Origin of the sequence: Burkholderia sp. Bp9004, assembly GCF_003858025.1 — a bacterium.
Lineage (GTDB): Bacteria > Pseudomonadota > Gammaproteobacteria > Burkholderiales > Burkholderiaceae > Burkholderia > Burkholderia diffusa.
Window position 1 is genome coordinate 1 of the sequence record NZ_QTQD01000039.1, and the last position, 57,671, is coordinate 57,671.

Here is a 57,671-nt window from a genome sequence, read left to right on the forward strand (position 1 = left end):
AAAGCTCTGAAGCCTTCTCGGCGCCGTGAGCTTGTCACGGACTTGATGCAGCGTTTCGGCGCAAGCCAGCGGCAGACCTGCGCGTTGTTGCAACTGTCCCGCACGGTCTACCGTTACGAGTCGGTCGCGCGGGATCAAAGCGCGCTGGAGATGCGCATCAAGGAGATCACGGAAGTGCGGGTGCATTACGGCGCACCCCGCGTATACGTGATGCTTCGCCGGGAAGGCTGGCGAGACAACCATAAACGAGTCGAACGCGTGTATCGGGAACTCGGGCTTTCGTTGCGCCACAAACGACCTCGGCGGAACAAGTCGGCTCGGCGCAGGCAGCCAAAGCAGTCAGTGAGCGCAATCAACGAAATCTGGAGTATGGACTTCGTCGCCGATGCGCTGTTTGATGGTCGCCGCTTGCGCACGCTCACGATCGTGGACAACTACACGCGGGAATGCTTGGCGATTGAAGTCGACGGCTCATTGCGTGGCGAACACGTTGTCGCCGCGCTGACCCGGCTTGCGCAGCATCGTCCGCTTCCCCGCTATATCAAGGCAGACAATGGCAGCGAGTTCATTTCGAAGACGCTCGACAAATGGGCGTACGAGAACGGCGTGGAGATTGACTTCTCGCGTCCTGGCAAGCCGACCGACAACGCGAAGAATGAATCATTCAACGGACGCTTTCGGGAGGAATGCCTCAACGCACATTGGTTCTTGTCGCTGGAAGATGCCAGACGCAAAATCGAAGTCTGGCGCGAGTACTATAACGAGGCGCGTCCTCACTCTGCGCTGCAGTGGATGACACCGGCGGAATTCGCCCGCCAGTGCACCGATCGGGCCGATTTGGCCCGCCCCGAAGAGCCGGAATTTTCCAACTAAGACCGGGATGGAAATTGGGCTAGCCTCAGAGGTGACTTGCTGAAGTGTTTGTATTGGAGCGATGGCGGGCTATGCTTATTGGCGAAACGCCTTGAGAAAGGACGATTCGCGTGGCCACGTGCCGACTCCGGTGTGGTCGCGCTGACAACCGCCCAACTGTCGCTCTTACTCGAGGGCTTCGATTGGCGGCAACCGGTCGAAGCCGCACGTCCACGCAGCGCCTTGTAAACCATTGTTAACCCGTGATGTGGCGAGCGCGGGCAGTCGTAAACTGCGCCCATGGAATCGACCTCGACCACACTGCCAGACGACATTGATGCCCTGAAGGCAATGGTCGCCGAGCTGCGCCAGCAGCTCTCGTCGCGCACGCTCGAGATCGAACATCTGAAGCTGACCATCGCCAAGCTGCGCCGCATGCAGTTCGGCCGGAAGTCGGAGAAGCTGGATCGCCAGATCGAGCAGCTCGAATTGCGGCTGGAAGACCTGCAGGCCGACGAAGGCGCCGCCGATATGGCCGCCGCTCCTGCGGCACCACGTGCGCAGCGTGAAAGTGTCGGTCGCAAGCCGCTGCCGGACCACCTCGAACGCGAAGAGCGCGTCCATCTGCCCGCCAGTGACGGCTGTCCGGATTGCGGTGGGCTGCTCAAGCCGCTGGGCGAAGACGTCGCGGAACAGCTCGAGTACGTGCGGGCGCACTTCCGCGTGATCCGTCACCGTCGTCCGAAGCTGGCCTGCGCGTGCTGCGATCGCATCGTGCTGGCAGCGGCACCGAGCCGCCCGATCGACCGTGGCATCCCGGGCCCGGCGCTGCTCGCGCACATTGCCGTGTCGAAGTTCGCTTACCACATCCCGCTGCACCGCCAGGCAGTCATGTATGCGCGCGACGGCGTCGAGATCATTCCCGGCGCAATGGGCTACTGGATGGGCAGCATCGTGAGCTTGCTTGCGCCGCTGGTCGATGCGGTACGCCGCTATGCGCTGGCTGGCGGCAAGGTTCACGCGGACGATACGCCGCTGCCGGTACTGGCGCCCGGTAACGGCCGCACGAAGACAGGACGTCTGTGGGTTTATGTGCGAGATGACCGGCCCAGCGCCTGCGAAGAGCCGGCGGCGGTGTGGTTTGCCTACACGCCCGACCGACGTGGTGAGCATCCGCAGCAGCATCTCGCCGAGTTCGTTGGCGTGCTGCAGGCCGACGCGTTCGCCGGCTACGCCGAGCTGTATCGCGGCGGCACAATCCAGGAAGCCGCCTGTATGGCACACGCGTGCCGGAAGATACACGACCTACATGGGGTACGTCCCAACACGGTGACGGAGGAAGCGCTGCGTCGGATCGGCTCGCTCTACGAGATCGAAGAGCAGATCCGCGGCAAGCCACCCGACGAACGGCACCGCATGCGCCAGGCGCGAGCGGTGCCGCTACTCGACGACATGAAGCGGTGGTTCGACGCGACACTTACCACGCTCTCCGCGAAGTCGGACACGACCAAGGCGATCCAGTATGCGCTGAACCGCTGGCCGTCGCTGATCTACTACTGCAGCGACGGGCACGCAGAGATCGACAACCTGATCGCTGAACGAGCGCTGCGTGGCGTCGCAATCGGGAGGCGCAATTACTTGTCCGCCGGCGCCGACACGGGCGGCGAACGCGCGGCTGCGAGGTATAGCCTGATCGGCACGGCGCGCTTGAACGGCATCGATCCCGAGGCGTACCTCGCCTACGTGCTCGACCGCATCGCCGACCATCCGGCCAACCGCATCGACGAACTGCTGCCATGGAACGTGGCGCCGTCACTGTCGCCTACTGCTCGCGTCGAGCCCATCCGATAGCATCCCGCGTCCATCGCCAACAAGGTACGCTACGATATTGGCCGCGCGCATATGCCGAGAGCAGCCACTACGCTCCACAAGATGGGTCTCCGTATGAATTTGCTTAGAACGCTGATAGTGGGGAATTCGGGTTCGGGAAAAAGCTGGCTTGCCGAACGAATTGCGAATCGCATGGGATCACCCTGTATAGATTTGGATTCGATTCATTGGCTTCCAGGCGGGTACAACGTTGCCCGCGAGCGCAACGAGGCCTTACAGCTGCTGCGCGATGCCGCGAAAGCTGACCGCTGGGTGATTGAAGGAATATACGGCTCTCTCGTTAATGAGATCCGCACCGAATCTACCGCACTGATCTGGCTGTGTCTCGACGAAGTGGAATGCGTTGAGAACATTCGCCAACGCGGTATACGTCGCGGAGGAGACGCGGCTTCGTTCGCAGCGTTGTTGGATTGGGCCTCGACGTATCGCAGCCGTCAGGGACCGAGCTCGTACATCGGTCACCAGAAACTGTTTGACGACTACGGGGCAGACAAGCGGGTTCTTCGATCACGCAATGCTGTAACGGCCTTCTTGGACCCTCGGGAAACGTAGCGTGTCGCCGTCTCAGCGGTGCGCAGAATATGCCTATATCGAAACGGTAGTGTCAATACGGCGTTGGCTAGACGCTTACCATACAAAAAGGTGGCGCGTTCGAACTCCGTGTCAAGCGACGCGTCAACTTCGATGGCAAATCGGTCGACAATCTGGCCGCCGATAGTCTTCAGAGCTATGTGACCAGTCTGCACCGTGCTTGCAGGGCTGGGAGCCGGTTACAGCAGCCACACTGGCAGACGGACATTCGCCAGCCGACTGCTGGCGAGCGGACACCCGCTCGAAACGGTGCAGATTCTCTTGGGCCACGCTCACCTCGATCACGTTTCGCCGTATCTGGACGTGTCCGACCGCGACCGGCGCGAGGCTATCGCCGCGATTGATCTCGGCTGGTGACGTGTCGCCACGTCAGGGGTATCGTTGGCGATTGGACGCCTGCGGCTTGCCCTTGCTTTTCCATTTGCCTTACCTTAAAGTAAGGAATAATGGAGGTGTCGCAATGACAGCAGCAACTATCACTTCAAAGGGTCAGGTCACCATTCCGGTGGACGTCCGCAATCAGCTTGGCCTGGAGTCCGGAGACCGGATCGAATTCAGCTTCAACGAGGCAACGGGCCGGTATGAAATCTACCCGGCCACGCGCTCGCTTACGTCGCTTAAGGGCATCGTGAAAAAGCCCGCGCGACCGGTGTCGATCGAGGAAATGAATCGGGCCATCTCGGACCAAGGAGCATCCGCGAGATGATCGGATTGGATACGAACGTGCTGGTCCGCTACTTCGCCCAGGACGACGCCGTACAGTCGAGGAAGGCGACGGCGCTGATGGAGTCCCTGTCGGCCGAGCGGCCGGGATACGTTTCGCAGGTCGCCTTGGTCGAAGTTGTGTGGGTACTCGGGCGATGCTATGGCGTCGAGCGCGAGCAGATGAAGGACATCATCGACTCGATGATCGGCACCAAGGAACTGGCCGTTGAAGGTGCGGACACCGTGCGAAAGGCACTTCGCGTGCACGCGGCATCTTCAAAGGCGGATTTTGCAGACTGCCTGATCGAGCGTTCCGGCCATGCAGCCGATTGCGAGTACACAGCTACCTTTGATGTCGGGGCTGCCAAGGTCGCAGGGATGCAGTTGATCAAGTAATCACAGTGCAAGCCGATAAACAGGAAACCAACTTGGCGCGCTAGCTAGCGCCCCGCACGGCCGGCAGCCTGGCCTGTGAGCGGCGCCAGATAAATCGCCTTGTTGCGGACCGCGCCTTCGTCACGAATCTTGACCTGCAAGGCGTCAAAAAAATATCGATGATTGTCCGCACTACACTGCACCGAGTACCTGTCGACGGTCAGTATCCACCATGCCCGCCACCGCCCTGCAATTCGCGCTGCTCGCCAAGCATCAGAAAATCGCGTCCCTACGCCATCCGCGACGCGGTGCTTGCGCTTCAAACCGATACCCAGATGATTAGTCGGTATGCGCCGTTCGAGATACCACGGTGGCGGGAGAGCGATGGTCTACGGCGGCTTCTCGCGGCCTTCGAACGCGTGCTGCCACTGCGCAGACCATCGGATCTCGCACGACGCGAGATCGTTCAGTTTGTTCTGAGCTGTCCCCTCCACAGAGGGGACAGCTCCGTGGATCAGCAACATATCCTCGAAGCCGTCCTTGCTTCAGTGTCGCGCCGGGCATGGCGTCCGAGGCTCCGCGGAAGCGATTAGCCACTATCGCAAGACGCATATTCTCGAGCAGCGCGCTCTTCCGCTAGACCCAGCACAGTACCTCAGAATGCGTGCTTGATACCGACGCGTGCAAGCACTTGAGAACGATCGGACGAGATCCCGGCTGCCCCTGTAATGTAGGCGTTGTCAAGCAGGGTACCTGTACTGCCCGTTGCGTGTTGGTAGACGGCCTGGGCGTAGAAATCCGTCCGCTTCGACAGAAAATAGTCGACCATCAGTCCGCCTTGGTGCCACTTCGGCTTCGAAGTTCCTGTGCTTGCATTAAAGCGAGCATCCGTGAATGTATACATCGCGAGCGCGAACAACGTCGGTGAAAATTGATAGCGTCCGTTGATTTCAAAGTTATCGAACTTCAGCGAACTCACTCCAGCGGGAAGCGTCCCGAGATAGGCCGAACCCGTCGGATTGTCCAGTTCGGAGTGAGTGTAGTTGACCCCGAACGTTGCGGACTGCCAGGTATACGTGATGGCCCCGCCCCAGATGCGTTGTCGACCTGCAATGAAATTTGTGTCATCCGTCGATAATGCGCCGCTGGCATTACGGCCCGGATTGTTGGCCTGGAGGTACGCAAAAGCGGCTGATAGCGGACCACCGATGTATCGTACGCCCACACTGTAAGAGCGATTGTTCGAGAAACCACCCGCCTGGTTGCTGAACGCATATGCGCCGCCAAAGCTAAAGCCGCCATAGTTTCCACTGGTGTATTTGATCGCGTTATTAAATCTAAATGAGTTATCGGTATTATCGTTGTCGTACGGATGCGAAAATGGCCAACCCGCGAAGCCACCGTTCGCGGTGAGCGGACCTAGGTAGTCCACCACGGAGTCATATTGGCGGCCAGCGGTAAACGTGCCGAACTCATTGCTTCGGATGCCGACGAACGCCTGGCGGCCGAACATACGGCCCGACTGGCCGAGCGACCCCGAATTTAGGTCGAAGCCGTTCTCGAGCGTAAAGACGGCATCGTAGCCCCCGCCCAGGCCTTCGGAACCTTTCAAACCCCAACGGTCACCAGCAACCCATCCGCTTTGCATCTGCCACGCCTGGCGACCGCCGGCGTTGTTCGTGAAGCCGATACCTTCATCGATAAGGCCGTACAGCGTTACGCCACCTTCCGCGAAAGAGCTGGTCGTCGCCAGCATGGAAAGGAAAATGATGGATAGTTTCGCTTTCATAAAGTCTCCAAATTTGGTTGATTTTTAATGATTAGAAAGTCATTCTGGTTTGGTAATTTAATATTTTTCGATACGGACTCCATATTAAATATCGAGATATAGAATTTACTGCAATTGAAATTGGATATTTATTTTTTCTTCGCGACAGCGACTGCCCGCAAGTTGCGTTATCCGGCGAACGTCCCAAGACAGGACGCTTTGTCGATTTTCGAAGGGTCGCCGTCTGTCAGTAGGATCGCTTTTCGCGCATAGCTATTACTGCGATCAGCACTACGATCCCGTATACGATGCTGCGTGCCGCGGCGGGCAGGGTCGAGCCCGAAAGCAGCGTGGCCAGCGCCGTGAGCATCAGGGCACCTCCTAACATTCCGGCGTAGTGCCCTCGACCGCCGGTCATCAACGTGCCGCCCACGACAACGACTGCAATCGATGTAAGCAGGTACGGATCGCCCATATCGTTAAACGCCTGACCGGTAAAACCGCTGAGCATCACGCCGACCAGTGCGCTGCAGAGTCCGCTGAGCATATAGGTTGCGACTAATACGCCCTTTACAGGTACACCTGCGAATTCCGCGGAGACAGGATTACTTCCGACGGCGAAAAGGCGGCGACCGAAAACCGTTGAATGAACCAGGAAAACCGCGATTACCACGAACGCAACCAGCGCGAAGATCACCGGCGTAACTCCCAACAGCCGTCCAGTCATGACCCATCTCACGAAGGAAGGCGCGAAACCGGTGGGCGCCCCGTCGGTGTAGACAAGGGCGACACCTTGCAGGATGCCGTTCGCTGCCAGCGTCATGATCAACGGCGGAATCCTGAGGTACGAGATACCAATTCCGTTCAATGCGCCAATGACGGCGCCCATCAGCAACACGGCCGGAATGGCCCAGACCGCCGCCATATTCGATCCATTCGTCACACCCGTAAGCACAACACCGGCAAGCGTGATGGTGAATGGCACCGAGAGGTCGAGTCCCCCGCTAAGAACGACGGCGCCCTGCCCAAGCGCCAATACCGCGAGGAATGACGCAAGCACGAGCATCGAGCTAAAATAGCTGCCCAATGCAATTTCCGAGTTGAGCGCCAGCGTCAGGCAGACGAGGAAGAGCAAGCCAATGAATGGGGGCAGCACGAGCCGCAATGTTGGTGCGCTGTACCGCAAGCGCTCCTTGACCGATGGTTTGGGCAGCGCTTGCTGCGCATTCATCGGAGTCCGTAGCACGATCTGCCGACGACGAAATGCACCACGAATGGCCAGCCTCGCGAGGATATCGCCGGGGTTGGATGAACCCAAAACCGCGAAAAGCAAGATGAAACCTTCAACGATCGTGCTGTAGTAGGTCGAAACGTTCAACACCAGCAACATATTTGCGATCAGGGTTACTGAAAAGGCCCCCGCAACGGTGCCGACGCAGCCGCCCCGTCCGCCGCCCAACGGCGTGCCTCCCAATACCACGGCGACGAAAATGGGCAGCAACATGCCAGCACCAGCAAGCGGGTCCCCGCCACCTGTCTGAGCAGAAAAGAAGACCCCCGCCGCGCCGCAGAAGCTACCTGCGATCACGTAAAGCCAAAACCGTGTTGCACGCGTCGGAAGAGATTTCAAGTGTGCCGCCGATTCGTCGCTACCCACCGCGTACAGAGCGGTACCGAAACGGCTTTGTTTCAGCACGAGCCACACTGCCAGTCCGAGCACGACCACAACGAGCGGCATTGGTATCCGTCCACCGAGCGCGTCCCCGGCGAGAAACGCTGTGAAGTCCTGGGAAACAGCCCCGCCTGGCTGCTTCATGATTAGCAGCGTGACGCCCTGTGTGATGAACATTGTTGCCAGTGTGACGACTACCGGCTGGAGTCGAACGTATGCAATGAAGAAGCCATTGAGCGCGCCCACGCCCGCGCCCGCGGCGATCGCAATAACTGCCCACAGGGTCAGCGAACTCGTGGTGTTTCCCACATTCGCAATAAAGAGACAGTTGCTCAGCGACAGCACTGCCCCGGCGGACAGATCCAGCCCGCCGCCGATAATGACGATCGTTTCACCGATGGCCGCTAGCGCGAGGCTGGCGGTACTTGACGCAGTCGTCGCCAGATCGCTGTATCCGAATGGTTGTGAAAGGCTGATGTCGAGCGCGCCAAAGACGACCGCCAGAACTGCGATCGCAACCAGCAAGCCCCGGTGCTGTCGGATGTGGAATTTGCGCGAGCGTGAGCCATACGGCCGGTTTGCAATGGTAGACATCAGGCATGCTCCCTCATATCTTGGAGTCCGGATAACGACCATCCCCCAAGCATTGCGGTGGTAATTTCGTATTCCGAGGCGGTTCGACCATCCATCTCCGCAACAACTCGCCCGGCGTACATCACGAGAATCCGGTCGCAGAGATTAGCTACTTCCGGAATCTCGGTCGAATGCAACAGCACTGCGCCTCCCGAAGAGAGGTAGTCGTGTATGACCTGATAGATCTCGAACTTCGCGCCGACATCGACGCCGCGAGTTGGATCGAAGAGAAGTAGTACTCGGCTTTCTGCGAGCAACCATTTTGCAAGGACGAATTTCTGTTGATTGCCTCCGCTGAAAGCGGAGGCAGGTTCGACCAGGCCGCGCAAATTCCCACTTACACGCTTGAGAGCATTCGCTACAGCTACATCTTCGGCAACGCGGTCTATTCGACCCCATCGAGAGAATTGCGAGATGGTTGGCAGAGAAATGTTTTCACGACCGGAAAGATTAAGCGCGAGGCCTTCAGTCTTGCGCTCCTCAGGAACCAGACTGAGACCCACACGAGCATCGATGGCGTCCTGCGGGGTTCTAATGTTCACGTGTCTTCCGTCGATCGTCACGTGCCCCCCGGTTTTCGGAGCCAGGCCGAACAAAGACTTGAATAGCTCCAGTTGGCCCATGCCCTGCAGCGCGACGACACCAAGGCACTCACCGGGACGAATACCAAACGAAACGTCGTGAAGACGACTGCCTGAACCAAGATGCTCGACTTTCAGGCGGGGTTGCGCAGAGCGGTCGGGAAGAGGGCGCCGTGTAGGGAAGACAGAGCCCAGCGTCCGACCCATAATGAGACGAAAGACTTCTTCGTCTGGAATCTCGTCGGTCGTGTATGTGCCGACACACTCGCCATTACGCAATATCGACAAGCTTGAGCAGAACTCGCGCACTTCGGGCATGCGATGTGTAATCAGCACGATCGTGATACCCAACTTCCGACACTCCTCGATCCTCCGCCCCAGCCACACCACATCGTCGCTTGTAAGCGCCGAGGTCGGTTCGTCAAGCAGCAGTACCTTTGGCTCCTGGGAGATTGCATAAGCAATCTCCAGCTTCTGCCGCACGCTCAGATCGAGCTCGCCGACAATAGCGTTGGGATCGATGTCGCCGAGTTCGAAATGTTGGAGAATTTCACGGGATTTCCGGCGGCACACTCTTCGCAGGCGAAGGCCAAAGCGCGTCGGTTCATTCGGCATGAGCATGTTTTGCGCGACACTCAGGTGCGGCACCTGCGAAAGCTCCTGAAACGCCGTTGCGATGCCGGCCGTCTTTGCATGGTGCGGCCGGGAAAGCGACACTTCTCTTCCCATCACCTTGATAGCACCGGCATTGGGTTGCGTTATACCGCTCAGGACCTTGATGAGCGTGGACTTGCCAGCACCATTTTCGCCCAGGATTGCATGTACCGCGGAACGCTGTATCCGCAGACTCACGCCACTGAGAGCGACCGTTGCGCCGAACTTTTTCGTCACGCCTTCGAGCTCAATTGCTGGAGTGTCTTTCATCTTTTAGTCTGGCCTGCTGGGAAACTGTGTGCCCGACTTTTGGGCCGGGCACGTATGCAAGTTCATTTCGGTTCCGGCTCACGCTTGAGCGCAGCAGCCAACCCGATCTCCGGCGTTTCGGGACTGTATATATTCGCGAACCACCCCGGTGCCACCAATTTCGGATCGAACGTGTTGCAACCGTCCCTCATCTCCGACCAGGAACCGGTCTTGCAGAGCTTCACGGTGTCGGGCGTGACTACAGCGAGCGGCATGACGGTGGTCTTGGCGACAGCCTGCCCCGCGAGCACCTTCAGCGCGAGCTTCAGAGCAAGCGCGCCAGCAGCCGGGTGACTTTCAATTGAAATGCCAGGAGCGCCCAACGGGGCATAGTTGCCTTTGCCCGCCATCTGCGTATCCGGCTTCAGCATCGCCACACGCATTCCGTTCGTGCCTTCGGAACCGCACGGCACCAGCTTGCCAGCGGGAACGCCGGATTCCCGCTGCATCGACCACGAGACGTAGCAGGCCGCTCCTCCCCACACGCCATCGACATCGGCCCATTTACGGGTTGACAGCGTCTCGGTAAGAGCCTTTCGGGCGACCGCCGCCGACCACATTCCGTTGGGCTCGCCAACGATCTTGATTGCTGGGTACTTCTTGAAGACCTCATGCGCTGCATCATTGCGCTCGGTGTCAACCGTCGTACCTGGCACGCCGGTGATGAAGATGAGATTTCCCTTGTGATTCATCTTCGCGGCGACCCACTCGGCGCTGTCGGTCGCCAGCTTCTTTTGGTCCGTGAAAACGTTGTACGCGCACGGCTCCGTGACCTTGGAATCGTACGCAAATACGACGACATGTTTGGCGCAAGCGTTTCGGATAGCCGGGTTAAGTGCGGTAGGCGAAATCGGATAGACGATGATCGCGTTCGCGCCGGCCTGGACCATCGCATTGATCTGTTGAATTTGCCGCTGAACATCGGTGCCAGAAATCTGCGTCTTGAGGTCGACCTTGTCGCTGTATGCTTTGGCCATGGCCTCGACCATGTTCTGCGCTTCTGTCTGCCAGTCGTTGCCCGAGTAGCTCATACTGAGGAATACTTTGTACTTTCCTGCAGCCTGAGCAACCAATGGAACTGTGAGCGTGGTCGCGAAGAGCGTCGCAGCGGCGCCGGCGGCAACCAGTCGTGAAATTCGCATGTATGTCTCCAAACCTTTTTGCTTTTTAGCGCGCAATATGACGGGGCATCTGCGCGGGTCCAGCTCTGCTCCGAACACGGAGAGAGTTGAAACGATAGTATGTAGCAGCAAATCGCTAGGCGAGGTCGTTTTCGGACACGAAAAAGTGCCGAGCGGACATGAACCCGTATCGGGAGCCGAAAGCCTTGTGGCAAGGGGCTCAGCGCCTCCTCAGTGCTTTCCCTAGACGGAGATGCCGAAGCCGTTTCTGAGCGAGATTCCGGGAAATATGGATGTAACAGAGGCTCTGGCTTGCATCTAAGCCGTGATTTCGCGCATCAGCAACCTGGACCGATTGGCCGATGCTCTTTATCTAAGTAATCACCTATTTAAACGTAGTCCTTATTGTTACAGAAAGCCAGTGGAGTTGCCCCTGTATCTCCGGACACGCGCTAGAACAAACTTGTCAATATTGCGAATCAGGTGTTCGACAGATGTCCGTAATGACGCCATCTGCGAAGACCTTGCCCTCCCACATCTGGATTTCCTTGCCGACAGCGAGAAGTGGGGCAACCGGGGCGAAGGACAGAAACTTTACCGGTACATCGTGTTTGTGACCAAGTTCGAGAAGTCGACCTTCCAGCAGCCAGCGACAGTCGAAGTGCCGACCCTCGATGACCAGGGGGCAACCGAAGTGCGTACCCGGATTTACGAACACCGGCCCATATCGTCCTCGCTCGGCCGTGGTTCTGAGCCGAAGGCGAAGTAGCACATCAGGTTGCATCAGACTCCCTCCCTGACCATAGTTCGCCTGAACTCACGCGGAGAGCGATATTTCAAGGCGCTATGTGGATGCTGCTCGTTGTAATGCTCAAAGACGATGGCGAGATTGCGTACGGCCGTCGCCGCGTCGGGCTTCGGCATGAAGGTCACGTAGTCGCGTTTCATCTTCTTCCCGAAGCTCTCCGCCATGGCGTTACTTTGTGGGCTGCACACCGGCGTCGTCAATGGCTTCAGGCCGATGTCGGCAGCGACGGTGCGTGTCTTCTCGGCAATGTAGCCCGAGCCGTTATCCGTAAGCCATTCGATCTCCGCTGGCGCCTTCGGGGCGTCGCCAAAGCGACGTTCGACGGCCTCGAGCATCACGTCACGCACGATGTTCCCGCTGTAGCCGCCGGTCGTCGCCGCCCAGCTCATCGCTTCGCGGTCGCAGCAGTCCAATGCAAACGTCACTCTCAGCGGTTCGCCGTTGTCGCACCGAAACTCGAAGCCGTCTCAACTCTGGCCGGTCCAATTCATTGCTGCGCGTCCCACGCCCATGACCTCTCCGTACTCGCCGAGCAAGCCTCTCAGACAGTTAGGTCGAGAGCGTCGAAATATAACAAGTTGCTGTCGAATACGATGCAGTGCCAGAACCGCTTGCTGGGCCTCGGTCTTCACCGGGACGGCTTTCGCGCCTGGATATCGTGCTGCCGCCCAGATTGCGCGAGCGGCGGCGACATCGTTTTTGTTTCCTGACACGAACGCTTTGACCAGTTTGCCTGGCATCAATTTGACCTGGTGGCCGAGCTCCGTGAGACGGCGTGCCCAGTGCTGTGAGCCGCCGCATGCCTCCATGCCAATGAGACAGGGCTCACGATTGGCGAAGTGCTCGAGAAAATCGCTGCGGCGCAGTTGCTTGTCGAACATCTCGCCGGTGTCCGCAGCGATCCAGTGCAGTTGGAAGAGCCGCTTGGCGATGTCGACGCCTACGACCGTCGGTTCCACTTGCGTTCTCCTGGTTGAACGCCTCCTCATTATGCGATGAGGAGGCGTCCATACCATTCTTGCCCAGCAGCCGTTGCAGCTCCTTGATTTGCTTGAGCGGGACGGCCAATTCCGGGGCCGGCACAACTTCCTCACCGGCACTTACCGCTGAGAGGCTGCCGTCGTGATAGAGCTTGCGCCAATGGAACAACTGATTCGGATTCACGCCGTGCAGGCGAACCACCATCGAGACCGTCTTGCTCGGCGCGAAGGCCTCCCTGACCATTGAGCGGCCCCCAGTAAACAGTGCCATGATGTAAGCGAGTTTTCGGCGGACGTTTCCAGTAAGAAAGGAGCCGTACGATGAAACGCAAGCGCTTCAGTGTCGAGCAGATAGTGGCGGTGTTGAAACAGGCGGAAGCAGGGATGCCGGTAGCGGAGCTGATTCGTCACTTGGGCATTTCGGAGCAAACCTTCTATCGCCGGGAGAAGGTGTACGCCGGTTTGCAGACGGACCAGGTGCGGCAGCTCAAGCAGCTTCAGGACGAGAGCGCGCAACTGAAGAAGGTGGTCGTGTGCCGCTCTGGCACATCGGCGGTCATTGCTCGTGCCTCGGCGCCGTTGAACAGACTTGGCGCCCCGGCATGACGTACCTGCGGTTGACGTCACCGAAGGTAGCGGCATGCCGGTATGGTTGGGTCTCGGCACGAGGGCAATGCGCGTTAGTACAGGCCTAGCTTGTCAAAGCGTCATACCTCCGGACGCCTCGATGACGGCGCCGTTGATGTAGCTGGCCTCATCGCTCGCGAGGAAGGCATAGATATTGGCAATTTCCGCTGGCTTGCCTAGACGGCGCAACGGAACCTGGCTGCGCATCTTTTCTAACACGTCATCCGGGACTGTAGAAAGGATAGGCGTTTCGACAAATCCCGGCGCGACGGCGTTGACTCGGATGCCCTTTGGTCCGAGTTCGCGACTCCAGGTCTTGGTGAATCCAATGACGCCAAACTTTGCAGCAGCGTAGTTTGTCTGCCCATAATTTCCGTAGATTCCAACGACCGAGCTTGCGTTGAGTACTACGCCTGATCGTTGTTCGAGCATGCAGTCGATCACGGCCTGCGTGGCATGAAATACACCACGCAAATTCACATCGATGACCTGATCGAACTGCTCGAGCGTCATTTTCTGAAGACGAGCGTCACGCGTGATACCGGCATTGTTTACAAGCACATCAATTCGGCCGAACTGCGCAAGCACTGACGCCACCATCTCGTCGACCGATTCACGATTCGAAACGTTGACGGAAAATCCGATAGCGGTCGCACCCACCTTGCGGCAGTCCTCCACAACTGAAGCTACCGCGTCTGCGTTGAGATCGCATAAGACAACAGTTGCTCCCTCCTTAGCGAATTTCAACGCCGTCGCGGCCCCGATTCCTTGGCCAGCACCGGTGATGATGGTCACCTTCCCATTCAGTCTCATTTGTCATTCGTCCTTCTAAGTAAATCATGTTGTAACCACGGCGGAAATGGTTGAATTTTCGACCGTTCCCGTCGTAGCTGTCTGCAACGCGAAATACGGGTCGTCGCCCTTTTGGGAAATATCGACTGACGCGGCGAACCGTTTGCGCGAACTAACGTCGAGACGGCAAATTCTTACTCGGCGCACGAAGCAGCATGCTGTTGATGATAGTTTTGGGAGCGGGCTAATGTAAGGTCAATTTCGGACTACGAAGAGTCTATTTAGGACGGTAAGGATGGATTCCTATTGTCGTACCTGTCAGTCAACCACCGCCGCCACCCAGGAGATGGCGGCGCAGCAGTCTGCCGTAGCGTGTTGACGCGTCAAAGATACTCGACATTGCCGTCAACGCTAATGGCTTGCCCGGAGATGTTCCGCGCTGCGGGCGACGCAAGAAAGAGCGCCATAGCTGCGATGTCATCCACCGTGACCATTCGGCGTAGTGAGATTTTGGCGAGATATTGTGCCTCCATCTCCTCAAGCGTCACACCGGTTGATTGGGCTCTTGCGGCAATCACGCGATCCATGCGCTCCCCCTGGACAACGCCGGGCAAGATGGCATTGACCCGGATGTTGCTGGGCCCCAGTTCAACGGCCAATGACTTGACGAGCCCCACGATGGCCCATTTTGTCGCCGCGTACGGCGTTCGGTATGCATAGCCCAGCCGCCCAGCAACGGACGACATCGCGACGATTGATGGGGCGCTTGACGTCGCTTTCATCAACGGCACGGCCTTGTGAAGGAAGTAATACTGGCTGTTGAGATTGGTTGCGATTGTTCGCTCCCAGTCGTCTGGTTGTATGGAACCGATATCGCCGGTCGGGCCGGCGATGCCCGCATTGTTGATCAGGATATCGAGCCCCCCAAGCTTTGAGCTGACATCGTCCATGATCGCATCGACTTGAACGCGATCGCTCACATCGGCCACGCCCGTGTAAAGGCGTGGATTTCGCTTTTCGGTTTTCGAGATTGCCGAACGATCGACATCGCAAACATAGACGGTTGCCTCAGATTGGGCGAAGGCATCGGCGATCGCTGCTCCGATTCCAGCCGCACCGCCCGAGACGAGAACGCGTAATCCCGGCTGGGGTTTCAACAGTTCAAAAGTGTTCATGTCGTTACAGGAAAAATGGTTTCCATTGCTGGATCAAAGGGGGGCGTCGGTTTACCAATGAACCATCGGCAAGCCCGCAACCGGAGACGAGAAATAGGGAATCGATTCACGTTTGAGGCTGCCCAGAAAAACTGTTTTGAGGTCGGGTCCGCCAAATGTCACGCTGGTGATCCACGGAGCAATCGTCCCGCCCGTTTCCTCGATGACGCTCATGGGCACAACCTCGCCCGTCGCGAAGGCTGCCTCAAAGCGAGCAGTCGCGTCCTTGTCGCCATCGTCCATTACCGTATGGATGTCACCTGTCGGCATGATTGCAACGAGGCGGTCGGCGAATATCATTGCGCACCACAGATTTCCATACGCGTCGAAGGCGAGACCGTCAATGAGACCGGGTCCGAGCTGACTGGGCCCATAGGTCTCTCTGGGACCAAGTTCGCCGTTGGTGAGAACGCGAAAGCGGCTAACCCTTTTTGCCGTGGTCTCGGCCACATACAGAAACTCTTCCGTGGCATCGAATCTGATTTCGTTTGTGAATGCGAGTCCGTCCGCGACAATCCTAGGACCATGCGCGTCGATGAGGACGATATATCCGTCGGCAAGATTGGAGCGAATGGCGTCTGGCCACGGGCTGACCCGGGTCGAGACCGTGATCCAAAGGCGGTTCTTGCTGTCTCGCAGGGCAAAGTTGACTTTCCCCAGCGGTTTGCCGTCAATTTGGTCGAGCAGAACGTGCAATTCGCCCGTGCGCATGAGCAGTTCGACGCGATCCGTCCCGATGTTGGCAATCACAAAGTTGCCGTCGACGTCGAGGGCTAAGCCGTTTGGCAATGACCCGCTCGTCAAACCATCGCCCGCGACGGGGGCGCCTGCACTGGCGGGCAGGACGAGTCGCTGCTCACCCGCGGCATCGATGTGCATGATGCCGCCCCGGGCGTCCGCGACCACGAGCGAACCGTCACGCTGCGCCAGTATGCATTCCGGTCGGCGCAGGTCGCGTCCTATTGTCTGAATTGCAGCGGCCTCGATCGTAAAGCCATTAAGTGGATTCATTAGTCTCCTCCGGATACTTCAGCTTTTTGCATTTCCCGCGTGTTACTAATGGGCTGGTCTGCGGCCCGAATCGCCTTCGCGAGGAGGGGTACCAGAAACAGCCCAAGCGCGGAAGCACACAAGATGACGGTGAAACCGGAGTCGCTTCTGCCTGTCACCGTCTCTGCAAGGCCGAAAAGGTATGGTCCTACGAATCCGCCCAACAAACCGACCGTGTTGATGAAGGCCAGGCCGGCCGCTGCTTGTACACCCTGCAGTCGCTTCATCGCAACGGCCCAGTAGGACGGCAGAACGCCACCAGCAAAAAAACCTGTTATGCCAAGAAGCGTGATTTGCGCTACCTGATTACTGGAAAAGATGAACGCACACGCGCTTACGACGACGCCGGCGGTCAGGGCGCCAAGAAACCCGCACTCGTTGCTCACGTGGCTATGAATACGCGGAAGCGTCAGGACACCAAGGAGAAACCCGAAACCCACGGTGCTCGACAACATGCCTGTAACAACCGGCGAGCTCACGTGCATCTGTGCGACGATTGACGGGGTAAAGAAATACAGACCAACGAACGCTACCTGATTCAAGAAGTAGATCAGCGCAATGAGGACCGTCGTCGGACGCTTCAGTGCCGAGAACCAGTCGGAGCTAGTCAATTCTGCGTGTCCATGCGCGTCTATTACCGCGTCAGCTTCCAGCGCCTGAGCTTCCTTTTCCGACAGCCACGCAACTTCAGACGGTCGATTAGGAAGCTTGAAGAACAGTACTGCGCCCAGCACAATGGTGGGCAGACCCTCGAGCAAAAACATCCATTGCCAGCCGCGAAGGCCGCCGATGCCGCTGAGTTGCATTAGAGCCGCGCCGAGAGGATTTCCGACGACGAGTGCGATCGATGGAGCCGTATAGATCCAGCCGACTGCAACGGCCCGGTCCTTGGGCGCAAACCATAGCGTCACCATGTACATGAGCGCAGGGAAAAGGCCCGCTTCGGCGGCACCCAGCAGGATACGAAGGACGTAAAACGACCACTCTCCCCGCACGAACATCATTGCGGTCGACAATGTGCCCCACGTCACAGCAATTCGCGCGATCCACAGGCGCGGTCCCAAGCGGTGCGCAGCGAGATTGCTCGGAACTTCGAGCAGCGCATAACTGATAAAGAAGATACCCGCTCCAAGTCCATATGCGGCAGCGCTGATGCCAAGGTCCGCTGCCAGCGCCGATTTGGCCAACGCAACATTTGTACGATCAATAAAGGACAAAAAGTAGATTCCGCACATCAGCGGGACGAGTCTCCACATGACCTTGCGGGTCGCAAGGCGATGTATCTCTCCCAAGCTAAGGTCACCGGTTGAGGGGGGCATGACGTCTCCAAGATATATAGTGCTCGCCTCTTTTTCTTGTGTTTCGCGTAGATCTGATACGCAAATACCGAGGCGGTAGGAAATAGGTCGTGTCGGCTCGTGACGAGCCGAACTGCTCACGATTTAGATCGATACGTTGTGTCGTCCTTTCAGACCGAGCATTTGCCGCGCTTCCGCAGGCGTTGCAATTTCGAAAGAAAGTTCCTCGAGGATTCGCCGAATCTTGCGGACCTGTTCGGCGTTTGATTTCGCCTTGACGCCACGTGACAGGTAGACGCTGTCTTCCAATCCGACGCGGACGTTTCCACCCATGATTGCGCCCATGGTGACCAGAGACATTTGATGACGCCCGGCGCCGAGGACGGAAAACTGATAGTTTTCGCGTCCAAAAAGACGATCGGCCGTGGAACGCATGAGAGCGAGGTTTTCGGGGTCCGGTCCAATTCCCCCTAGAATTCCCAGGACCGACTGAATGAAGAAGGGGGGCTTAATCAGGCCGATGTCGATGAAGTGCACCAGGTTGTATAAGTGGCCAACGTCATAACACTCGAATTCAAATCGGGTACCGTATTCGTGAAATTCCGTCAGAATGTTTTTGATGTCCCGGAAGGTGTTCCGGAAAATCATGTCCTCCATCCCCTCGATGTATTCCTTTTCCCAGTCGAACCGCCAAGATGACATCTTCGCTGCGATCGGATGAAGTGAGAAATTCATCGAACCCATGTTCAGCGAGCACATTTCGGGCTTCGCTACACGAGCGTACGCGAGACGCTCATCAAGCGTCATCCGCGTACTGCCACCCGTCGAGATGTTGATTACGGCATCCGTTTCTGCAGCGATAGCAGGCACGAACTCGCGGAACACGTCAGGGGACGGTGTCGGTCGACCGTCTCCCGGATTACGCGCGTGAAGGTGAAGTATCGCCGCGCCAGCTTCCGCTGCCTCCAGCGCTTGATCCTTGATGTCCGCGGTTGTAAGCGGTAGATATTCGGACATCGACGGCACATGGGCCGAACCCGTGATGGCACACGTGATGATGACTTTGCTGCTGGAGTTGCTCATTTCCATTTCCCGTCTATCGTAGCTGGATGTACACCGCCATCGAACGCAATCGTGCGGTTCCGACCACATTACATAAGAAGTACGTATTGATTGTTGAACGTCAGACCGGTGGCAATTTTCTGTCGTACGGGCGGCACGGCAAATTTACCTGCGATCGAGAGTGGGGAGTTCAGCCCCAGGCTCCTGCGTACGCGAGGACGTGTAGAAGGAGAGTGAAAGGAAAGCGATGAGGGGCTGACATGCGTGTCTCCGAGGTTTGTACGGGTCGCAAATTCCAATGCGACTTGCCTGTTGTCTCATCGATGGTAGTAAGATACCAAGGACCATGGAAGGTCATTTTCGGACAAGCAGATGTCCTCGCGTGACGTCGAAGGAGTCAACATGCCGCCTCGTTTTCCTCTGATGAATGAGCGAATTTATGCTCCGTACAAGATGGCGGCCCTAGTAGAGGTCCTCGCCGAGCAAGGGATTGCTCCGGAAGACAGTTTGAAGGGGAGCGGCGTATCTGCTGAGGAAATCTACGATGCGTCGGTTCTGACATCGGTCCGCCAGTACGCCGCGGTATGCAAAAATGCCGTCGCACTCTCCTGCGACCCGGGCACCCCATTCAAAACGGGGGCGCGCCTCCATCTTGCGGCGTATGGAATGTACGGCTACGCGCTTATGTCGTGCCTATCGCTGCGGGACTATTTTCGACTTGGCGTCAAATATCATCGGCTTGCGACGCCGACCCTCACCATCGAATGGACGGAGCGCCCCGATAGCTCGGTATGGACCTTTCCGGATGCATTTTCATCGAACTTAGCGCACGAGGTGCAGCAGTTCCTTCTCGAGCAACAGTATACGCAGCACGTAACCCATCTTCAGGACGTCGTTGGCCGTAGTTGTCCTCCAGTGCTTGCCCGCTTCTCATATCCTGCACCGGAGTATGCCGCTGTCTATTCCGAGTACCTGGGGTGTCCTTGCGAGTTCGATGCGGACAAGTGCGAGCTCATCTACGACGCTTCCGTACTCGACATTAAGCCCCATCTCGCGCACCGGCATTCCGCGGCACTGATTCAGGAAACATGCGACAGACTTATCGGGCAGGCAAAGACGTCCACCGGGGTGTCGGGAGAGGTCTATCAGGTGTTGATGGGAAAACCTGGCGTATTTCCTGGTATGGAAGCCGTCGCTAGTGCACTAAAAATGACCACGCGCACATTGAGGCGGAAGCTTGAGGCCGAAGGAGCTTCGTTTGTCGCCATTGTCGACGACGTCAGATGTTCACTCGCCATCGAGTATCTGAAGACCACGAAACTAAGTACGGATGATGTCGCGATGTTAGTTGGATTCACCGATACCGCCAACTTCCGTAGAGCGCTGAAACGTTGGACTGGAAAGGGGACTGGTGAACTTAGAGGGCAGTAGTGAGTTGACCTGCAAGGATTTTCGGGCCGTCGGCGAGGGTCACTGGCGACCTTGGGCAAACAACTAAGTTGGCAATGCGCTTTTCCCGGGATACAAGAGCGCCGTTTCGTTGCTGCATCGACGGTGTGTTGCAGCCGTTGTCATCCTTCTGGTCGATGCCGTGCGCGGCGCCGCGTCTGTAGAGTGGATGCATGTGCCACCGTTCAATGGGCGGTGCGTGTTCAGCCTTCGTCCCACAGGAGCCCGCTTCATCATGACGTCCCAACCCGCATTCATCCAGGTCGGCGCGCTCGCCGACGGCTTTGCGCCCAATAGCCACATTCTTGCGACCGTCGGCGATCTCGAAGGACGCACACTGGTGTTGACCTTCGCAGATGGAGGCGTCGACACGCTGCATTTCGATACCGCTGAATCGGTGGAGGTCGAACGAGTCCCGGCAGGGGCCAGGCGACCGGCACAACCGCGCGAGCGGCACGCGTGCCGCGTGACCTCGCTGCGCGCAGGCATCTACTTCGTCGATTACATCGGCGCCGACGAGCCGCTCGTGGATGCGGACGGCCAACCGCGAGCGTCCGGCACCAGCTATGTGCTGGACCTGAACAAACAGCTTTGCACCGTCGTCGTGGGTGTGCTGCCAGGCGAAAGAGAAACGCGGATCGACGCGTTCACGCGCGTTGAGCGCGGAATGGAGCTGACGGGCGTGCAGGCGCAGATACTTCATGGCCGAATCGGCGCCGATGCCGGCGCCCACGGCGCCGCGCTCCATGCGCCGACGACGGAGTTGATCGGCATGCGCAACCTGTATATCTACAGCGCGACCGAGCGCTACGAGCACATCTATCTGAACGACAACTTCTACGCGTGGCAATGTCTCTCTGGCGTGGAGGCAGGGTTGGGCGATGTTGACCGTTGCCATACGATCGGTATCGACACCGCGCTGTATCTGTTCATCTGGCGCGAGAAGATTGTGCCGACGCTCGGCGTCGTGATGATCGACCTCGAACGCATGAAGACCGACGGCAAGATCTTCGGCTATCACGGCAGCCGCTTCGACGCGCTCTCGAATTTCCCCGTCGGCGCGCACGCACGGGTGCTCAACGTCACACGGCATCCCGAATGAACACGTCGTACTGACCGGTCGGCAAGGCGGCCGGCGTGCGCTCCGGCCCGCGAAACCCGCCGCGGCGCGAGGCAATCCGTTGGCGAATGGAAGGGGATTTGCCGATTAAGGCTCACGGCTTCGGGCTTGGGTCACTACTATCGGTCGGGCAAAGGCTCGACTGGCTCATGAAGGAGATCTCATGATCGGTGACCCCGGTATTCGCCGCTACCCCGCTGTGCAGCGCGCCAAGCGCGAGGATCATGCGCTCGAAGCCGTTGTGGCCGCACTCGCCAGACTGGTGCGGCCAGGCGCGACAGTGTTCTATCGGATCGACCGCGATCGCCAGCCATCGGGATTCGAACTGTTCGGCCTGGCGGAGGGTATGCATCGCACCTATCTGCAGCGCTATTGCCTGCTCGACCCGTTACATCCATCGCGCTGTGTCCAGCAGCAAGCCAGCGTGCTCACGCTCGCCGGTGAACTGCCAGAGACGGTGCGCAGCAAATCTGTCTATTGGCAGCGCTTCTTGCGGCCTCATCACGTGGTCGACGTGATGGAAGTACTCTTGCGAGCCGATGATCATGTGATCGGCGCATTTTCGCTGCCGCGCTTCGCGCCCGAAGCGCCCTTTTCCCGAACGGAGGTGGACAGCGCGAATGCGCTTGCGCCGTTGCTCGAAGTCGCACTGACGTCCAGGCTGCGCCGCGAGTCTGCGCTGCGTCTCTCCCAGGCCGAGCCCGAGGCGGCGGAACGCGCGGCGCGTCTCACGCATCGCGAAGAACAGGTCGCGCGGCTGGTGCGCAACGGGCTCTCAAACAAGCAGATTGCGCGAGGTTTGGCGCTCGCCCAGCCCACGGTCAAGACGCACCTGTTGCGCATGTTCCGCAAACTCGGCGTATCGAGTCGCACCGAATTGGTCGGCGTGCTGTTCCTTTGACGAAGCCCGCTGCGATGGCCGGCATTTCTGCTTCGCGCGCAATGGCCCCCATCTCGTACCGGCAACCGGCCGCTGGCCGGGGGGAGTCGCATTGCTGCTCTACGCGGTGACCGCGGTGGCGGTCAAGCCTGCTGGCGTGCCGGAGTGGTTCAGGCTCTGCCCCGGCGCGCTCGCCGCCGTGATCTCTCCCGAGGAAGACGTTGCGGACGTTTTGTTGCGGTTGCCGGATAGCTGGAATGTCGTAGAAGGTGCACGCTGCGACGATTTGCACGACGAAATCGAAGTGCCGGCTGTCGATCCGCGTTTTCACAGCGGGCTGGTGCATGCGAGTTGCGCCATCGTGGCCCACGACGACGGCGCACGGTTCGTCCTGCTCATGCAGGTGAACGCGGCGGACTCGGTGTTATTGCCGTGCCGGCTGTTTCGTGGGCACCGCACGTTTGAACGCTGCGTGTGGCCCGCTGGCCGAGCAGGCAGGTGAGTCACTCGTGCCGGAGCGCGGCCCGTCGCGGTTTACCTGCACTTCCCACGCATCTGCCGATTTGCGCTAACGCGCGTCGTGCCGGCTCTTTAGAGTCACGGGGCAGCGATCGGTGTCCGGTCCGCGAACGCCGTAAGCCGCACGTACGCCGGGCAGGCCAATTCACCCCAGAGTCGAGAGCGCAACGATATGACCAGTGATGCGAAAGTCGTCTTGTGCGATGCGGTCCATGCATTTGTCGCACAGGAACACGGCCTTTTCGTCGACGGCGCCATTTGCCCAGCACATTCGCCGCGCCGGTCGAAGGTATTCGATCCCGCGACGGGCGATGTGCTGACCACAGTTCCGGATGCCGACGCAACCGATGTGGACAGAGCCGTCGCCAGCGCTCGCGCCGCGTTCGAAGCGCGCGTGTGGTGCGGGCTGCGGCCCGCGGACCGCGAGCGAATCTTGCTGCGTTTCGCCGATGTGCTGGAGGCGCATGCCGAGGAACTCGCGCAACTGGAGACCCTTAACCAGGGCAAGTCGATCAATGTTGCTCGTGCGATCGACGTGGGCGCCACGCTCGAGTACGTCCGTTATATGGCGGGATGGGCAACGAAGATTGTGGGCGAGACGCTCGACGTGTCGATACCGTTTCCGCCGGGCGCGCGCTATACCGCGCTCACGCGGCACGAGCCTGTGGGCGTGGTAGCCGGTATCGTGCCGTGGAATTTTCCGGTGATGATTGCAGTCTGGAGGCTGGTTCCCTCACTCGCGGCCGGGTGCTCAGTCGTCACAAACCGTCGCCCGAGACGCCGCTCACGGCGTTGCGGCTGGTCTAACTGGCCATCGACGCGGGCATTGGGCCGGGCGCATTCAACTTGGTGACAGGTGGCGCCGAATGCGGCGCCACGCTTGCCGCGCATCCCGGCGTCAACAAGATTTCGTTTGCCGGTTCGACGCCCACCGGCAAGCGGGTCGGCACCGCAGCCGTGCAAAACATGACGCGCTTTTCGCTCGAACTGGGCGGCAAGAATCCGGCGGTGATGCTGGCCGACATCGACGTCGACCAGACGGTGCAGGGTGTGCTCGCGGGTGGGCTTCTGAACCAGGGACAGGTGTGCGCGGCGGTGTCGCGCATCTATGTGCATCGCAGCAAATACTGGAAGGTGGTCGAGGGACTGGCCGACAGCGCCAATGCTATGATGATGGGCCCCGGCCTCGACCCGTCCGCGCAGATCAATCCGCTGGTTTCCGCGCACCACCGCGCGCGTGTAGAAGATCACCTTGCGCGCGCTCGTGGAGAGGGGCTACAGTTTTTGGCAAGCGGCACGCACGTCGATGCGCCCGGCTACGACGTGCGGCCCGCCGTGATCGTCGATGTCCCGCCCGACGCCGCTATCATGAGCGACGAAGTGTTCGGGCCCGCACTGGCGCTCGCGCCGTTCGATGACCCGGCCGAAGCCTTGCGTCTTGCGAACGACAGCCCATACGGTCTTGCCGCGAGCCTATGGACCAACGACCTGCGCACGGCGATGAGCCTCGTTCCACAGATCGAGGCCGCTACTCTGTGGGTGAATTGCCATGTGCCGCACGATCCCGGCATGCCGTTTGGCGGTTACAAGCAGTCCGGCATCGGGCGCGAGTTTGGTCGATATGCGATCGAGGGTTTCACCGAAACGAAATCGGTCTGCATTGCGCATTGAAGCGCGTCGGCATTGGCGGTACGAAAGATCCGGGGACCTTGTCGCAATCGGTATTTTGATCGGGCACGACGCTTGATGTTTCGCAGGAGAGGATGATGGAATTTCGGATTGCCGCCCTCGCCGACGCCCACGATCTATCGCATGCCGTCGACGGTTGGGAGCAGGTTTATCGCCAGCTCACGCCCGGCCGCTTTGAAGGCTCGCTGTTCCAGGTGAACAGCCCTGGCTTCCAGTTCTTCCTGGAAGCGACCAACCGGCGGGTTGTGCAATCGGGCGTCTCGCCGAACGGCCTCTCGTATATAGCCGTGCCACTAAGCGCGCCCATGCAAGGCACGTTCCAGGGGCAGCGTGTCGATGGCTACGCCCTCATGGCGCTCGGCCCGCACGAGGAGTTTCGCCTCTACACCCCAGAGTCGATGCACTACGCCGTCGTCGGCCTGGCGGCCGGAACGATGGAAGAACTCGTCGGAATCACGGTCGGCGACGCCGCCGTACGTCAGTTGAGAAAGCATGTGCTGCCCGTGTCCGGCGAGCGCGTTGCCGTTCTGCGCGAGGGTCTGACGCGCTATTTCGAGGCCGCGGCACGCAATCCCGCCGGTTTCGTCAACCCATCGGCTACCCGACTTTTTCAGGATGAGGTGGTGAGCGTCATGCTCGGTCTTCTCGAGGCCGCCACCGACGAGACGCGCGACCTGACGCACAGCACCTACAGTGAAATCGTGCGGCGTTGCGAACGCCTGATCCAGGACCAGGCCGACGACCCTCTCACGGTGCTCGATTTGTGCCGCCATCTGCGCTGTAGCCGGCGCACGCTTCAGACGAGCTTTCAGCGCGTCGCGAATGTCACTCCGGTCGGATACCTACGCTCCATCCGTCTCAACGCTGTTCGCCAGCTGTTGCGCTCGACAGCGGCGGGCGAATTGCTGATCGGCGATGCCGCCGCCCGATGGGGGTTCACGCATCTCAGCTACTTCGCGCGTGAGTACCGCGACCTCTTCGGCGAATTGCCCTCGCAGACGCCGAGAAAGAATTGACACGGTGCGCCGCGCGCACGTCGAAGCGCTCCCGGTGCTGTGCGCTGCATGATCCCGGCTTGTCCATTAATCAAGATTGCGTCCGGCGCGGCGCGGTGCCGTGTCGCGTCCCGCCCCGCTTATCGCTTACCCGATCACGCTACGTCATGACGGAGCCCGCCGTCACGGGAACGCGTAAACCCCAGGCATGGGACGTCTTGCCAATCTGTGCTGCCAGACTCGACTTTTGGCTTCATACATTTCCATCGATACGGCGGGCTACCGTCCGGTCCAGTCGGACCGGAGACGAGGGGTCTCGGTGCCGTGTACCACGACAGCAGGCAGGAAATTCCATCGGGAGCGAATCAAATGAGTGTCGCAATGGACCCTACACCTTCGACCGAGCTACGCAAGGGCGCGCTCGGCCTCGGCTTCATCGTTTTCTTCGTCATCTCGGCGGCGGGCCCGCTCGTCGCGATTGCGGGCGGCTTCCCCCTTGGCATCATGCTGGGCAACGGAGCCGGCACACCGACGCTGCTCATTGCGACCGTGCTGATCCTGCTGATGTTCGCCGCGGGCTACACGGCGATGTCGCGCTATGTCACGAACGCCGGCGGGTTCTATGCCTTCACGGCTCGCGGGCTGGGCGGGACCGCGGGCGGTGCCGCGGCGTTTCTCGCGCTGCTCGGCTACAACACGATGCAGATCGGGCTTTACGGAATGTTTGGAGCGGTGGCGTCCGCCTTCTTGTCCGCGCGTCTCGGCATTACCGTGCCGTGGTGGGTATGTTCGCTCGTCGCGTTGGCTAGCATAGCGGTGCTCGGCTATCGTCAAATCGACCTGTCGGCGAAGCTGCTGTCGCTGCTCGTGTTCGGCGAATACATTGTCGTCCTGATTCTCGATGTGGCGATCCTCAAGTCGGGCGGCGCACACGGCATCACCTTTGCGACGTTCACGCCGCACGTATTCCTGAGCGGTACACCGGCTATCGGATTCCTGTTCTGCTTTGCCAGCTTCGTCGGCTTCGAGGCCACCACGATCTATAGCGAAGAGGCGAAAGATCCGCGCCGCACCGTACCGCTTGCAACGTATATCTCGGTGTTGCTAATCGGCGGCTTCTACGCGTTCTCGCTGTGGTGTATGGTGATCGGCGCGGGCGCCGACGAGATCGTCAAAACCCTGAACGGACTCTCTGACCCGACAACGTTCCTCTATTCGCTGTCCGATCACTACGCCAACCGCGCATTGACCGACGCTATGAGCGTGCTATTCATCACGAGCGTTTACGCGGGTCTTCTCGCCTTCCACAATTCGGCGGCGCGCTACTTCTATGCAAGCGGGCGCGAAGGCTTGTTGCCGGCATCGCTCGGGCACACGCATGTCTCGCACCGCAGCCCACACGTTGGCTCGGTACTTCAGACCGTCATTGCCGCGTGTGTCATCATCGCGTTCATCGTCGGCAAGTCGGACCCCGTGCTCACGCTGTTCTCGTGGCTCACGAATCTTGCGACGCTTTGCATCATCGCCTTGATGGTGCTGTCTTCTGCGGCCGTGCTTCGGTTCTTCACGCGGACGCCCCAACGAGAGGAAGGCGCGTTGCGCGTCTTCTTGTTACCGGTTTTTTCGGGTATTGCGCTCCTCGGTGTACTCGTGCTCGCCATCGTCAACTTCCCGGTTCTGACGGGCGCAAGCGTCGGGCTCTCGTATGGACTCACCGTGTTGTTGCCGGTTTTCGCGATCGCCGGAATCGTCTCTGCCCGCCGGCTTAAGACGCGCAATCCACGCGCGTTCGACGCACTGGGCAATTCGCGACTCTAAGCCACCGCGTCGCGACTGATTCGTTCCCCTCCATACACGCCAGAGGAGGGCGCTCTGCGCCGCTCAGCGGGATTGGCTTTGCCCGCAGTTCGTCGCACTGGAGAGCGAAGTTCATTCGGGCCACAGGATTCGAGAAAGCACAGGAGGTAGGAAGTGAAAGGTAAAGCGAGACATGCCACCGTGTGCGCCATGCTGTTCGGCGCGGCGGTTCACGAGGCACACGCGCAAAGCAGCGTGACGCTGTATGGATCGGTGGATGCAGGGATGCTGTATTCGACCAGCCAACAGGTTACCGACGCGAGCGGCGCCGTGCACGGCGGGCATGCGGTGCAACTTGGAGGCGGCTATCTGATGCCGTCCAGATGGGGGCTCATGGGTACCGACGATCTGGGAGGAGGCTTTAAAGCGACGTTTGCGCTCGAGAACCAGTTCCTGACCGGAAACGGTGCAATGCTGCAGAACGGCGCGCTCTTCAGTCGCCAGGCATGGGTCGGAATACGAGGCGATCGGTATGGCACCCTCAGTCTCGGGCGGCAATACGATTCGTACTCCGACTTCCTCGGCGTTTATGCGTCGAGCAACGCGTGGTCGACGCTCTACGGGTCGCACTTCGGTGACGTCGATAACCTCAACGAAGCGTTCAACATGAACAACGCCGTGAAGTTCACGAGCGTCGACTTCAGCGGGTTCACTTTCGGCGGCACGTTCAGTCTGGGCGGTCAGGCCGGCGACTTCAGCGCACGACGCGGCTATGCACTTGCCGCAGCCTATACCCATGGACCCGTATCGGTGAGTGCCGGTTATCTCGCTCTCAACAATCCGCTCGATGCCGCGCTGGGCGGCACCTCTGGCTACATTGGCGACTTTGCCTGTAGCAACGCGGCGGCGATGTACTGCAATCTGCAGAATGCCCGCACCATGAAGGCGGTAGGTGTTGGTGCATCAGTTACGTTAGGTGAGGCGGAGGTCGCGCTCGTCTATACGCGCACGAGGCTCGAAAAAAGCGCGTACTTCGCGAGCAGCGCACGTCCTGACGGAGCAGACGTGACTTTCGATATTGCCGAGTTGAACACCACATACAACCTGACGCCGGCTTGGACGCTTGGGGCTGCGTACATCTTCAACAATGTGCACGTGGAAGGCGGCGGTTCGACACGCTTCCATCAGGTCAACCTGGGCGCGACCTACGCGCTGTCGAAGCGCACTGCACTGTACGGCGTCGCGATCGGGCAGGTGGCCTCAGGGCAGGGATTGGGCATCAACCCTGCGACTGGCGGCACGGCAAATTTCGCCCAGATTCCGAACCTCGTGAACAGCAATTCGAATCGCCAGCTCGCGTTAATGGCGGGATTAAGGGTGATGTTCTGAGACGTTGGATCCTGCGCGGGAAGCGATCACGCGAGCAGAGCGCTTTAGTTTTGGTCGAGTGGCTGCCGATTGGTGAGAGCGGCGTCGGTTCATTCGGCTTACGATCGTTTGCACACCAGGATTGTGCGGGTCATTGCAGGCGCGCACGTTTTCGAAACAGGCGAGACACGCAATGCTCACGGACGAAACGCCGACGTATGTTTTCACGAAAAATTCGTTTGGAAGGCGGAGCTGTAGACGCACAACAGGTCTGCGAGTTCAAGGTCGATGGTTTACTTGGTCCACTTGACGAAGCGGCGCCATCGATACTTCAATTGCCTCCAGACGAACTCGATCTTGTTGAGTTCGGGACTGTAGGCAGGCAGGTAAAACAGGAGCGCTTTGTGGTCGAGCAGTCGTCTGTCCGAGATGGTGCGCGAGCGCGGCTATCGCGGTTGCCGCTGTCGACCGAGACATTGACCAAGATATTTGCGCGAATCTCGCATTGCCTGCCTGCGCCTGTCTTGAAGGAATTGAAAGACCGAACGGGCAAGAAATCGGTGACGCCGCACGATCTACGCCGTTACTTCGTGCGGACGGGATGTTCGGAACGGATCTTGATCAGGACGGAGCAGCGTCGGCTGCGTCGCGCAGCGACACGGGCGACGCGCCATACCGTTCGCGAATCGCGCGGCTGAAGTGCGCCTGGCTCGAAAAACCCCAGCGAAACGCGATCTCGCCGATGCTCGCCTTGCGCAGGCGAGTATCGATCAGCTCGCGGTGCGCGCGCGCCAGCCGCTCGGACCAGATGTGCTGCGTGATCGAGTCGCCTTCGGCGGCAAAGAGCCGGCTGAGGTGCCGCAACGACAGCCCGACCGCATCGGCAACCGCCTGCGGCCTGAGTTCCTGCTCGCCGAGATGCGTCGCGATGTACTGCTTCGCGGTCAGCAGGTATGACAGCGACGCGCGCGATGCGCCCGCGCCGTTTACTTCCGCGTCGATGAGCGCCGCGACCAGCGTGCGCGTATGTTCGGCGAAGCGCGCGGCGTCGTGTTCGACCGGATCCCTCATGAACCGCTCGATGCTCGCGCGCAGCGTCGCGCCGAGCATCGCGCCTGCGCCCGGATTCGGCGCGATCTGCAGCGGCAGCGCCGCCAGCTCCGCTTCGAAGCGGTCGTCGAACGTGGTGATCGGGATGTCGATCAGCAACTGCCGCATCGGCGTCAGGAACCCGAATACATAGGGCACGCGGGTGTCATAGACGACCACGTCGCCGGCTTCCGCGAGCAGACAGCGGTCACGCTGGATGAAATACGCGCGGCCGCTCACGATCTGGCACGCAAACAGCGACTCCTTCGGCCACTGCCGCACCATCGCGGGACTGCGCTCAATCAGGTGATCTTGGCCGCTGATGTCGGCAATGCCGAGGCCCGGCAGTGCAATACCCGTTTTCTCCACTTCAAGGCCGGATGGAGACAACGACGAGCAGCGCAGGCCGACCAGGGTCGCTGCGCATATCGCCTCCCAGTACGCCATCCGCTCGCTCGCCGGTACACCGGCTGTCGAACCGCGCATGCATGAAAAAACGGCCGAATTCGTCACGTTGCCTCCTGCTGGCGCCTGCCGTAGGAGTGACACACTAGGGGAATGGTTCATCTCGTTGTTGGTGTGGCGAAATGTCCTGTCGGGTCAAACAATCCGTCCCGCGCAATCAAGAGCGGCGGGCAGCATCTGGCTAAAGTCGAGCCCACGATATCTACACAAAAGGAGACTGACGTGGTCGACAAAGCCGTAACAGAATTCTGGCAAAACATCGCGCCGATTGCCAATCCGTTCAAGCCCGATGCGCTACCGGAAGCCTACATCCCGAACGCCGCCACCGAAGACGAGCGCTATTACGTTCCGTTTACCGAAACGGTTTCGTCGCGGCCGCTGTGGATCTCGCCGTCGCAGAACAAATGGTGCGACATCCTGATGGCGAAGGAAGCCGGGCTCGTGAACCGGCACTATCACCCGCACGAGGTGTTCGCGTACACGCTGTCCGGGAAATGGGGCTACCTGGAACACGAATGGACCGCGACGCGCGGCGATTTCGTGTACGAGACGCCGGGCGAAGGGCACACGCTCGTCGCGTTCGATCACCCCGAGCCGATGCGCGCGTTCTTCATCGTCAAAGGCCCGCTGATCTGGCTCGACGACGAAGGCAATCCCGACGGCTACTTCGACGTGCACTCGTACATCGCGATGTGCAAGGCGCATTACGAGAAGGTCGGCCTCGGCGCGCAAGCGATCGAGAAGTTGTTCCGCTGACGCGCGGCGAGGCTCACGATGACTTCCCCTTCCTCCTCCCGACCCGCCTGGACGTACGAGAACAGGTTGCTGCTGATCCTGTTCATGACGTTCGGCTTCGTGTTCTTCGACCGCCTCGCGCTGTCGTTCCTGTTTCCATTCATGTCGGCCGAACTGCATCTGACGAACACGCAGCTCGGCATGGTGTCGTCCGCGCTCGCGCTCACGTGGGCGCTGTCGGGCGCCGCCACGGGCGCGTGGTCCGACGCGCGCGGCACCCGCAAGCCGCTGCTGATCGCGGCCGTACTCGGCTTTTCCGTGTGTTCGGCGCTGTCGGGCCTTGTCGGCGGCTTCGCGAGCCTGATCGCGTTTCGCGCGCTGATGGGCATCGCCGAAGGCCCGGTGTTGCCGCTGTCGCAATCGCTGATGGTAGAGAGCTCGACGCCGAGCCGCCGCGGGCTGAACATGGGCCTGCTGCAGGGCTCGGCCGCCGGCCTGCTCGGCGCGATGATCGGCCCGCCGGTCGTGATCGGCATCGCCACCGCGTACGGTTGGCGCGAGGCGTTCTACGTGTCGTGCATTCCGGGCTTCCTGATCGCGTTCTGCATCTGGCGCTGGGTGCGCGAAGTGCCGCCCGGCGGCGTGCGCCACGCGCAGGCCGATACCACCGCAGTCCCGGCCGCCGGCGGCGCGGCGGTCAGCCGCTGGGCGCTGCTGAAGGAGCGCAACATCCTGCTCTGCGTGCTGATCAGCTGCTGCTTCCTCACGTGGTTCGTCGTGATCATCTCGTTCGCGCCGGTGTTCCTCGTGGAAAGCCGCCACCTGTCGCCGTCCGACATGGGCGTCGTGATGACCTGCCTCGGCGCCGCGTGGGTGTTCTGGGGCTTCGCGGTGCCGGCGATCTCCGACCGGATCGGCCGCAAGCCGACGATGATCGTGTTCGCGCTGATCGCGGCCATGTGCCCGGTCGTGCTGATCCACGTCGGCTCCGTCTGGGCGCTCGGCGCGCTGGTGTTCGTCACGTACACGGGCCTCGGCTGCTTCACGCTGTTCATGGCGACGATCCCGGCCGAAACGGTGCCGCCGCGCGCGATCGCGAGCGCGCTCGGGCTGATCATGGGCGCCGGCGAGCTGATCGGCGGCTTCGTCGCGCCGACCGTCGCCGGCTTCGCGGCGGACAGGTACGGCCTGCAATGCGCGATGTGGACGTCGACCACCGGCGCGATCCTCGCGTGCGTGCTGTCGTTCGGCCTCGTCGAAACCGCGCCGGCCGTGCTGCGCAAGCGCGCGCTCGCAGGCGCCGCGGCCGGCCGCCTCGATACGCAAAACCTCGGAGGACGCTGACATGCGCGCACTTCAATGGCATGGCCCGCGCGACGTCCGTCTCGTGGAAATCGACACGCCCCGCGTCGGCCCCGGCGACGTGCGCATCGCGGTCGCGTATTGCGGCATCTGCGGCAGCGACCTGCACGAATACGCGGACGGCCCGCACGCGATTCCGGTCGACGCGCCGCATCCGCTGTCGCGCCGCACCGCGCCGCTGACGCTCGGCCACGAGTTCTGCGGCACCGTCGTCGAGGTTGGCGCAGGCGTGACGGCGCTGCGCGCGGGCGACCGCGTCGCGGTCGAGCCCGAGTATCGCTGCAGCCAGTGCGCGTACTGCCGCGCGGGGTCGTACAACCTGTGCGTGTCGATGGGCTTCGCCGGGCTGATGGGCGACGGCGGGATGGCCGACTTCGCGGTCGTGCCCGCCTACATGCTGCATCGCCTGCCCGACGGCGTGAGCCTCGAACAGGCCGCGGTAATGGAGCCGGCCGCCGTTGCGCTGCACGCGCTGCGACGCGGCGAACTGCGGCTCGGGGACACCTGCGCGGTGTTCGGGCTCGGGCCGATCGGCCTGCTGCTGATCATGCTCGCGAAGCTGCAGGGTGCGACGACCATCGTCGCGGTCGACGTGTCGCCCGAGCGGCTCGCCGCGGCCGTACGCCTCGGCGCGACGCACGCGTTCGACGCGCGCTCGCTCGACGCGCCGGTGCTGCGCGACGCGATCCGCGAAGCGGCAGGCGGGCTCGGCGTCAACGTGAGCTTCGAGGCGGCCGGCCTGCCGGCAACGTTCGAGGCGGCGATGCAGGGGCTGCGCAAGGGCGGCCGCCTCGTGATGGTTGGCCTGATGCCGCACGCGGGCTTCGACGCGTTCCGTGCAGTCAACGACGAGTTGACCTTCACGGCGAGCGTTGGCTACCGGCACGTGTACGAAGACCTGCTGCGGCTGATCGGGACCGGCGCGCTCGATCTGACGCCGATCGTCACGCGCACCGTCTCGCTCGAGGACGCCGTCGCCGACGGCTTCGACGCACTGCTCGCCGATCGCGCACAGATCAAGATCCTGGTTGCGCCGTCACGCCGGCATGCGCGCCCGCTTCACACCGTCGTGAGTATCGAACATGAGCCGCCCCTGCTCGTTTGACGGCAAAACCGACGTCGTGACGGGTGGCACGTCGGGCATCGGCGCGCGCACCGTGTGGCGTTTCGCGGAAGCGGGCGCCTCGGTCGTCGCGCTCGAGGCTGCCGACCCGCATGCGCCGGTGCATCCGGGCATCTGCTGCGTGGAGTTCCACGTGACCGACAGCGAAGCGTTGACGCGCAGGATCCGCGCGCTGCCGCGCGTCGACGCACTCGCCAACGACGTGGGCATCAGCCGGCACGCCGACGAGTACCGGATGGACCAGTTCGAGCGCGTGCTGAACGTGAACCTGACGTCGGTCATGCGGGCGTCCGACGCTGCGCTGCCCGCGCTGTCGGTGAACGGCGGCAGCATCGTCAACCTCGCGTCATGCTCGCCCGGCGCGTCGTTCGTCACCGGTGCAATCGTGCCGGTGGACGGCGGGTATTCGACGGTCTAGCGGCGCGGCGCGCGCGGGTATCAGTGCATGCGCTGAGCAGGTACCCGCGCGCGCGATCCGGTTCCGTTCCCGGCACGACCGAATCGGCAGCTGAACAATTCCCTATCTTCATATTAATCAGTAGTCCCATTAAAATATCCCGGCGCGACCGGAAACATGTGAGGAGCACTTTGGAGATGACGAAAAAGACCCTGCTGGCCCTCGCGGCCTGCACGATTCCGGCCGCGTCGTTCGCGCAGAGCAGCGTGACGATGTTCGGGCTGCTGGATGTCGGCATTAGCTATGTCAGCAACGAAGGCGGCCATGGCAACGCGAAATTCGACGACAACATATTCTTCCCGAACCTGCTCGGCTTCGAGGGCAAGGAAGATCTCGGCGCCGGCACGCGCGCGATTTTCCGGCTCGTCAATCAATTCTCGCTCGCGAACGGCTCGATGATCGGCTGCGGGCTGTTCGCACGCACGGCCTATGTCGGGCTGCAGAACGACCGCTACGGCACGCTGACGCTCGGCAACCAGTACGAGTTCATGGTGGACGCGCTGGCCGCGAGCGGCAATGAGGTCGCGCAGGATCTGGCCGGGCTGTACGGCTTTCGCAACGGGCCGTTCGACAAGCTCGCGCTGCCGAACAACCCCACCGGCGCCTTCGACTGGGATCGCGTCGCGGGCAGCAACCGCGTCGCGAATTCGGTGAAGTACACGAGCGTGTCGATCTCGGGACTGACCTTCGGCACGCTGTACGGCTTTGGCAATGTCGCGGGGTCAGTCGGCGCAGACAATACGGTCAGCGTCGGCGCGAGCTACGACAACGGCCCCTTCGGCGCGGGCGCGGCCTATACGAACCAGAAGTACAGCGCGGCAGGCGGGCTGCCGGCCACCACCGTGCGCAACTGGGGCGCAGGCGCGCACTACACGCTCGGCGCGGTCACGGCGAAGGCGCTTTTCACGACCGTGCACAACGCGTGGAACGGCGCGGGCGCGTGGTCGGCGGAGGCCGGTGCGGCGTGGCATCCGTCGCCGGTCTGGGTGATCGGCGCGAGCTACACGTATATGAAGGGCAACGACACGCTCGATAACGCGCATGCGCACCAGTTCGTGGCCGCCGTCCAGTATAGGCTGTCGAAACGCACGATGGTGTATGTCGCGGGCGTGCAACAGCGCGCGAGCCGCGGCAGCAACGCGCAGATCAACGGCGTGATGGATGCGAACGGCGCGTCGAGCGGCGCGCTGCAGTCGGTCGCGCGGATCGGGTTCAGTACGCGGTTCTGAACGACCCTGGTCTTGACGGGAACGCCCGCCCGGGTCACGCCGGGCGGGTTTTCCGTTGGCGCTACGCCGTCAGAAGCGAATGGTGAGTGCGCCGCATGTGACGTCGTGATGCGCACGGTCGTGGTTGGCGTATTGCGTTTTACCTATAAAATTATGTTCGCGTACCTCGCGAAGGACTCGACGTGAAGTACGCGTTCATCGAACGCAATTGCCGTCACTGGCCAATTTCGGTGTTATGCGAAGTACTCGATGTGAGCCCCAGCGGCTTTCATCAGCGACGGCAACGTGTCGCTCAGAACAAGCCTCACCCAGGCCGCGTGAGCAACGACGCACTGCTGGCGCACATCAAGGCGATTCACGCGCAGGTCAAGGGCGAATACGGCTGGCCGCGCATGTGGAAAGATCTGGTTGCGCGCAGCGTACGCGTTGGCAAGGAGCGAGTTCGCAAACTGATGGCGCGGCATGATATCCGCGCACGGCACGAGCGCAGGTACATCGGGACGACGAACTCGAACCACAACCTGCCGGTCGCGCCGAACCTGTTGGAGCGCAATTTCACGGCGACAGCGCCGAATAAGGTGTGGACGAGCGACATCACGTGTGTGGCGACGTCCGAAGGCTGGCTGTATCTGGCCGTCACAATCGACCTGTTCAGCCGACAGGTGCTGGGTTGGTCGATGCAGCCGCATATGAGGGCTGAACTGGTCACAGACGCACTACGCATGGCATGGTTCCGGCGTCGCCCAGAAGCCGGCGTGATTGTGCATAGCGACCGTGGCAATCAGTATTGCAGCGGGCTCTTCCAGGGCACGCTCAAGGCGTACGACATGCCTCGTCGATGAGCCGGCGAGGCGATTGTTGGGATAATGCGCCGACCGAAAGCCTGTGGGGTTCGCTGAAGGTCGCACGACTGCACGGTCGGCACTTCGCGACGCGGCGTGCTGCGATGGATGAAACCGTCGACTGGCTTGGTTTCTACAATGCCTGCCGACTACATTCGACACTGGGCTACGTCAGCCCCATGTCGTTTGAGAAGAATTGGGCCGCTGCTCAGCGTGAGCAAGCGGCCTGATGGCTTCAGCTATGGGATTCGTGAAACAGGGGCAAGGTCACTCGACACGTAGGGCCAATTTCAGCCCCTCTAACGACTCTAAAAGGAACATCAAACCATGGTACCGTCCGTGTCTGCGTGTCGGGCGCGACCTTTAAACTTTGCTCCTACGCCAGAAAATTCGCTATATACAATTGTGTTAATCGAATTGCCTGTTGCGGCAACTCAGTGAAATGCTCTTGAATAAGTTTTGACATGCAGGGGTTCTTTGCGCGAATTCGCACTGGGGGCCAGGCAACGCCGAGATCGATGTGAAACTGCCTCGGTGCGGCCATCACGGAATCAACATAATTTTTCCGACGACTTTGGATTTGGCGAGATCGAACGACACGAGCGCATCGGACAACGGCAAACGATGCGAGATGAGTCGAGCGAGGCGAGCCTCATTGGCGATCACAAAATCGACCACGTTCCGCCAAGTCCGGCGCGTGGCCCGATAGGTGCCGCGAATCTGATGACGCATCCGGACGAAGCGCGCGCCGTCGAAGGTGACGCGATTGGCGTGAATTCCGCATAGCACCATCACGCCAGATGCGCGCAGCACGGCGAGGCCGCTGTCGACGGCCGACTGCACTCCGGCCGCGTCGATCACGATATCGAACGCGTCGCTGTCGACCAGTGCAGCGGCGTCGCGCGGCGACTGGTGCTTGAGGTCGACGGTTCGCTCGATGCCGAGCTCACGTACGCCGGCAAGTCGCTGTTCGTCATCGTAGCCGGCGACAACGACCTGTGCGCCACGCTGTTCGGCGAGCAGCGCGATGGCTTGGCCGATGCTGCCGGGGCCGAGAACGAGAACCGTGTCGCCAGTGCCCACGTCGCCAGTGTCCACGGCGCTTAGCGCGATCGATAGCGGTTCGCACAGCGCCGCGACCGACAGGTCGAAGCCATCCGGCAACGGCAGGCAGTTGCGGGCCGGCACCTTCACGAATTGCGCGAACGCACCGTCGCGCAGCATGCCGATGCCTCGCCGGTCCTGACAGTCGTCGGGATGACCGGCCACGCAGGGACGGCAGGCGTTGCATTCGACCGACGGAATCACGACCACGCGCTGTCCGAGCGCAAGAGGGCCGGCATCGCATCCGTGCGCGACCACGACTCCGGCGAACTCATGGCCGATCGTCACTGGCATCGCGGGCGTCACGAAGTCATAGCCTCCCGTCCAGTCGTAGATGTGCAGGTCGCTGCCGCACACACCGGCAGCGGCCACTTCGACGATCACATCGTCAGGCGCATCGATCGTCGGCGACGGGACGTCGCGCCATTCGAGACCGAACGCAGGCGCTGTCTTTTGCAATGCTTTCACTCTGGATCCTTGGTTCTATTGCGGGAAAGGAAGCTGGGCGAGCTGGCGGTCCGGGCCGATTTCACACGGTATAGCACAGATCGTAGAGGTCCGATGACATGATTCGGTCGGCGCCGAACGCGCATCCGAGTTGCGCCTCGACGTCGGCCAGCTGCGCCAGCAGCGACGATTCGTGTGCAGCCTCGAGCAGCAGCACGTACCCGGGCGGCGTGCCCATCTGCCACGCGTCGAAGATCGGCGCCGCGTTATCGATGCGTTCACCGAAATGCACGGCGGTGACGCCTTCGAGCGAATGACATGCGACGCCGAGCGCACGACCTCGCGAGACGTCGTTGTCCGGTGCGTTGCCGGATGCGATGCGCACGCACGCGAGTGCGCCGCCGACGCCGTGGCCCGCGCTGTATTGGTTCCGGCATACGGCCCGGACGACGTTGCGGAACGACGGACGCATGGCGCGGGACCAGGCAGTCGGATGGTTGACGAGCGACAGGTAATCGTGCGATTCGAAGACGGCCGCCTCGGTCACGTCGTACAGCGTGAAGTAGTGCATTGCACCGGAACTCGCACGATAACGTCGCCCGGAGAGGAAGCCCGGCACGCCGACGCGTTGCGGCACGTGTTCGACGGTGTGCCAAAGGTCATACTCCGCTTCGCGCACGCCTTCGATGTCGTTCCAGAGGGCGAGAAACGCCGAGCCGATCAAGGTCATGAGTCAGGATTTCCGTTGATTCGCGATGTTGAAGGACAGGTCTCCGCTCGGGTCCGCATTGCGCTGGCGCATGGCGCTCATGCACAGCGCCGCGATGAGCATCGGTACGCAGGTCGTGGCGAACAGCGTGGCATAAGGCAGGCGCGCGGCGAGCAGGTAACCGCCGAGCGCCGAGCCCAGCATGGAGCCGATGCGGCCGATGCCGGTCGCCCATGCGACACCGGTCGCACGCACGGCCGTCGGGTAGAACTCGGCAGCGAGGCCGTTGATCCCAACTTGCGATCCGCTGATGCAGAAGCCGGCGAGAAACACGATCGGCGCAAGGAGTGAGGGAGTCGCATAGACCCGGCCAACCGTGAAGATCAGCACGCACGCCGCCGTGTAGGCGAGCGCGAGCACCCGGTGCGGCGGGAAGCGGTCCATCGCTTGGCCGAGGAGCAAGCCGCCGCAGGTGCCGCCGACCGACCACAGCGCGGTCGTGAGCGATGCCGCGCGCATCGAGCCGCCAGCTGCGGTGAGGATCGTCGGCAGCCAGTTCGCCATCAGGAACAGGACCATCAGGCCCATGAAGAACGTGGTCCACAGCAACAGGGTGCCGCGAGCACACGCGGGTGACAGCAACTGGCGTACCGACGCGCGCGTGACTTCCCGCTCGGTGGCGACGAACGCCACGTTATCGCAGGATGCGACATCGCCCCGGCTGCTGGCAATGCGGCGGGCCAGTGCACGCAGCGCGGGCTGCGCATCGGGGCGGCGCAGCGCGAGAAAGCGCATCGACTCGGGGAGCCCGAACCACAGCGGCGGCAACAGCGCGATCGGCACCGCGCCGCCGACCACCAGCATCGCGTGCCAGCCGAAACGGGTGATGACATGCGACGCGATCACGCCGCCTAGCGCGGAGCCGAGCGAGTTGCCGCACAGCATGATGGTGATGATCGACAGTCGGCGGCGCTCGGGGGCATATTCCGCGGTCAGCGTCGCGGCGGTCGGCGTCGCGCCGCCGATACCCATTCCGCAAACGAAGCGCAGCACGGACAGCCCGAACACGTTGCCGATCAGGAGCGTTGCGAGCGTCGAGACGCCGAAGAATGCGACCGATGCGATCAATACCGGCCGCCGACCCCAGCGGTCGGCCAGCGGCCCGAATATCAGCGAGCCGACCATCATCCCGACGAGCCCCGACACAAACACGGGAGACAGCTCGGCGATCGACAGACCCCACTCGCGGCGAACCGAGGGTGCGATATAGGCGGCGAGCCCGATGTCGATGCCGTCGATCGCGACGATCAGCAGACACAACGCGATAACGCGGATTTGCAGCGCCGACAGCGGATGGGCATCGATGAAGCGCTGGACGTCCCGGCTGGCCGGGTGCTGCACTGCGGTTGCACTGGCGGGAATGTTCATCTGGTTCTCCGGATAAGCGGTGCGCGAAGGATCAGAACAGGTGCCGCAGGCCGATGCGCAGCGCCAGCTGGCTGCTATTGCTCGACTGCGCGAGCCCGAGCAGATCGGCGACCGCGTGCTGTCCGGTCGAATCGGTGCCGCTCGCATGCGCCCACACGCCGATCGCATAGAGGTACGTGCTTTTCGACAGGAAGTAAGCAGCGCCCAGGTCGACCGCCTGGTAGGTCGCATGTGGCGCCGCGCCGTACTGGTAGCCGACGCCGGCCATCGTCGCCGGGGTAAACCGGAACTGGTAGTTGATCTGGTAGCTGTTGAGCGCCGCGTTCGGTTGCACGCCCGGGTTCGCCAGGGTGCGAACGATGTCCTGGAACCGCACGTTGGTATAGAGCACCGTGACTTCCGAGCGGCCGAACGTGTAACCGGCGCCTGCGCCGGCGACCTGCTGGGTGCCCGCCGTCGTGTAGGCAGAGTAGATCGGGTTCGTGACGGGAAGTGCATACGCCGCGCCGGCGATGGGCGCGGTGTTCGCCCAGAATACCGACGTCGCCGGTGTCGACATGTTCATGTAGGCAGCCGCTACGGTCAGGCCACCGCGCACGTATGAAGCGCCGAAGCCGTAGACGCGGTTCGCGGCGAAATGGCCGGCGACACCACCCAGGCTATACATCGTGCTAAATCGAAAGCCGAGATAGGCGTTGCTGTTGAACTTGATCACGTTGCTGATCTTGTTGTAGTTCCACGAAGCATCGAGATCGCCCAGCGTTGCGCCGAGTCCGCCCGCGAACAACGTGTCGGTGCCGAGCGGTCCGAGGTAGTCGTTGGTCAACGTGTACTGCCTGCCGAGCAGCACGGTGCCCCACCCGCCGCTCAGGCCCACGTAGGCCTGCCTGCCAAACAAGGTGTTGGACGGTTGCTCGCTGCCGTCTTCGATGCTGAATCCGGACTCGAGCACGAACACGGTCCTGAGGCCGCCGCCGAGATCCTCGATACCCTGCAGTCCGAACTTGTCGCCGGCGCGTCCACCGCTGGACGCCTGATACGCCGACGCGCCTTTCTGGTTGTTGGTATAGGTCACAGCTGCGTCAACGGCTCCGTAGAGCGTCACGCTGCTTTGCGCATGGGCGAGCGTGCATGCCACGACTGGCATGCACGCCAGGAATCGTTTCACGGTTGTCTCCTTGTTCCGCCGTCGAGCGGTTGTTATCGTGCGCATCGTCGAATGCGTCAGCCGGATTGTCGCGGGCATTGCGTGGCCCACCAAGTGGCAGACGGGAAAATGTCGCTGGCCGGAAAGTGCGAAATGCCGGCCGCCGCTACGCGCGCCGGTATTTCATGACCCATACCCATGGTATTGCGACGAGATTGATCGCCAGCAGCAGCCGGAAGTCGGTCAGGTATGCAGCGAATGCGGCGTCGGCCCACGCGCGGGTGGCGAGATTTGCTTCGGTGAAGCGGGTGAGCAGCGACTGCATCAACGCGACACCAGCGCTGCTGCCGACGTTGCGCGCCAGCGCGAAGATCGCGGCGCCGTCCGCACGCAATCCGGCATTCAGTGTCGCGAACGTCGCCGCGTTCAGCGGTGCGAAGATGAGCCCGAGCCCGACGCCGAGCAACGTGCCGGACACGATGATCGACGCGGGCAAGACAGGACGCTCCAGCAGGCAGAGCTCGAGCAGCGCAAGCGAGGCGACGAGGAAACCGCTCGCCATCAGGCGCCGCGGATCGATGCGCTTGATGACAGCGCCCGCGGCGAGCATCGCGGCGAGCGTGCCGACGCCGGTCGGCGCCATCAGCAGGCCCGTCGCGACGATCGAGTATTGCTCGACGTGCACGAGCAACTGCGGCAGCAGCGCGCGTGTGGCGAACAGGACGATGCCGACGATTGCAGTGAAGCAGAGGCCCGTCACGTAGTTGAGGTCGGCCAGGAGGCGCCGCTCGAAGAAGCCGCCGGTCGGCGTGCGCATGACGTGCCGCACGAACAGGGCGAACGCGACAACGGCGATCGCGGTGGCCGCGACGATGCGGGGCGCCCGGAACCATCCGGTTTGCTGGCCGGTATCCAGCACCGTCTGCAGAAATCCGACCGCCGCCGACAACGTGATGAAGCCGACGACGTCGAAGGGCCTTGCACGGGCGGCGGCGGTTCGACCGATCCAGAGCGCAACGCCGCTGAACGCAAGCAGCCCGACCGGCACGTTCACGTAGAACACCCAGCGCCATCCTTGCCACTGGCCGACGAGACCGCCGATCACCGGACCGAGAATCGGTCCAAGCATCACGCCGGCTCCCCAGTGCGACAGTGCGCGCGCGTGGTTTTCCTGCGGATTGATGTCGAGGATCAGCGCTTGCGACAGCGGGATCAATGCGGCGCCGAATACGCCTTGCGCAATGCGGGCCCATACGAGCAGCGTGAGCGTCGTCGCGGCGCCGCACCCGATCGACGCGCCCGTGAAGCCGGCGATCGACAGCAGATAGAGCGCCTTGCGTCCCAGTCGCCCGGCCAGCCAGCCGACGAGCGGCGTGGCGATCGCCGTGGCGACGACGTAAGACGTCAGCACCATCACGACCGCGTCTTGGGACACGCCCAGGCTGCGCTGGATCTGCGGCAGCGCGACGTTGGCGATCGTGCTGTCGAGGCCGGTCAGGATCGTCGCCAGCATGATCGAACCGGTTGCGACGTGTTTCGAGACGCCCTCGAGCGGCCGCGCAGCGGCAATCCCGGCGTCGGCCATCTAGTCCGCCGCCGCGCCGGCCGCCGGCAGTGCGCCGCGCAGCAGCGCGACGATCGTATCGATCACGTTGGCATCCGTCGCGCTCCCCGTTGCGACGATGAAATCCGCCGCGGACCGGTAAGCCGGCTCGCGCTCGTCGTATACGCGTGCGAACGAGGCGTCGGGATCGTCCGGATCGACGAACGCCGGCAGGCGCCCGGAAAACCAGCGTCGGCGGATCGTCTCGCGCGGCGTATCGAGCAGCACGAGCGGGCCCAGCTGACGCAGCCGGGCGACATTGGCGATGGACAGTGCGGTCGCGCCCGTCGTCGCGAGCACGGCCGGACGCGCATGCTCGTCATCTCCGGCGGCGCACAGTTCGTCAAGCGCGACGCCTTCCAGGTGCGCGAAATGCGCGGCGCCGTGCCGCTCGAAGATCTCGTGTGCCGCGAGCGGCTCGCCGGTCGCGGCCTCATGCCGCCGCTCGAGCATACGGTCGAGATCCGCGCACCGGCCCTGCAGGCGCGCGGCCAGCAGCGGCCCGTAGGTGCTCTTGCCGCACGACTTGAAACCGATCAGGACGACGGTCGAAATGCTCATACGTACTGTTCCCCATGCGCAACGACGTGCGTGCATTCGATGGTCAACTCGCGCACCGACGCTGCCCGCGACAGCGACAACAGATACCGCACGGTCCGATAGACGTCGTCCGTCGGAATCTTGTCGTCGTCGGACAGCCACGTTTGGCGGGCGCTCTGCTCCGTGTGCACGTAGCTCGGACACAGTGTCGTGACCTTGACGCCGTCGCGTGCGAGTTCCTGGTACAACGCATCGCCGTATGCGCGCAGCGCGGCCTTGCTGGCCGCGTAACCGCCGTTGCCGGCCTTCGGCAGCAGCGCGGAGCGCGACGCGACATTGACGATGTGGCCGCTGCGCGAGCGCCGCATGAACGGTGCGACGGCGCGAATCACGTTGAGTGCGCCAAGCAGATTGGTATCGAGCAGCGCGCGCGCGTCGGCGTCGCTTAATGCAGCGGTACCGCGTCGGACGATACCGGCGCCGTTGAACAGCACGTCGATCCGGCCGGTCCGCGCATGCACGGCCCGGACCGCGTCGCCGACCCCGGCTTCGTCGCCGACGTCGAGCGCAAGCGCGATCGGCGGCGCGGCGCCGGACGCCGCGATGTCGGCGGCAACATTATCGAGCGCCGCCGGGGTACGCGCGACGAGCGCCACGGTATAGCCGTCGGCGGCCAGGCCGCGCGCCACAGCCAGGCCGATTCCGCGGCTCGCGCCGGTCACGAGAGCGACGGGGCGATCCGCTTCAGATTGCTGGGTCATGGGTGATCCTCGTCAGATCGGAGCGAATCCGCGGGCCGCTTACTCTGCGCGCAACATGCCGCGCATCCGGATGATTTCGCGGAACAGTTCCGGGTGAGGTTCGAACACCTCGCGACCGTGCAGCCAGTAGTTGTTGTTCAGGAACATCATCGAACCGACCGGAATCGTCAGGTACTCGACCGCCGGATCGGATTCGATCGACTCGACGAACTCGCGCAGGTACGCAGCGTCTTCCATCGTCGTCGGATGGATGAACTGGTCGGCAAAACGCACGCACAGCTCGTCGCGCCAATCGAAGAAGATCGGCCGGTCCAGCGGCTGGCTGCGTACGTTGTTGCCCCATTGTTGCTGACGCGGATCGTTGGATGGCGGCAGCGCGATCAAGAACGGCTTGCGGCCCTGCGGCGCGTCCGCGAAGCGTCGCAGGTCCCGCCAGTCGTCGAGGTGCAGGAGCCGATTGCGGCCGCCCTTGACGTGACGCTCGACGGTCTTCCCGAACACGAGCCAGTCGGTGGTCGGGCTCGGCGATGCAGCACCGTCGGTATGCAGCCCGAAGGTGCTGTACGGCTGGAACAGGTTGCTGCTCTGCGGCGTCACGTCCTTGCTCTGCACCGGCAACCGCGCGTAGAACTTGCCTGACAGCACATCGCTGTCAGGCGTGCCGATCGCATGCGCGAGCGCAGTCGTGAAGCGGATCAGGTCTTCGTCGTTCGTGGTGGCTTCAGCGATATCCAGCACGAAGCCGCCGCTGCGGCGCGTGACGATCAACGCACGCAGGGTGTCGATTAGCGACGTTCCCCAGATCCGCTGGACGGATTCGGTCAGCGTGAAGCGGCTGTACGGAACATATTCGAGCGAGCGCGTCGTGATGTGCGCGGTGTCGTCGAGAAACAGCCGGATGTCGTCGCTCTGCAATGCGACCCGGAGCAGGCGTTGCGATTCCGGGTGGGGGACGACCCGGTGCGGCGCCACGCCGCCGCGTACGCGGTCGGACGTGATCGAAGCGGATTCGGTATGCGGATTCATCGGCTGGCCCTCTCGTTTTGTGTCAGTTGTCGGTATCCGTCGCCCACGCACCTTGCCGGGTGAGCAGGTCGAAGTTCTGCGCGCGGTGGCGCAGCAGGTGATCGAGCAGCACGATGGCGACCATGGCCTCGGCGATCGGCGTCGCACGAATGCCGACGCACGGATCGTGGCGCCCGTGCGTCGAGATCACGGCCGACTGGCCGTCGACGTCCACCGTGTTCGCCTCGAGGTGCAGGCTTGCGGTCGGCTTGAGCGCGATGCTCGCGAGGATGTCCTGTCCCGATGAGATGCCGCCGAGAATGCCGCCGGCGTTGTTGCTGGTGAACCCGTCCGGCGTGATTTCGTCGCGATTCTCGGTACCGTGCTGCTCGATCGACGCGAATCCCGAACCGATCTCCACGCCCTTGACTGCGCTGATGCTCATCAGCGCATGCGCGAGATCGGCGTCCAGCCGGTCGAAGATCGGCTCGCCGAGGCCGGCCGGGACGCCCGATGCGATCACGTTGACGCGCGCGCCGATCGAGTCGCCGGCTTTCGTGAGTGCGGCCATGAAGGTTTCGATCTCGCCGATCCGATCCGGATCGGGGCAGAAGTACACGTTGTCGTCCGCTTGATCGAGATCGACCGCACGCATCCGGATTGGGCCGAGCTGCGCGAGATAGCCACGCACGCGAATGCCGTGGCGATCGGCCAGATACTTCTTGGCGATCGCGCCGGCGGCAACGCGCACGACCGTTTCGCGCGCGGACGAGCGGCCGCCGCCGCGATGCTCGCGCAGCCCGTATTTCTTGTAGTAGGTGTAGTCGGCATGACCTGGCCGGAACAGGTGACGGATCGAGTCGTAATCCTTTGAGCGCTGGTTCATGTTCTCGATGCGCAGGCCGATTGGCGTGCCGGTCGTCACGCCGTCGAGCACGCCGGACATGATCCGGACCGCATCGTCTTCCTGGCGCTGGCTGACGAAGCGGGAGCGGCCTGTCTTGCGCCGCTCGATGTCCGGCATCAGGTCCGCTTCGCTGATCCGCAATCCCGGCGGACAGCCGTCGATGATGCAGCCGATACTGTCGCCGTGGCTTTCGCCATACGTGGTGACGGAAAAATTCTTGCCGATGGTATTGCCTGACACGATGTGCTCCCGGAGATTTACAAGATGATGCTGACCATGCCATGCGGGGTCAGCGTTTCGTGATCCAGCACGGCGGTGCGGCGCCGAATACGCAGGATTCCGTCGCGGTCGACGAGCTGATGCCGGTAGTGGCCCACGAAAGTGTGCATGCCGCCATGCCGGAAGCGCCGGATCGTGAAGTTCGATTGCACGTCGAGCGTCGCATCGCGCCGGTCGACGAGCATCACGTTGCTGATCTCGCGCCGGGTCCTCGACGCAGGATGCTCGGCCCATGCCCGGCCGCCGAGCAGCAGATCGATCCGGTAAGCGAGCCGGCGCCGGTCGTCGTGGATCAACGTCAGATCGCAGTCGGGCTGCGGCGCAGGGTGGTCGGTCGTCGGGACAAGATAGACGGCGTCTTCCGTAAACAGGTCGAGCCATTCACGCAGTTGCCAGCGGTCGAGCAGGTCGGCTTCGCGATAGAGGAACTGCCGCAGTCGGAGGTCGAGCGACAGTGCCGCGAGCATCGTCTCCGAAATCGCTGCATTCATCGTGCGCCTCCTGCCGCCGCGTCGCGCGGATCAGTCACCGCGACGCGGCGCCGCCACTCTCGCCAGAAGATACGATTCTGATATTCGTCAGTATGGAGCGGCACATCGCGTGCCATGCCGCGCGACAGGTCGTTCCAGCGGATCTCGGGCGCGGCATACGCGCGCTGGCATGACTCCAGGATCTCGACGTCGTCCGGCGTGCCGAAGCCGCCCGGGCCGACGAAGGTCAGCAGCGAATCGAGTCGCAGCTTGCGCGCCTCTGGTGCCTCGTCTTTCGGCGCCAGTGCCCAGAGTTGAATCGCGATCCGGTCGACGGCCACTGGTTCGAACGTGCGCAGCGTGACGGCCATGTTGTCGTTGACGATCAGGTTCGGAAAGATGAACAGGCCGCGATTGGTTTCGCACATGTCGCGCGCCTTGCGTTCGCCGTACTTCTCGTAGAGCGATGCACGCAACGCATCGAGGCGCGGACGATGCGACTCGGGAAATGCCGGTGCCCACCACGCAATCGGTCGCCCACCCGACGGTGGGGAGCTCTTCGCGACCGCGTGCCCGCCGCCGAGATGAACGACTTCGCCGGTGCGCCGAAACGAGTTCTCCTGCGTGCCTTCGCCGCTCAGGAAATCGAGGTAGCGCCGGTGGGCGAACGGCAGGTGATAGAGATCGGTGCTGTTGTCCGCGAGCACCTTCCAATTGATCTGCATGCTGTGCAGGTACGAGCCGTGCACGACCTCCCAGCCGCCGTCGAGCTGGTCGCATATCAGATCGAGGTAATAGCGCGTGTCGCCGAGATAATCGGCGAGCGGCTCCGCATCGGCCGAGAAGTTCAGGAAATAGAAATCGCGGTATGAATCGACGCGGCCGGCCGGCATCAGGCCCAGTTCTTCGCGACGGAAGCCGCCGGTATAGGCATCCGCGCCCGGCAGGCCGACCAGTTCGCCCGTATTCGCATAGGTCCAGCCGTGATAGGGACACTGAAAACGGGCCTGGTTGCCTCGCGTGGCCGGGCAGACCTGGGTACCCCGGTGTCGGCAGGCATTGAGATGGGCGTGAATGGTGCCGGCTTCGTCACGGACCACGATGATCGGCCGGCCGGCGATACTGCGCGTGATGAAGTCGTTCGCGTGCGGCAACTCGGATGCGTGACCGAGATACAGCCAGCAGGTCGAGAAGATCGTTTCGCGCTCACGGCGGAACAGGGCCTCGTCGGTGAATGCTGCGCGATCGACGCGGAACAGGGCCTGCTCGGAGGCGTCGATCAGGTATTCATCAGGTACTCGCACGCATGCCTCGCTATTTTGGCGTATGGTTGCTCTTCCCGGACGGAGACGATATACAGCGTCCGGCCTGCCGAACTCAAAGACTCGGATGGCGCTCCTTGATATGCTGCACGCGCGACACCAGATGGTCTGTCAAGCGCGCGAGCAGCAAGGACTTGTTGTGATGCGACGGGCGCTGGATCTTGATCCAGAGGTCCGGCAGTTCGTACAGTCCGAGAATCTCGACCAGCTCGCCTTTCTGGAGGCTCGCCTGCGCGCGATAGCGCGGCAGGATCGCGATGCCGAGCCCGCTGACGGCCGCGCAATGCATGGCCTCGATATCGTTGCTGTGGAACTGGCCGTTCACGCTGACGTCGATATTGCCCGCCTGCGCACTCTTGAACATCCAGACCCGCGCGGGCTCGACATACGAGTACAACAGGCAACGATGATTCTGCAGGTCGCTCGGATGAATCGGCTCGCCCATTCGTTCGAGATACGACGGCGCCGCGCACACGATCCTGCGGAACGGGCAGAGTGGCAGTTCGTCAACGCCGTCGAACGATGTCGGCAAGCCAGTGATCACCATGTCGAGATTCTCGGTCAACGGGTTGACGGGCCGGTTCGTCAGTTGAAGATCGATATTGATCTTCGGATGCTCGAGCAGGAATTCATTCAGCACCTCTCCGATGAAATGCACGGTGAACGAAATCGGCGCCTTGATTCGCAAGCTGCCGGACAATTCTCGCGTGCCGTGCGCCGTTACATTGACGATGCGTTCGTATGAGCTGAGGAATTCGCGTGCCAGAGGAATCATCTCGCGGCCCGTCGCGGTCAGCTCAAGGCGCCGCGTGCTTCTCACGAACAGCAGTTCGCCGACTTCCTCTTCGACCGCACCGATTCGTTTCGTAATGACCGATGCGGACAGACTCAGGCGGCGTGCGGCATTCGAGAAACTGCCTGATTCGACTACAGCAAGAAATGCCCGAAAGTTTTCCACTGAGTTCATTTTCCCATCCTACACACGGGATTTCGTATTTATCGAGAAAAGTGACTTTCCGTAAACAGTGTAAATATATTCGCTTCGGGCGACTTCGACTCGTGCATCGTGGCAATGACTGGCCTCGGGCGCGGTGGAAGCAGTCGAATTGAGTTACGACGTGGGACATAAGAATGGGATGTGTTAATTCGATCCATTACCTGAGCCATTTCGTATGCGTGCGACAGGCAGGATCAACATACTCAGGAAGTAGAACTAATTCTTTCAATTGCCCAACACATCCGCCATGCAGAAACAGATTTCTTCCACGTCAGGTGCGTCCGTATGCTACGCTCATCGGTCGCTCGCTACGCCCTGAATAAACCAACTTGCAATCGGTTTGATCGGCGAATCCGGCTTGCCTGAGCCGGTTGCCTGATGGAACGCGCGAACTCCCGGGCAATGGAATAGCCAGATTTCGGCGCCTCGGGCGGGTCCTTAGAGCAGTAATTCGTGGTGTGCTGAAGAGGTTCGCTAATGAACGTTACTCTCCGACAACTGAGGGCATTCGTTGCAGTTGCTCGTACCGGAAGCTTTACCCTTGCGGCCGGCAATCTTTCGGTGACTCAATCGGCGCTTAGCGGTCTTATCAAGGAACTGGAAGAAGTAATCGGCTTGAAAGTCGTCGATCGAAAGGCGCGCCGCGTTCGTCTTTCGGATGTCGGTGCCGATATTTATCCGCTGATCGAAAAGATACTGGGAGAACTTGATACCGTCACGGCCGACCTCCTGAACCGGAAAAATCTGAGAACGGGAACGGTTCGCGTCGCGGCGCCTCAACTGCTGTCGTCCACCATGTTGCCTGGTGCCATTTCCGCATTCGGCAAACAGTATCCGGGCATCCATGTCCAGGTTTCCGACTGTATGGTCGACAACGTGACTGCGCATGTCGTTGCGCGGGAGGTCGATTTCGGGATCGGTCCCGAGCGCGACACACATTGCGACATCGATTCCGCCTTCCTGTTCGAGCGACCGTTCATCGCGGTGCTTCCGCCCGGGCACGTCCTCGAACAGCAGGCGAAGCTGCGCTGGGAAGATCTTGCGGCATTGCCATTCATTTCGTTGCGCGGGCAGTTCACCGAAACTCTGTCCGGCTACCTTCGGGGGGCGCGCGATTTCAACCTGTCGCCGTCCAGCGAAGTGGCATTCATGTCCACCGCGTTGTCGATGGTGAACGCGGGCCTCGGCGTGACAGTCTGTCTCTCGTACGCACGATCGCTGGTGTCGCTGTACGGATTGCAGGTGCGCCCGCTGGTCGATCCGGTCATTAGCCGTGCGTTCTACATATTCACTCACTGCGGGCGATCGCTGTCACCGGCCGCGCAAGCGTTCCACGATTTTCTGCTTCATCACCTTCGGCAATCGACCGATACGTTTTGAACATCCGGCACGTGGCCGTCCCGACACCCGTCACCTGTTTCACGACGAGGCGACTTCAACGGGCTGCGTGCTGGCGCTGCGTGCACTGGCGAGCCGCCAGCGCACGGGCAGCCGCCCCGTTAGATGCCGATTGCATTCGTCTCCGCGAAATGGCGGCCTTCGATTTCACGGATCGCTTTCCAGTCGGCGACCAACTGATCGAACTGCGTATCGAACAGGGCCACGGTGCCGAGCGCGGTCTGGAGGTCCGTCGTGACGCTGAGCGTGTCGCCCGCCTTGGCCCACCGCTTCACACCGACACACGACGGCAGCCGTTCGATCGACGTCCACGGAAAGTCGGCGCTCATGATCCCGGCGCGCGGAGACACGAGCAGAACGTGGCCGCAAAAACCGCTGAAGTGGGGCGGCTCGTCGAGTGTCTGCTCGAACAGTACCGGGTTCAAGAACGCCTCGACCGTTGCCGAGACGTGATTCCGCCCGGTCACGGCGGTTGTGAGCCGTGGGTCCAGGCTGCCGTGCAGACGTGAATTCAGCTCGACGATGACCGGCCCGTCGGCGGTGACGATCAATTCCATGTGTGATGGGCCGTAGTGCAGACCGACGGCATCGAGCACCTTGAACGCGTACGCGATCAACTCGCGGAAGCGGGGCTCGGTGTGGTCGACCACGAGCATTTTTTCCAGTCGCGGCGAATGACCGCGCTCGCGCTCGACCTCCCACACGCTAATCACCTTGTGCCGACCGTCGAAGGAGACCGCGTCGACGATGTATTCCTGCCCGTCGCTGTATGACTGTATCAGGATGTCCTTCTGGACTTCACCGTAGTACGACGTGCTTGCCTGGATGCTGCGGGCGGCTTCATCGACCTGCGCGAGCGTCCGGCAGATTTTCACGCCGCTGACGCCAGCGCCGCGCGTCGGCTTGACGACGACCGGCAAACGGCCGAAGGTTCGAGCCCAGTCGACGATCTCTTGCGCCGAGCGCGCCTGAAACTGTTGTGGCGTGTGCACGCCTGCCCGCTTCAGCGCCTCGATCTGCTCGAATTTGTCGCGTCGTGCACAGGCCAGCTCGACCGGGTTGCGCAGCGGAACGCCTAGCGCTTCGGCGAGCCAGGACGCCAGCTCGATCCCGCTGCCGCCGCCAGGCAGCACGACGCTGATGTCGAGATCGCGCAACTGGTCGGCGGTTTCGCGAACATCGCCGCGATGCACGACGTTGCGGATGTAGTCGCCCGAATTGATCTGCGCCTTCAGCCGGTCGGGAAGCGATTCGCTGCTGAGGATGTGGACGCACTTCACCCCGTACGAGCGGAACGCGGGCGCGAGGTGCACGCTGGTCGATGCGCCGTCGACGATGGCAACCGTGTCAATCAATGGCTTTTGCATTGGGGACTCTCTCTGCTTCGGGTTGAAAGGGACTGCGCAGGTACAGATAGGCGCGACGCCGACGACTCGGCAGCCGCTGCGGGCCGTAGCTGATGTGGAGGTCGCCGTTCTTCAGTTCGCCGGGTTGCGTGTAATCCCACGGCACGGGATCGCTGTCGAGCAGGAAGTCGACGCGGGCGAACGCGCCCGGCGCGCACAGCTCGGGCACGACGACGCGCTTGCCTTGCAGCTTGTCGAGCAGCCGGGCGATCGCGTCGAAGCCGTATGCATCTCGCACGATGTCGCAAATGAAGCTTCCCGCGATGCGCGGGTTGATCTCGACGATATGCGGCCGACCGTCGCTGACGATGCAGTCGATATGCACCGGCCCCCAGGTCAGGCCGGTGCGCACGACGGCCTCCGTGCTGCAGTCGATCAGGCGTCGCAGCGACGGTTCGTCGAGGTCGAGTTCGGACGTATAGCCGCGCTCCAGGAAGCCTTCGCCATACCGTTTCAGCTTGCGCAGCGCGCCGACGTATCGACCATCGAAATATTCGACGCAGTATTCGCTTCCGGCGAGGTAGGTCTCGCTGAGGACCGCGTCGCCGGCGTCGGCGCGGGTTTCGGTCCGGGCCAGGCAAGACAGCGACGCCAGATAGTCCAGCGCATCATGCCGGCTGTCGCAGCGCCTCACGCCGTAACCGGCCGTGCCGCCGACCGGCTTGATCACGACCGGGAAGCGCAGATAGTCCAGCTGGCGATGGCATACCGGCAGGTCGGACAGCTTGACAACGAGGCATTCGGCGCTCGGTATGCCGCAGTCTGCCAACAATTCCTTTTGTTGTGCTTTCGACGCGGCCCGCACTACGCACGGTGCATCAGGGCCCGGGAGCCCCAGCGCGTCCGCGACCGTGGCAGCGACGGCCGCATAGGAATCGTTGGCGGTGGTGACGCGTAGAGAGCGGTCCGGATCGGGATGGTGTTCGCGAATCCAGGCGGTGATGACGTCGGCATCCCGCGCCATGCATGCGATGTCGACCTGCGCGGGGAAGACGCCCTGCAGAGCGTCGTCCGGGCTACCGATCACCGTGACGTTCAGGTTCCGGTCGAGTGCCGCACGGACCAGGGCCAAGCTACTGCCCGTCTTGCGGGTACCGATTACGATCAGACGTGACATGAAGCGTTCCTCTGGGCAAGGGAAGTCAAAGACAGACCGCGGCCAGCAGCGCGCTGGCAAGACGCAGACCGGCGGACACGTCGAACGAGACGGCCGCGCCAGCGGCGATCTGCGTCGGCTCGCCCGCCAGCAGCGACCCGACCAGCGCGACGCCGAGCGCGCTGCCGATCTGGCGCGATGCGCTGAAGATCGCCGACGCGGTGGCGGCGCGCGTCGGTTCGACGCTTGCGAGGATCGACGAGGTAAGCGCCGGCGTACTCATGCCCGTGCCTAGCGCGAGGAGGAGCAACGCAGGCAAGACGCACAGGTAGGGCGTGCCGTCGTCGATGCCGTGCAGCAACGCGAAGCTGACGGCCGACATGACGTTGCCGAGGATGATCGGGGTGCGTCGCGAGAAACGTTTGGCGAGATGGGCGCTGGTCAGGTTCGCCAGCATGATGGCGGTGAAAGGGAGCAGGGCCAGCCCCGTCTCGGTCGGCGTATAGCCTCTGGCGCGCTGGAAATAGATGCTGAGTACGAAGATCAGCGCGTAGAACGTCAGGTTCGTGATGATCCCGATGAGGACCGACACTGAGAGCACACGGCTTCGGAAGAGGCGCAGCGGAATCATCGGCGCGGCGACCCGCGTTTCGTTGACGATGAAGGCGGCGGTCGCCACTGCCGCGACGGCGAAACCGGACAACACGGCCGCCGACAACCACCCGTGCACGCCGGCCTCGATCACGGCGTGCGTCAAGAAGACCAGCGCGACGATCGCCAGCAACTGACCGCCGATGTCCAGCCGTTGCGCGGGCAGGCGAACCGTTTCCGCGACATGGCGACGCGTGATCAGCAGGCCGATTGCGCAAATGGGCAGGTTAACGAAGAAGATCCACCGCCACCCCAGGCTGCTCGTCAGGATGCCGCCGACGACCGGACCGAGCGCACTCACGACGCCGCCGATGGCGGTCCACCAGCCGACGGCATGTGCACGTGCCTCCGAATCGCCGGCGCAGGCATGGGAGAGGAGCGAGAGCGACGCGGGCAGGATCAGCGCGGCGCCGATTCCCTGCGTGGCTCGCGCCAGCACGAGGGTCGCGATCGACGGCGCGGCCGCGCACGCGAGCGACGCAAGCGCGAACAGGACGAGCCCGACGCTGAACACGCGGCGGCTGCCGAACCGGTCCCCGATCGCGCCGGCGGGCAGCAGCAACGCCGCAAATGCCAGGGTGTAGGCATCCACAATCCACTGGAGCCCCTGGACACCGGCGCCGAATCCGGCACCGATGGTCGGCATCGCGACGTTCACGATCGTCACGTCGAGCTGCACGACGACGAACCCGAAGCTCGTCGCAGCGAGCGTCAGGCCCATTCCGTTCGCGTTGCCTGCGGAGGGCTGCTGGGTAACCGTATTCATTGTCGGGGCCTTCCTTTATGCATTCGTTCGTGTTGGCGGACCTACCCGCGCCGTGCACGCAGCGAGGCGTCGCGTCAAGGCTGGAAATCGGGCTGGGCAGCGGGTGCCGAATCCAGAAAGGCCGGGATCGTCATGCATGTGTCGAAAATCTCTATCGAGATCGGGAAGCTGGAGAAGTCGCATCCCATGCGAAGCGCATTGGTAATCTGCGGAACGAGGCAGCATTCGGCCAGTGTCGGTTCGTCGCCGAAACAGAGTGCGCCGCGGCGATACTTGCTCAGCAGGCTCTCGACAGCGATGAATCCCTCGTGCACCCAATGCCGATACCACTGCGCTTTCTGCGCGTCGGTCGCGTCGAAGGTCTGGCCGAGGTACTTGAGTACCCGCATGTTGTTGACCGGATGGATGTCACACGCGATTGCATACGACAATTCCAGGATTCTCGCCCGCGTCACCGGCTCTTGCGGCAGCAATCGCGGTTCCGGTGCGACATGGTCGAGCCAGTCGATGATCGCGATCGACTGGTGTAGCGTGAAGTCCTCCTGCACAAGCAACGGGACGCCGCCGGCAGGATTCAGCGCCAGATACTCGGGCGCGCCGTTCTCGTTCGCCCGCAGATTGACGGGCACGTAGTGATAGTCGATGTTCTTCAGGCGCATCGCGATGCGTACGCGGTAGGAAGTCGAACTGTTGAAGTAGTTGTGCAGTTTCATGCTCGGCGATTAGATGGTCAGACTGAGAACCGGGGATCCCGCGATATCACGGGCGGCGACGGGCTGCGGGCGCGTGTCGAATTGCATTGCCAGGGCCCTTGCGATGCGTTCGGCCTGGCGCGAGATCATGTCCAGTGAATCGACGTAGAAATAGGTACCGCTCGTCACATGACCGAGCGCACGAATGTTCGGATCGATCGATCCGGTGCGGGACACGAGCGCGCCGCTTTCGAAGTCGACCTTGATCCCGCCTCTTGCATCCCGATCGGCGATTCCGGACTGGAGAAGCGACCAGATCAGCGCCGAGTCGTCTGGTGTGTCGATGCAGGTCGCCGTTCCCGTCGCGTTGACGACCATGTCGTAGCGCTGTACTGCGCCGTCGTTCCGCGTCATGTCGATCCGGCCACACGGGGTCGCGGCGAAGGTTGCCGACCCGGACAGGATCCGAAGCTGGCCGGTCCGCATCATCGCCTGCACTCGAGTGGCGTTCTGAAGCGGGATCGGTGTGCGAATCGACATCCAGCGTCGGGCGAAGCGAGCCAGGAAGAGATGCTGCGATGCTTGGTCGAGCGCATGCCAGAGATCGTGCACGAGGCCGTTCAGCGCGCGGAATACTGGCGACCATGGCTTGATTTCGCCAGCGCTCCTGATTTGTGCGTCGAGATGCACGTCGGCCGGACCGTATTCCGCGCCGAACAGGACTTTCCAGTCCACACCGACAGCGCGCAGTTCCCGCCGGAACAGACGGAACATCGTTCGCAAGCCGATCTTGGCGGTCCCGGCGCCCGTCATCTGCGTCAGTGCGTGCCCGGTCAGGTGGCGAAGGGTATGGGGCGGATAGCTTTTTCCCTTGACGTACGGCAGCAGGCCGCGCCTGGAAAGCATGTCGATACGCCCATGATATCCGGCTGCCTGCAGGCTCACTGCAACGTCGATCGCGGTCAGGCTCGCGCCGAGGATGCAGATCGACGTGGCGGACCGCAGCGTCTCGAGATGTTTGCTGACCGGGTACGCGAAGTGGAGATAGCGATCGTGGCCCGCGAGCCCGTAGTAATCCTTGGGGTTGGTGTGACCGGTCGCCAGAACGACGTGCGTGGCCGGCCAGCTGCCCGATGCCGTCCGCACGCACGGGACCGAACGGCGATCAATCGCGGTGACTGTTTCGTGGATCACCCGCACGGATATCCCGCAACCCGCTGCGACGCGCTGGATTTCGAGGAAAGCATCGTGCAGGAATCGTCCAAACAGCCGCCGCGCCACATAGGTATCGGGAAAACCCTCGCCCGTCGCCTCGCAAATCTCGCGCGAGTAACTGGCCTTCCACAACATCCAGCGGGAAAACAGGGTTGCGTCGGTCGGGGAGATCGACATCGCGTCCGCGACGCGGTTCAGGACGAGTTCTCGGCCGTCTTCTTGATAGGCCAGGCCCGGCCCGACGGTAAACTTTCTCTCGAAGACCAAAATGTCGATTGGGGCAGGCCGGCGGTCGGCGTAAAGCTGCATCATCTGATGCAGCAGGGAAACACATGCCGCGCCGCCACCGACGATCGCCACGCTTGCGACCGTTGCGTTTTTTGAAGTTGTCACGCCGTATTCCTGAATTTTCCAGATCACGAAGGAGAGGGCGACACAACCGGCACCGCGCGTGGTGGCGGCGCCGGATGTGTGCGAACATCGGGCCACAAATCCGGCGTCGCGTCGCGGCCGATCAGGCCGCGACGCTCGTGTGCTGGCCGGGTCGCGTGTCGTCCCTGCCGAGGCAGCTCGGATCGAACACGCGCGCCAGCGTTCGATCGAAAACCCGGTAGTTCCAGAGATTCGACGCGAGAAAGATGCGTTGCACCCAGCGATTGGCACGCCCGTTTTCATCGAACGTTGGCGAGAAGCGGTCGCGGGAATGCAGCGCGAAGCGATTGTTGATGTATACCAGCCGGCCGGGGGTAATCTTCACGCCGACGGACACGGATTTGACGGCTTGATAGAAATGATCCAGCGCCGTGCGGGCATTCTGGTTCACCGGAAGCACCATGTCGGGATAGAACGCGACCGTGACGCGAGGGGCCTCCGCGGGACCGGATACGATCGAACACAGTTCGGTGTTGTCCTGCGGGCCGGATGCGGTTCCGCGCCAGCGATAGGGCACGCGGATGATGAAATGCCTCTCTCTGAGGTACCGGATGTCGCTGTCGTCGAGCAACGCCAGCGCCTTTCGCGCATCCGACAGATGCGTTTCCGGTTCCCCGTCTCCGGCTTGCTGGCGGATGCCGAGCAGGATCAGCGCGATCGGCGAAGTGTCGCCGTACGGCATATGCGCCTGAGCGGCGTTCTCGGTATGAAAGTCGAGTTCGACGAGCGATCCCAGTCCTGTGTAATCGCGCGCGGTGTGCAAATGCGGCGTCAGATTGTTGATGAGTTCGCGCCCTTCGTGATAGATCGAATAGGGTTCTGCGATTACCGCGCCGATGGCGGACAGGAGGTTTTCGCTCAGCACGCCCGCCTTGAAAGTCGCGCCGGTTTCATGAAACGATGGACTTCCCGTGATGTTGCCGTCGATCGGTAGATTGTCTACGACAAGGTAGGGCGCGTGCGATCCGCTGGATTCCTTCAACGCCTCCAGGAGCCGGATCAGCCTGTCCGGAAAGCGCGAGTAGACAGCCTTTCTCAGCGTCGATAGATACTCGACGCCGCCGCCAGGATCGTACTCGATCCCTTCCAGGGCGACGCGAATCGACGCGGCTTCTGAATCGTCAAGCTTTACGAATGCTTCGTTGGGTTCGTGAATCGTTGAAACCATGCAGCCCTCCGGAATATTCTATATTTA

49 protein-coding genes and 6 pseudogenes are annotated in these 57,671 nt (G+C 61.8%); 24 read left to right on the top strand and 31 right to left on the bottom strand.

The genetic code is table 11. From position 1 onward, the window contains the following. The 8 genes and pseudogenes from DIE08_RS30805 to DIE08_RS36595 form a co-directional block, all read left to right on the top strand. The coding region (locus DIE08_RS30805; protein WP_124905373.1) for an IS3-like element ISBcen15 family transposase at nucleotides 1-873 on the top strand (873 nt) is incomplete at its 5' end. Nucleotides 874-951: 78 nt separating this feature from the next. Beyond that, entirely contained in the window at nucleotides 952-1,101 is a 150-nt protein-coding gene (tnpB, locus tag DIE08_RS36765; protein ID WP_409360421.1) for an IS66 family insertion sequence element accessory protein TnpB, read from the top strand. A 51-nt stretch (nucleotides 1,102-1,152) separates the two neighbouring features. Next, nucleotides 1,153-2,703: an IS66 family transposase gene (tnpC, locus tag DIE08_RS30815; RefSeq protein ID WP_124905377.1), complete on the top strand. Its 1,551-nt coding sequence runs from the start codon at nucleotides 1,153-1,155 to the stop codon at nucleotides 2,701-2,703. A 93-nt stretch (nucleotides 2,704-2,796) separates the two neighbouring features. Next, the gene (locus DIE08_RS30820) at nucleotides 2,797-3,294 is read left to right on the top strand and encodes an adenylate kinase (protein WP_260436594.1); all 498 of its coding nucleotides are present in this window, start codon (nucleotides 2,797-2,799) and stop codon (nucleotides 3,292-3,294) included. Between the two features lie 195 nt (nucleotides 3,295-3,489). Next, on the top strand, nucleotides 3,490-3,690 hold the full coding sequence (locus tag DIE08_RS36410; RefSeq protein ID WP_260436595.1) for a tyrosine-type recombinase/integrase: 201 nt from the start codon (nucleotides 3,490-3,492) through the stop codon (nucleotides 3,688-3,690). A 103-nt stretch (nucleotides 3,691-3,793) separates the two neighbouring features. Further along, complete coding sequence (locus DIE08_RS30830) at nucleotides 3,794-4,039, top strand: AbrB/MazE/SpoVT family DNA-binding domain-containing protein (RefSeq protein WP_124905381.1); 246 nt, start codon at nucleotides 3,794-3,796, stop codon at nucleotides 4,037-4,039. Beyond that, nucleotides 4,036-4,434, top strand: a complete 399-nt coding sequence (locus DIE08_RS30835; protein ID WP_124905383.1) for a PIN domain-containing protein — start codon at nucleotides 4,036-4,038, stop codon at nucleotides 4,432-4,434. Before DIE08_RS30830 ends, DIE08_RS30835 begins: the two co-directional genes overlap by 4 nt. Nucleotides 4,435-4,712: 278 nt before the next feature. Beyond that, nucleotides 4,713-4,895: pseudogene (locus DIE08_RS36595) on the top strand (transposase); the annotation flags it as partial. A gap of 173 nt (nucleotides 4,896-5,068) precedes the next feature. Here the strand turns inward: DIE08_RS36595 and DIE08_RS30845 are convergent. The 6 genes and pseudogenes from DIE08_RS30845 to DIE08_RS30880 form a co-directional block, all read right to left on the bottom strand. After that, the gene (locus DIE08_RS30845) at nucleotides 5,069-6,202 is read right to left on the bottom strand and encodes a porin (protein ID WP_124905385.1); all 1,134 of its coding nucleotides are present in this window, start codon (nucleotides 6,200-6,202) and stop codon (nucleotides 5,069-5,071) included. A gap of 226 nt (nucleotides 6,203-6,428) precedes the next feature. Next, nucleotides 6,429-8,447 carry an ABC transporter permease gene (locus tag DIE08_RS30850; RefSeq protein WP_124905387.1) on the bottom strand — a complete coding sequence of 673 codons (2,019 nt, stop codon included), beginning with the start codon at nucleotides 8,445-8,447 and terminating at the stop codon, nucleotides 6,429-6,431. After that, a complete protein-coding gene (locus DIE08_RS30855; RefSeq protein ID WP_124905389.1) occupies nucleotides 8,447-9,991 on the bottom strand; it encodes a sugar ABC transporter ATP-binding protein in 1,545 nt (514 codons plus the stop codon). Before DIE08_RS30855 ends, DIE08_RS30850 begins: the two co-directional genes overlap by 1 nt. Before the next feature lie 62 nt (nucleotides 9,992-10,053). Continuing rightward, nucleotides 10,054-11,172 carry a sugar ABC transporter substrate-binding protein gene (locus DIE08_RS30860; protein ID WP_124905391.1) on the bottom strand — a complete coding sequence of 373 codons (1,119 nt, stop codon included), beginning with the start codon at nucleotides 11,170-11,172 and terminating at the stop codon, nucleotides 10,054-10,056. 762 nt (nucleotides 11,173-11,934) lie between these two features. Further along, nucleotides 11,935-12,903 (bottom strand): annotated as a pseudogene (locus DIE08_RS36770) (integrase core domain-containing protein); the annotation flags it as partial. Nucleotides 12,904-12,966: 63 nt separating this feature from the next. Continuing rightward, a pseudogene (locus tag DIE08_RS30880) lies at nucleotides 12,967-13,210 on the bottom strand (transposase); the annotation flags it as partial. Nucleotides 13,211-13,260: 50 nt separating this feature from the next. Between DIE08_RS30880 and DIE08_RS30885 the strand changes: the two are divergent. After that, a pseudogene (locus DIE08_RS30885) lies at nucleotides 13,261-13,470 on the top strand (transposase); the annotation flags it as partial. A 168-nt stretch (nucleotides 13,471-13,638) separates the two neighbouring features. Here DIE08_RS30885 and fabG read toward each other — a convergent pair. From fabG to DIE08_RS30910, 5 genes are all read right to left on the bottom strand, one after another. Further along, complete coding sequence (fabG, locus tag DIE08_RS30890; RefSeq protein WP_124905393.1) at nucleotides 13,639-14,379, bottom strand: 3-oxoacyl-ACP reductase FabG; 741 nt, start codon at nucleotides 14,377-14,379, stop codon at nucleotides 13,639-13,641. A gap of 362 nt (nucleotides 14,380-14,741) precedes the next feature. Continuing rightward, nucleotides 14,742-15,533: an SDR family oxidoreductase gene (locus tag DIE08_RS30895; RefSeq protein WP_124905395.1), complete on the bottom strand. Its 792-nt coding sequence runs from the start codon at nucleotides 15,531-15,533 to the stop codon at nucleotides 14,742-14,744. A 51-nt stretch (nucleotides 15,534-15,584) separates the two neighbouring features. Beyond that, nucleotides 15,585-16,583 carry an SMP-30/gluconolactonase/LRE family protein gene (locus tag DIE08_RS30900; RefSeq protein ID WP_124483477.1) on the bottom strand — a complete coding sequence of 333 codons (999 nt, stop codon included), beginning with the start codon at nucleotides 16,581-16,583 and terminating at the stop codon, nucleotides 15,585-15,587. Then, a complete protein-coding gene (locus tag DIE08_RS30905; RefSeq protein WP_124905397.1) occupies nucleotides 16,583-17,941 on the bottom strand; it encodes an MFS transporter in 1,359 nt (452 codons plus the stop codon). The genes DIE08_RS30900 and DIE08_RS30905 overlap by 1 nt, the downstream gene beginning before the upstream one ends. A gap of 123 nt (nucleotides 17,942-18,064) precedes the next feature. Beyond that, on the bottom strand, nucleotides 18,065-19,003 hold the full coding sequence (locus tag DIE08_RS30910) for a 3-keto-5-aminohexanoate cleavage protein (RefSeq protein ID WP_124483474.1): 939 nt from the start codon (nucleotides 19,001-19,003) through the stop codon (nucleotides 18,065-18,067). A gap of 381 nt (nucleotides 19,004-19,384) precedes the next feature. Between DIE08_RS30910 and DIE08_RS30915 the strand changes: the two genes are divergently transcribed. The 8 genes and pseudogenes from DIE08_RS30915 (at nucleotide 19,385) to DIE08_RS30950 (ending at nucleotide 28,820) form a co-directional block, all read left to right on the top strand. After that, nucleotides 19,385-20,413: an AraC family transcriptional regulator gene (locus DIE08_RS30915; RefSeq protein ID WP_124483540.1), complete on the top strand. Its 1,029-nt coding sequence runs from the start codon at nucleotides 19,385-19,387 to the stop codon at nucleotides 20,411-20,413. Nucleotides 20,414-20,666: 253 nt separating this feature from the next. Further along, nucleotides 20,667-21,533 (top strand): MoaF C-terminal domain-containing protein, encoded by an 867-nt coding sequence (locus tag DIE08_RS30920; RefSeq protein ID WP_124905465.1) that lies wholly within the window; start codon nucleotides 20,667-20,669, stop codon nucleotides 21,531-21,533. A 181-nt stretch (nucleotides 21,534-21,714) separates the two neighbouring features. After that, nucleotides 21,715-22,452: a LuxR C-terminal-related transcriptional regulator gene (locus DIE08_RS30925; protein WP_124905399.1), complete on the top strand. Its 738-nt coding sequence runs from the start codon at nucleotides 21,715-21,717 to the stop codon at nucleotides 22,450-22,452. A gap of 91 nt (nucleotides 22,453-22,543) precedes the next feature. Next, nucleotides 22,544-22,933 carry a hypothetical protein gene (locus tag DIE08_RS30930; protein WP_124905401.1) on the top strand — a complete coding sequence of 130 codons (390 nt, stop codon included), beginning with the start codon at nucleotides 22,544-22,546 and terminating at the stop codon, nucleotides 22,931-22,933. Nucleotides 22,934-23,122: 189 nt separating this feature from the next. After that, a pseudogene (locus tag DIE08_RS30935) lies at nucleotides 23,123-24,621 on the top strand (aldehyde dehydrogenase family protein). A 95-nt stretch (nucleotides 24,622-24,716) separates the two neighbouring features. Beyond that, the gene (locus tag DIE08_RS30940) at nucleotides 24,717-25,655 is read left to right on the top strand and encodes a helix-turn-helix domain-containing protein (protein WP_124905403.1); all 939 of its coding nucleotides are present in this window, start codon (nucleotides 24,717-24,719) and stop codon (nucleotides 25,653-25,655) included. A 348-nt stretch (nucleotides 25,656-26,003) separates the two neighbouring features. Then, complete coding sequence (locus tag DIE08_RS30945; RefSeq protein ID WP_124905405.1) at nucleotides 26,004-27,452, top strand: APC family permease; 1,449 nt, start codon at nucleotides 26,004-26,006, stop codon at nucleotides 27,450-27,452. Between the two features lie 189 nt (nucleotides 27,453-27,641). Next, a complete protein-coding gene (locus DIE08_RS30950) occupies nucleotides 27,642-28,820 on the top strand; it encodes a porin (RefSeq protein WP_124905467.1) in 1,179 nt (392 codons plus the stop codon). Nucleotides 28,821-29,092: 272 nt separating this feature from the next. On the opposite strand, the gene DIE08_RS36775 is transcribed toward DIE08_RS30950, so the two are convergent. Together DIE08_RS36775 and DIE08_RS30965 are read right to left on the bottom strand one after the other, a co-directional pair. Further along, complete coding sequence (locus DIE08_RS36775) at nucleotides 29,093-29,230, bottom strand: transposase (protein ID WP_124905469.1); 138 nt, start codon at nucleotides 29,228-29,230, stop codon at nucleotides 29,093-29,095. A 190-nt stretch (nucleotides 29,231-29,420) separates the two neighbouring features. Further along, on the bottom strand, nucleotides 29,421-30,401 hold the full coding sequence (locus DIE08_RS30965) for a helix-turn-helix domain-containing protein (protein ID WP_124905407.1): 981 nt from the start codon (nucleotides 30,399-30,401) through the stop codon (nucleotides 29,421-29,423). A 174-nt stretch (nucleotides 30,402-30,575) separates the two neighbouring features. Between DIE08_RS30965 and DIE08_RS30970 the strand changes: the two genes are divergently transcribed. The 6 genes and pseudogenes from DIE08_RS30970 to DIE08_RS30995 all read left to right on the top strand — a co-directional run. Continuing rightward, on the top strand, nucleotides 30,576-31,109 hold the full coding sequence (locus tag DIE08_RS30970; protein ID WP_124905409.1) for a 2,4'-dihydroxyacetophenone dioxygenase family protein: 534 nt from the start codon (nucleotides 30,576-30,578) through the stop codon (nucleotides 31,107-31,109). Nucleotides 31,110-31,127: 18 nt separating this feature from the next. Continuing rightward, complete coding sequence (locus DIE08_RS30975; protein WP_124905411.1) at nucleotides 31,128-32,432, top strand: MFS transporter; 1,305 nt, start codon at nucleotides 31,128-31,130, stop codon at nucleotides 32,430-32,432. Nucleotide 32,433: 1 nt separating this feature from the next. Then, nucleotides 32,434-33,555: a 2,3-butanediol dehydrogenase gene (locus DIE08_RS30980; RefSeq protein ID WP_124905413.1), complete on the top strand. Its 1,122-nt coding sequence runs from the start codon at nucleotides 32,434-32,436 to the stop codon at nucleotides 33,553-33,555. Next, a complete protein-coding gene (locus tag DIE08_RS30985; protein ID WP_124905415.1) occupies nucleotides 33,533-33,991 on the top strand; it encodes an SDR family NAD(P)-dependent oxidoreductase in 459 nt (152 codons plus the stop codon). Before DIE08_RS30980 ends, DIE08_RS30985 begins: the two co-directional genes overlap by 23 nt. 176 nt (nucleotides 33,992-34,167) lie before the next feature. Next, nucleotides 34,168-35,259 carry a porin gene (locus DIE08_RS30990; RefSeq protein ID WP_124905417.1) on the top strand — a complete coding sequence of 364 codons (1,092 nt, stop codon included), beginning with the start codon at nucleotides 34,168-34,170 and terminating at the stop codon, nucleotides 35,257-35,259. Between the two features lie 170 nt (nucleotides 35,260-35,429). Continuing rightward, a pseudogene (locus tag DIE08_RS30995) lies at nucleotides 35,430-36,331 on the top strand (IS3 family transposase); the annotation flags it as partial. A gap of 313 nt (nucleotides 36,332-36,644) precedes the next feature. On the opposite strand, the gene DIE08_RS31000 reads toward DIE08_RS30995, so the two are convergent. The 12 genes from DIE08_RS31000 to DIE08_RS31055 form a co-directional block, all read right to left on the bottom strand. Then, complete coding sequence (locus DIE08_RS31000) at nucleotides 36,645-37,589, bottom strand: zinc-binding dehydrogenase (protein ID WP_185715921.1); 945 nt, start codon at nucleotides 37,587-37,589, stop codon at nucleotides 36,645-36,647. A 145-nt stretch (nucleotides 37,590-37,734) separates the two neighbouring features. Then, the gene (locus tag DIE08_RS31005) at nucleotides 37,735-38,382 is read right to left on the bottom strand and encodes a hypothetical protein (protein ID WP_124905421.1); all 648 of its coding nucleotides are present in this window, start codon (nucleotides 38,380-38,382) and stop codon (nucleotides 37,735-37,737) included. 3 nt (nucleotides 38,383-38,385) lie between these two features. Continuing rightward, nucleotides 38,386-39,789 (bottom strand): MFS transporter, encoded by a 1,404-nt coding sequence (locus DIE08_RS31010; protein WP_124905423.1) that lies wholly within the window; start codon nucleotides 39,787-39,789, stop codon nucleotides 38,386-38,388. A gap of 31 nt (nucleotides 39,790-39,820) precedes the next feature. Further along, on the bottom strand, nucleotides 39,821-40,957 hold the full coding sequence (locus DIE08_RS31015; RefSeq protein ID WP_185715922.1) for a porin: 1,137 nt from the start codon (nucleotides 40,955-40,957) through the stop codon (nucleotides 39,821-39,823). Nucleotides 40,958-41,102: 145 nt separating this feature from the next. Beyond that, nucleotides 41,103-42,521 carry a DHA2 family efflux MFS transporter permease subunit gene (locus DIE08_RS31020; RefSeq protein WP_124905427.1) on the bottom strand — a complete coding sequence of 473 codons (1,419 nt, stop codon included), beginning with the start codon at nucleotides 42,519-42,521 and terminating at the stop codon, nucleotides 41,103-41,105. Beyond that, the gene (locus DIE08_RS31025; RefSeq protein WP_185715923.1) at nucleotides 42,522-43,100 is read right to left on the bottom strand and encodes a shikimate kinase; all 579 of its coding nucleotides are present in this window, start codon (nucleotides 43,098-43,100) and stop codon (nucleotides 42,522-42,524) included. Further along, on the bottom strand, nucleotides 43,097-43,840 hold the full coding sequence (locus DIE08_RS31030; protein ID WP_124905431.1) for an SDR family oxidoreductase: 744 nt from the start codon (nucleotides 43,838-43,840) through the stop codon (nucleotides 43,097-43,099). Before DIE08_RS31030 ends, DIE08_RS31025 begins: the two co-directional genes overlap by 4 nt. Before the next feature lie 39 nt (nucleotides 43,841-43,879). Next, nucleotides 43,880-44,866, bottom strand: coding sequence for a carbon starvation induced protein CsiD (locus DIE08_RS31035; protein ID WP_124905433.1), 987 nt, complete (start codon nucleotides 44,864-44,866; stop codon nucleotides 43,880-43,882). 22 nt (nucleotides 44,867-44,888) lie between these two features. Next, nucleotides 44,889-45,992: a chorismate synthase gene (gene aroC, locus DIE08_RS31040; protein ID WP_124905435.1), complete on the bottom strand. Its 1,104-nt coding sequence runs from the start codon at nucleotides 45,990-45,992 to the stop codon at nucleotides 44,889-44,891. A 17-nt stretch (nucleotides 45,993-46,009) separates the two neighbouring features. Then, nucleotides 46,010-46,522 carry an aromatic-ring-hydroxylating dioxygenase subunit beta gene (locus tag DIE08_RS31045; RefSeq protein ID WP_124905437.1) on the bottom strand — a complete coding sequence of 171 codons (513 nt, stop codon included), beginning with the start codon at nucleotides 46,520-46,522 and terminating at the stop codon, nucleotides 46,010-46,012. Then, complete coding sequence (locus tag DIE08_RS31050; protein ID WP_124905439.1) at nucleotides 46,519-47,805, bottom strand: aromatic ring-hydroxylating dioxygenase subunit alpha; 1,287 nt, start codon at nucleotides 47,803-47,805, stop codon at nucleotides 46,519-46,521. The genes DIE08_RS31045 and DIE08_RS31050 overlap by 4 nt, the downstream gene beginning before the upstream one ends. A 73-nt stretch (nucleotides 47,806-47,878) precedes the next feature. Continuing rightward, nucleotides 47,879-48,790: a LysR family transcriptional regulator gene (locus DIE08_RS31055; protein WP_124905441.1), complete on the bottom strand. Its 912-nt coding sequence runs from the start codon at nucleotides 48,788-48,790 to the stop codon at nucleotides 47,879-47,881. 507 nt (nucleotides 48,791-49,297) lie between these two features. Here DIE08_RS31055 and DIE08_RS31060 point away from each other — a divergent pair. Next, complete coding sequence (locus DIE08_RS31060) at nucleotides 49,298-50,200, top strand: LysR family transcriptional regulator (RefSeq protein WP_124905443.1); 903 nt, start codon at nucleotides 49,298-49,300, stop codon at nucleotides 50,198-50,200. A gap of 119 nt (nucleotides 50,201-50,319) precedes the next feature. Here DIE08_RS31060 and DIE08_RS31065 read toward each other — a convergent pair whose 3' ends face one another. From DIE08_RS31065 to DIE08_RS31090, 6 genes are all read right to left on the bottom strand, one after another. After that, the gene (locus tag DIE08_RS31065; RefSeq protein WP_124905445.1) at nucleotides 50,320-51,585 is read right to left on the bottom strand and encodes an ATP-grasp domain-containing protein; all 1,266 of its coding nucleotides are present in this window, start codon (nucleotides 51,583-51,585) and stop codon (nucleotides 50,320-50,322) included. Continuing rightward, nucleotides 51,566-52,741 (bottom strand): acetyl-CoA carboxylase biotin carboxylase subunit family protein, encoded by a 1,176-nt coding sequence (locus DIE08_RS31070; RefSeq protein WP_124905447.1) that lies wholly within the window; start codon nucleotides 52,739-52,741, stop codon nucleotides 51,566-51,568. The genes DIE08_RS31065 and DIE08_RS31070 overlap by 20 nt, the downstream gene beginning before the upstream one ends. 25 nt (nucleotides 52,742-52,766) lie before the next feature. Further along, nucleotides 52,767-54,137, bottom strand: a complete 1,371-nt coding sequence (locus DIE08_RS31075) for an MFS transporter (protein ID WP_124905449.1) — start codon at nucleotides 54,135-54,137, stop codon at nucleotides 52,767-52,769. A gap of 74 nt (nucleotides 54,138-54,211) precedes the next feature. Beyond that, nucleotides 54,212-54,850: a maleylacetoacetate isomerase gene (maiA, locus tag DIE08_RS31080; RefSeq protein WP_124905451.1), complete on the bottom strand. Its 639-nt coding sequence runs from the start codon at nucleotides 54,848-54,850 to the stop codon at nucleotides 54,212-54,214. 9 nt (nucleotides 54,851-54,859) lie between these two features. Beyond that, on the bottom strand, nucleotides 54,860-56,464 hold the full coding sequence (locus DIE08_RS31085; RefSeq protein WP_185715924.1) for an FAD/NAD(P)-binding protein: 1,605 nt from the start codon (nucleotides 56,462-56,464) through the stop codon (nucleotides 54,860-54,862). A 94-nt stretch (nucleotides 56,465-56,558) separates the two neighbouring features. After that, the gene (locus DIE08_RS31090) at nucleotides 56,559-57,644 is read right to left on the bottom strand and encodes a TauD/TfdA family dioxygenase (RefSeq protein WP_124905455.1); all 1,086 of its coding nucleotides are present in this window, start codon (nucleotides 57,642-57,644) and stop codon (nucleotides 56,559-56,561) included. Between the last annotated feature and the right edge of the window lie 27 nt (nucleotides 57,645-57,671).

Excerpts from the sequence above, each read along its gene's own strand:
- DIE08_RS30895 (WP_124905395.1), bottom strand. The coding sequence starts at position 15,533 with ATGAACACTTTTGAACTGTTGAAACCCCAGCCGGGATTACGCGTTCTC.
- DIE08_RS31075 (WP_124905449.1), bottom strand. The coding sequence starts at position 54,137 with ATGAATACGGTTACCCAGCAGCCCTCCGCAGGCAACGCGAACGGAATG.
- DIE08_RS30990 (WP_124905417.1), top strand. The coding sequence starts at position 34,168 with ATGACGAAAAAGACCCTGCTGGCCCTCGCGGCCTGCACGATTCCGGCC.
- fabG (WP_124905393.1), bottom strand. The coding sequence starts at position 14,379 with ATGAGACTGAATGGGAAGGTGACCATCATCACCGGTGCTGGCCAAGGA.
- DIE08_RS31045 (WP_124905437.1), bottom strand. The coding sequence starts at position 46,522 with ATGAATGCAGCGATTTCGGAGACGATGCTCGCGGCACTGTCGCTCGAC.
- DIE08_RS30830 (WP_124905381.1), top strand. The coding sequence starts at position 3,794 with ATGACAGCAGCAACTATCACTTCAAAGGGTCAGGTCACCATTCCGGTG.
- maiA (WP_124905451.1), bottom strand. The coding sequence starts at position 54,850 with ATGAAACTGCACAACTACTTCAACAGTTCGACTTCCTACCGCGTACGC.
- DIE08_RS30945 (WP_124905405.1), top strand. The coding sequence starts at position 26,004 with ATGAGTGTCGCAATGGACCCTACACCTTCGACCGAGCTACGCAAGGGC.
- DIE08_RS31025 (WP_185715923.1), bottom strand. The coding sequence starts at position 43,100 with ATGAGCATTTCGACCGTCGTCCTGATCGGTTTCAAGTCGTGCGGCAAG.
- DIE08_RS31030 (WP_124905431.1), bottom strand. The coding sequence starts at position 43,840 with ATGACCCAGCAATCTGAAGCGGATCGCCCCGTCGCTCTCGTGACCGGC.
- DIE08_RS30845 (WP_124905385.1), bottom strand. The coding sequence starts at position 6,202 with ATGAAAGCGAAACTATCCATCATTTTCCTTTCCATGCTGGCGACGACC.
- DIE08_RS30855 (WP_124905389.1), bottom strand. The coding sequence starts at position 9,991 with ATGAAAGACACTCCAGCAATTGAGCTCGAAGGCGTGACGAAAAAGTTC.
- DIE08_RS31065 (WP_124905445.1), bottom strand. The coding sequence starts at position 51,585 with ATGCAAAAGCCATTGATTGACACGGTTGCCATCGTCGACGGCGCATCG.
- DIE08_RS30975 (WP_124905411.1), top strand. The coding sequence starts at position 31,128 with ATGACTTCCCCTTCCTCCTCCCGACCCGCCTGGACGTACGAGAACAGG.
- DIE08_RS31070 (WP_124905447.1), bottom strand. The coding sequence starts at position 52,741 with ATGTCACGTCTGATCGTAATCGGTACCCGCAAGACGGGCAGTAGCTTG.
- DIE08_RS31090 (WP_124905455.1), bottom strand. The coding sequence starts at position 57,644 with ATGGTTTCAACGATTCACGAACCCAACGAAGCATTCGTAAAGCTTGAC.
- DIE08_RS30950 (WP_124905467.1), top strand. The coding sequence starts at position 27,642 with ATGCTGTTCGGCGCGGCGGTTCACGAGGCACACGCGCAAAGCAGCGTG.
- DIE08_RS31010 (WP_124905423.1), bottom strand. The coding sequence starts at position 39,789 with ATGAACATTCCCGCCAGTGCAACCGCAGTGCAGCACCCGGCCAGCCGG.
- DIE08_RS31005 (WP_124905421.1), bottom strand. The coding sequence starts at position 38,382 with ATGACCTTGATCGGCTCGGCGTTTCTCGCCCTCTGGAACGACATCGAA.
- DIE08_RS30915 (WP_124483540.1), top strand. The coding sequence starts at position 19,385 with ATGCCGCCTCGTTTTCCTCTGATGAATGAGCGAATTTATGCTCCGTAC.
- DIE08_RS30905 (WP_124905397.1), bottom strand. The coding sequence starts at position 17,941 with ATGCCCCCCTCAACCGGTGACCTTAGCTTGGGAGAGATACATCGCCTT.
- DIE08_RS30980 (WP_124905413.1), top strand. The coding sequence starts at position 32,434 with ATGCGCGCACTTCAATGGCATGGCCCGCGCGACGTCCGTCTCGTGGAA.
- DIE08_RS31055 (WP_124905441.1), bottom strand. The coding sequence starts at position 48,790 with ATGAACTCAGTGGAAAACTTTCGGGCATTTCTTGCTGTAGTCGAATCA.
- DIE08_RS30940 (WP_124905403.1), top strand. The coding sequence starts at position 24,717 with ATGGAATTTCGGATTGCCGCCCTCGCCGACGCCCACGATCTATCGCAT.
- DIE08_RS30910 (WP_124483474.1), bottom strand. The coding sequence starts at position 19,003 with ATGAGCAACTCCAGCAGCAAAGTCATCATCACGTGTGCCATCACGGGT.
- DIE08_RS31020 (WP_124905427.1), bottom strand. The coding sequence starts at position 42,521 with ATGGCCGACGCCGGGATTGCCGCTGCGCGGCCGCTCGAGGGCGTCTCG.
- DIE08_RS31035 (WP_124905433.1), bottom strand. The coding sequence starts at position 44,866 with ATGAATCCGCATACCGAATCCGCTTCGATCACGTCCGACCGCGTACGC.
- DIE08_RS30925 (WP_124905399.1), top strand. The coding sequence starts at position 21,715 with ATGATCGGTGACCCCGGTATTCGCCGCTACCCCGCTGTGCAGCGCGCC.
- DIE08_RS30835 (WP_124905383.1), top strand. The coding sequence starts at position 4,036 with ATGATCGGATTGGATACGAACGTGCTGGTCCGCTACTTCGCCCAGGAC.
- DIE08_RS30860 (WP_124905391.1), bottom strand. The coding sequence starts at position 11,172 with ATGCGAATTTCACGACTGGTTGCCGCCGGCGCCGCTGCGACGCTCTTC.
- DIE08_RS31060 (WP_124905443.1), top strand. The coding sequence starts at position 49,298 with ATGAACGTTACTCTCCGACAACTGAGGGCATTCGTTGCAGTTGCTCGT.
- DIE08_RS30985 (WP_124905415.1), top strand. The coding sequence starts at position 33,533 with ATGAGCCGCCCCTGCTCGTTTGACGGCAAAACCGACGTCGTGACGGGT.
- DIE08_RS30820 (WP_260436594.1), top strand. The coding sequence starts at position 2,797 with ATGAATTTGCTTAGAACGCTGATAGTGGGGAATTCGGGTTCGGGAAAA.
- tnpC (WP_124905377.1), top strand. The coding sequence starts at position 1,153 with ATGGAATCGACCTCGACCACACTGCCAGACGACATTGATGCCCTGAAG.
- DIE08_RS30900 (WP_124483477.1), bottom strand. The coding sequence starts at position 16,583 with ATGAATCCACTTAATGGCTTTACGATCGAGGCCGCTGCAATTCAGACA.
- DIE08_RS30850 (WP_124905387.1), bottom strand. The coding sequence starts at position 8,447 with ATGTCTACCATTGCAAACCGGCCGTATGGCTCACGCTCGCGCAAATTC.
- DIE08_RS30920 (WP_124905465.1), top strand. The coding sequence starts at position 20,667 with ATGACGTCCCAACCCGCATTCATCCAGGTCGGCGCGCTCGCCGACGGC.